Origin of the sequence: Microcoleus sp. C2D2 (assembly GCF_036702495.1) — a bacterium.
Lineage (GTDB): Bacteria > Cyanobacteriota > Cyanobacteriia > Cyanobacteriales > Microcoleaceae > Microcoleus.
This window is the reverse complement of record NZ_JAUBTO010000046.1, coordinates 1-45914: the sequence shown is the minus strand read 5'-3', so window position 1 is coordinate 45914 and position 45914 is coordinate 1. Positions and strand designations below refer to the sequence as shown.

Below are 45914 nucleotides of genomic sequence, written 5' to 3'. Positions count from 1 at the left end.
GGTTCCGATACCAGTTTCAAAAAAGAAGGCAACTGTAAGCCCGTGCTTCAAACCCATACACAATCAGTTATTCCCAAGTCTTCAATCCAAAATCTAAAATCTAAAATCTAAAATCCCATGTTCCTGCCGAATTTTTTCTCAATCGCTAGGTTCCGATACCAGTTTCAAAAAAGAAGGCAACTGTAAGCCCGTGCTTCAAACCCATACACAATCAGTTATTCCCAATTCTTCAATCCAAAATCTAAAATCTAAAATCTAAAATCCCATGTTCCTGCCGAATTTTTTTCTCAATCGCTAGGTTCCGATACCAGTTTCAAAAAAGAAGGCAACTGTAGGCCCGTGCTTCAAACCCATACACAATCAGTTATTCCCAATTCTTCAATCCAAAATCTAAAATCTAAAATCCCATGGCTTGGTTTTTGTCTTGCCAGGCTGCCAGAATCAGCGGCATATTGTTGAGAGCGGATATGACAGCAAAGTTTTTGCTGGGTGGAAGCGATGCTTTTTCATGGCTTTGCAAGATGATGTCCTGTTGGTCAAGCGTGATCCAAGCAATTCCTGACAAAACTTGAATTTCTCGATGAGTTTGAGGCAATCTGTATACCTCGTTTTCCATCAGAATAATGCGATCGGGCGCTGTTAACTCGGAAATTTTTTGAAGCATAGTATCTCCTTTGAAATTAAATCATCAAAAATCAAAAATTCACAATTATTGCCTCATCACTGAAATCTTTGCATTTGCCAAATTTTGTAAGGGCGAGTTCACCAATTTCAAACAACCTAAATAAACCGGCCCCCACACAACCGACAATCCACTATTGGCAGTAACGCCGATCGATCCAATCGCGCATTTCATCTTCAGTTGCCACACAGGTAGAGCGACCTGTAGCTCGATCGCAACTGTGCCACCAAGTGTTACCATCGCGATCTGAGCTCTGCCAAATTCTCAGATCGTCCTCACCAGCAATGACGGACAGGAAAAATTGCCCAATGCGATCGATCGCCCAAAAAACCCTAGCACGGGCGAGGGTTCCGGACCGTCGCCCTTTCTGTTTTTCCGATGGTTTAGCTCGATCTGCCATCGAAACAACTTTCATTTTTGGGGTATCGAGCCGATTTCTGCAAGTAGACATAGCCAACACCTTCAAGTTATAATTGCCACAAAAAATGCACAATTAAAAATACAAACAACAGCTTAAAACTGCAATATTTTCATCGCAATTACAGCACAATATGGTTGCCGTGCAAGTTTTGTTAAAGTCTATCTGTTACCTGATAAATTAACCTTAACTCTGCGGCTATTGACAATCAAAGCATTGCTTGCATAGATTGTATGAATAAAATCGATAGATCGATCTAAGGCCTTGTGACAATTTGGGTACTACTGGCACAAACGCTATGAACGAAATCAATACGCGGCGGATGAAACTCTCTCAAATTCAGGCTTTGCTAGCAGTAGCAGACTGTGAAAACTTTAGCGAGGCGGCTTTGCAATTGGAACTGTCCCAGTCAGCAGTCAGCCACGCCATCGCCTCTTTAGAAACAGAATTGGGAGTGCAACTGTTCCACCGGGGGCGACACGGTGCTCAACTGACGCCGGTGGGCGAAAGGGTGCTGCTTCACGGGCGTCAAATAGCCCGCGGGTTAGAAATGATGGTCAAAGAAGCGGATTTAGAAAAAGGTTTGCAGGGAGGCCAGGTACGGATAGTTACTTTTCGGAGTGTCGCAACTCATATCCTGCCGGGTATTATTGCTAAATTTCGCAGTTGCTTTCCCAAAATTGCGGTCAGCATTGCCGAAGTTTATTATACCCAAGCTGTGGAAGAGGCTTTGCGATCGGGCAAAGCAGATATCGGCTTTGTTTCCCTTCCCATTTCCGATGAATTTGAAACGAGGGAAATTTTACGGGATAAATATGTTGTGTTGCTGCCGCCAACTGCCAAATTGTCAAGCGATCAGATTACATGGAAAGAATTAGCGGCTTATCCGTTGATTTTGCAGCCGGCGGAAAGTCCTTGTTCTGTACCGCTTCGCAAATATTTGATAACTTCGGGGTTTCCCTTAAATATCGCTTACGAACTCAGCGAAGATTCAACTATTGTCAGCATGGTGATGCAAGGTTTGGGTGCAGCAATTCTGCCCCGTTTGGCGGCGGAACCGATACCTGCTGAGGTAAAAGTTTGTAGTTTTCCTGTGGCTTTTGAAAGGGTAATTGGGGTGGCTGTTTTGAGAGATGGGCTGTTAGTTCCGGCCGTGTTTGCGTTTTTGGATGTAGTTAAAGCTGTCGCAGAGGTTGATAGTGAGGGCGATTTTCCGATTAATCCTTCATGAGAAACGTAAGTAAGTTGTTATTGGTTATTGGTTAGATTTGGATATTTTAAACCGCAGATATGAGCAGATGAACACAGATGAACGCGGATGGGATTGTATCTGCGTTTATCTGCGTTCATCTGCGGTTTAAAAAAAATCGCATAAGCAATATAGCGATCCTAAATCATTTGTGAATTTCTTACTCCATCCCCGAACTCGCGGGGAGGGCTGGGGTGGGGTAAAAAATTTACGACTCCTGCAAGGATTGCTATAGTACGATAGCTTATTTACTGCTAATGCGCTTAGCGACAAGACTAGAACTATCGCCTTGGTGGAATTTTACTCGACCATCTAGTGAGTTTTTATCCTTTAATTTGAGCCAACCGCTACCAAATGCAGGATCGTTCTCATCATTACCGTCCCATGTAAACTCAAATCGCTGATCCTTTCCATCTTTTACGACTTCGCCGTCAATTTGACCTGATACTAAACCGAATTGAAATTCTCCTGAACCCGTAGGCTCAATCTCGATATAGGCTTCAACTTCCATGTCCAAGTAATCAGTATCCCACAGTTCCATCTCTGCGATCCGCCATTTACCGCTATATTGCATTCCTTTCATCCTCCACTTGTATTAGAGATTATCTCATAATGACCACAACATAGCTAAGTTGCATTGCCAATTACACAACTCAAAACTATTCCCCGTATCTCTGCCGCAAAATAAATTCCGCTAGCGCTAAATCAACGGGGGTTGTGACTTTCAAGTTCGTCTCTTCTCCCTCGACAATTTGCACTGGTAAACCGCATTTTTCAAACAAAGCTGCATCGTCGGTAACTTCCCAACCTTTCTGTCGCCCTTGTTGGTGACACTGCTTTAACAATTTCACTTCAAATCCTTGGGGAGTCTGGGCTGCCCACAAATTGCGTCTGTCTGGGGTGTCTTGCACGATCCGACGCTCATCTACGACTTTAATCGTATCCTTGACCGGGACGGCGACAATTAAGCCCGGACAGGTCAAGAGGGCCTCTGCAGATCGATCGAACAATTCAGGAGTTGCCAAACACCTGGCGCCGTCGTGAATCAACACTCGATCGGCTGACGGAGGCAAAGCCTGCAAACCGTTGTAAACTGACTCTTGCCTGGTGGCGCCTCCTTTAATCAGTTTCACGGGCATAACCAAAGATAAATCGCTCAGAATTGCTTTAAAAGCAGGAAAATCGTCTGGCTGACCCATGATGCCAATCCAGCTAATGTGCCGCGAAGCTTCAGCAGCAGCCAAAGTCCAACTCAGCAAAGGTTTTCCCAGCAAAGTCAGCAGCAGTTTGTTCCGCTGACTCCCCATCCGTCGCCCCGAACCCGCCGCAGGAATTAATAAGTGCATTAACTAACCGTTCTTAACCCAACTAGGTATATATTAAGAGCGTCCTGTACTTTTGGGTCAGTTGTTTAGCTGTCAGCCAGTAGCTTTTAAAGTCTATAAATACTATAAGCTGATAGCTGAAGACCGATCGCTGAGAGCTACCTCGATAGATAATAGCCGATCGTTTATGATGCGAATACTAGCACTTGTCCCAGGCGGGATTGGCGACCAAATTTTATTTTTCCCCACCCTCGATGACCTCAAGCAGTCTTATCCACAGGCGCAAATTGATGTCATCGTGGAACCGCGGGCGAAGGGCGCTTACCGAGTCTGCAAATCCGTCAAAGAAGTCTTGACGTACAATTTCAAAGACCGCAATGCTCTGGCAGATTTGGGCAATTTACTGGGCGTAATTCGCGATCGCGAATACGATGCAGTTATTTCCCTAGGCCAGCGGTGGACTGTAGGGCTTCTGCTGTGGCTGACGGGCATTCCGCAGAGAGTTGGCTATTCGGGAACCAACGGCGCTCGATTTCTCACTGCTGCTGTACCGCTCAAAACTGAACAGTACGCCGCTTCAATGTACCACGATTTGCTGCAAGGATTTAATATTAAAAATCCTTGTCCGCCGATCGCAATTAATGTACCAAAACAGGACATTCAGTGGGCGGAAGCCGAACAGCAGCGGTTGGGGGTAAAAGAAAGCGGTTACATTCTAATTCACGGCGGTTCGAGTCAGCTAGCTTTGTCTAAAGGTATTGACAAAATTTACCCTACAGACAACTGGAAGCAAATTATCAATGACTGTCAGCAGCGCCAGCCGAATTTGCCTGTTGTTGTTGTGAAAGGCCCGGAGGATGAAGACTTCGTAACAAAGTTAGTCGAGTTATGTCCAAATGTAAAAGTTATCTCGCCGGATGATGTCGGCAAGTTGGCGGCGACTATTGCTGCTGCTAATTTGATGATATGTACTGACAGTGCGCCGATGCACTTAGCTGTGGCGGTTCAAACTTATACAATAGCTTTGTTCGGCCCGACTGAACCTGCAAAATTGCTGCCAAAGAGCGATCGATTTTTGGGCATTAAATCTCCTACTGGGAAAATGGCAGACATCTCTCCTCAAGAGGTTTTAAAGAAGGTTTGGGGCGGCTAAGAACAAAAGTTCGCAGTCAGGACTTTAGTCCTCTCTTTTTTAGCTGGTTCCCAGGCCAAAAAGGACTAAAGTCCTCACTACAAACATTCTTTATTACGGTAATTGCCCAGACATGATATCACTCACCAGAAAAGCGCTGTAATTTACCGCCTGCCTATTTCTCGCAGCAATTCATCAGCCCAAACTCTATCTTCTTCCTTGAAACGGGGTACAGGTTCCCGATCGTAGTTTAATGTTAAATCAAATCTGGCGCGATCGTAAACCCCCATTAACAAAGTCTGTAAATTCAACTCCGGTTCTCCATCTCCTGGCTGCAAAGGTATCCTAAATACAGGAATTTCATCTCTCATATTAAAAGCATATAATTGCGCTTGCGGCCGCTGATTTGCTCTGCCGATCGAGATTCGGTAATCTGTCTGCGGAATTTCGCTGGCAAACGGCAGATATTTTCCGCTTCTGAGCAAATCTATCTCTACCAAATGCGTGAGAGTTCCTAAAACTTTCTGCCGCTTGTTAAGGTAAGCAGTTCTTCCTTCACCGGCACGTTTGTTAGCGGGAGACAAAATTTCAATAACTGTCACCACTCTGCCTGTTGTTACCTCTCTAATTTCTAAATAACCTTCCCTGCATTCTTCAGAAATTGGCAGCGTTACTGTTACAAATTCGGTGCGGGGCGGTAAAGTCATCACTGCTGATTGTGTCTGGGTTGTGGTCCTGGCAGCGACTACAGATACATCGGGAATCGCTATATCCACAGAGTCTTCCCCACCGCTCATATAAGTGCGTTTTTCGATCGCGACTCGATATTGCTGACTGAGGTTTTGCTCTATGTCATCAGCGATCGCAACAATCAAACGGTGGTGTACTTCGGGCCAAAATTCGGGATTTTCTAAATAAGGGTTCATCCCTGGAAATGGAGAAGGCATTTTAGTACCTCATGGGCGATCGATTTAATTCAATTATATCCGACCTTGCCTAGGACACGGCAGTGCCGTGTCCCTACAATAATTACCTGGTTCCCAGGCTCTGCCTCGCTTATCGGGGCTTCACAGGAGGCATAGGCTGGGCACGAGGAATCATTTTCCGTGATTCCTCTTTCGCTTTTGGTTTTTCAACAAGCTGCATCATCTCCTGTAATTCCTTCTTCTTTTGGTTTGCAAACCGAGTGGCGGCAACAGTTATTACTCCTCCGGCGGTAGTAGTGATAGCACCTTCCTGAACTTTATTAGAATAAACCAGTCCCACACCTGCGAAAGCAAGAATTGCCGATGTAACGATGACGGTAAGGGCGACATTGTAGCTTTGGCGAACTTGTCGCAGCCATTCTTCCAGTATTTCTTCTGTGATGTCGCTATAATCTTCATCAGGGTGCGATTTGCTGGATAAGTTAGATTTCATTTAACAGACCTCTTTGGTTTATCAATAATTGTTTTGTGTCCTGATAAAATCATGGCATCAATTTAATTAAGTAAAGTTTACCAGAGGTATATAATTAGGTCTATGAGAGGTCGGTCTAATCAAAATATAGTCAAGGTCTAATTAAAGTCTAAAAAGCCTTAGCCAGATTTGCTATAAGTCTTGATTTTGATAATTTGATTGACTGTTTTTTTTACTTAATTTATAATGTTACAATAAATTTTGGGTTAACTTAAATGGACTGGCAAGATTTTCTTAAAGGCGAATCAGGGACACATGGGTTATCTACAAAACAAACAGACACATTATTAGCAGCACTCTTCTCTCCTGAAAAAGAACCCCTAAGTGAGCGACAGCTTTCAGTAAAATTAAACATAACAGAAGCTACTGTAAAACAGCGGAAGGGAGAGATTTACAAGAAATTTGAAAATAGTTTTGGTCAACTTGTTGACCAAAACGGTGCAGGAAAATTGGAAATCTTGTATAACAACTTAAAACAGAAGTATTATCAAAAACCCGAACCAGTAGTTGTCACCCCAGTTTCTAACTTATCTCCCTACCCAGAAGAATTTAGATCGTTAATAGAAGAAAAAATTAGGACATTCTGCGGCCGACGATTTGTTTTTAAGGCTTTTCAGGACTTTATCAAGGAAAATCCTCACGGTTATTTTACGATCGTCGGGGATGCGGGAATGGGCAAAAGTTCCATTATTGCCAAATACGTCTCCCAACATAAATCTCCCTGCTATTTCAATATTCTCGTCGAACGCCGCAACAGACCAGAATTGTTTTTGAAGAGCATTCGCCAGCAATTAATTGACCGCTATCAATTGCCAAATTCAGAAGACGCCGATTTACCAACTTTACTGGCAAAGGTGGCGGAAAAACTCACTTTGGGCGAAGGTTTGGTAATTGCGATTGATGCACTGGATGAAGTCGAACAAGAACCGGGAGAAAATCTTTTACATTTACCGACAACTCTGCCAGATAACGTTTATTTCCTGCTGACTAGGCGACCTTATCACCTCGGTAAAAAGCGACTGTCTGTATCTCCGGGAGTTCCGGTCAAAGAATTAGATTTGAGAGATGACCAGTATGTCAATTTCAATCAAGATGATATCAAAGAGTATATTCTATTTGTTATAAATGCCGATTCTGACTATAAGGAGGGACTGAGAAAGTGGATTCAAGAGCGGGGCATTCTCGATGCAAGTTTTGTCGAACAATTGGCAAACAAAAGCGAAAATAATTTTATGTATTTGCGCTATGTTTTGCCAGCAATTGCTAAGGGCGATTACAATGACTTAAGTTTAAAGCAATTGCCAGACGGGCTGCAAGAGTATTATCAAAACCACTGGGTGCGGATGGGGCTGGAAGCTAAGCCTGGGCAATTGATGGAGATTGTCTTGTATATTTTGTTAGAGATTGGCACGCCGATTGACTCCGAGATGATTGCTGGAATGGCTAAGGAAGATGAATGCGACGTAAAAGCGGTTTTAGATGAGTGGGTGGAGTATTTGAAAAAGCAGAAGGTTGACGGAGAAATCTGCTACGGCATCTATCATGCTAGTTTCCTTGACTTTCTGAAAGCAAAACGGGAGATGGATTCAAAGCGGAAGCTCTTTCGGGAAGTAAATCAACGGATTACTGAGTATTTAGAAAAGAGGATGGCGTGATATGGGAGAATTTGCTGACAAGTTAGCAGCCGAAAAACTTTACTATCAACGTGCTTATCTGGGCAGCTTACTGCCAAATTATGTCAAGTCTGGAAATTTAGGAAAATATTATCAAACCCTGACAGATTTTAACTTTCTGATGGCAAAAATTCAGCATCCTGATTTTGGACTGCAGGCACTGATTGATGATTTCGATTTGGTTGACGATTCAGAAGCATTAACTCACCCAGAGTACAACTCAGAAAAAGTTGAAGCCCTGAACTTGATTCAAGCGGCACTGTGGAAGTCAGCGGATATTTTGACTCTAGATAAGACGCAACTCGCAGAGCAATTGTTAGGGCGCTTGCTGCACTTTAACATTCCGGCAATTCAGGGAATGGCAGAGGTAGCTAAGCAGTGGAAAGCAGCACCTTGGTTGCGTCCTTTGACATCTTGTTTAACTCCCCCTGGCCGGGGACTGCTGCGCACTCTCAATGGTCACAGCGACTGGGTAAATGCAGTAGCCGTCACTGCTGATGGTAAGCGGGCGATTTCCGGTTCAGATGACAAAACCATCAAAGTCTGGGATTTAACAACTGGAAAGGAACAGTTTACTCTCAATGGTCACAGCAGTTCGGTAAGTGCAGTAGCCGTCACTGCTGATGGCAAGCGGGCGATTTCTGGTTCATATGACACAACCCTCAAAGTTTGGGATTTAACAATTGGAAAGCAACAGTTTACTCTCAAAGGTCACACCAATTCGGTAAATGCAGTAGCCGTCACTGCTGATGGCAAGCGGGCGATTTCTGGTTCAAGTGACAAAACCCTCAAAGTCTGGGATTTAACAACTGGAAAGGAACTGTTTACTCTCAAAGGTCACACCAATTCGGTAAATGCAGTAGCCGTCACTGCTGATGGCAAGCGGGCGATTTCTGATTCAAGAGACAAAACCATCAAAGTCTGGGATTTAACAACTGGAAATGAACTGTTGACTCTCAATGGTCACAGCAGTTCGGTAAATGCAGTAGGCGTCACTGCTGATGGCAAGCGGGCGATTTCTAATTCAAGAGACAAAACCATCAAAGTCTGGGATTTAACAACTGGAAATGAACTGTTGACTCTCAATAGTCACACCAGTTGGGTAAATGCATTAGCCGTCACTGCTGATGGCAAGCGGGCGATTTATGGTTCAGATGACCAAACCCTCAAAGTCTGGGATTTAACAACTGGAAAGGAACAGTTTACTCTCAATGGTCACAGCAGTTCGGTAAATGCAGTAGGCGTCACTGCTGATGGCAAGCGGGCGATTTCTGGTTCATTTGACAACACCCTCAAAGTCTGGGATTTAACAACTGGGAAGAAACAGTTTACTCTCCAAGGTCACACCCATTTTGTAAAAGCAGTAGCCGTCACTGCTGATGGCAAGCGGGCGATTTCTGGTTCATTTGACAACACCCTCAAAGTCTGGGATTTAACAACTGGAAAGGAACAGTTTACTCTCAATGGTCACACCAATTCGGTACAAGCAGTAGCCGTCACTGCTGATGGCAAGCGGGCGATTTCTGGTTCATATGATGACACCCTCAAAGTTTGGGATTTAACAACTGGAAAGGAACAGTTTACTCTCAAAGGTCACAGCAGTGTGGTAAAAGCAGTAGCCGTCACTGCTGATGGCAAGCGGGCGATTTCTGGTTCAGATGACAAAACCCTCAAAGTTTGGGATTTAACAACTGGAAAGGAACAGTTTACTCTCAAAGGTCACAGCATTGTGGTAAAAGCAGTAGCCGTCACTGCTGATGGCAAGCGGGCGATTTCTGGTTCAAATGACAACACAATCAAAGTCTGGGATTTAGCAACTGGAAATGTCATTGTTAGTTTCACTGGTGAAAGCCCGATCGCCTCTTGCGCCATTGCACCCGATGGACTGACAATTGTGGCAGGCGACGAATCCGGTCGCGTATATTTCCTGCGGCTAGAAGGGATGGAGGAATTAACATGAATTCCTCACCTCTCTCAACTCCCATCTCTACCGCAGCTTACCCAATAGAATTTCAGCAACTCCTGCGAGAAAAAAGCGAGAATTTTGTCGGGCGCAAATTTGTATTTTCTGCCATTTCCGACTTTCTGAGCTCCCACAGCCGCGGTTATTTCACAATTGTCGGCACTCCCGGCTGCGGCAAAAGTTCCATCCTCGCCCAATATGTCAGGGCCCATCCTCGCAGTATCTATTACAACGCTGCAGTTGAGGGCAAAAATCGAGCTGAAGATTTTCTCGCTTCTGTCTGCACTCAACTGATTGACAAATACCTTGCCGCCAATGGGGAAACATCGGAAATCCTCAAGCTAAGATCTCAACTTCAAAATCTCGAATCCGATGATGGGAGTTGGTTTCTGTCTTTGTTGCTTCAGCAAATTAGCGATAAATTAAACGATCGCCAACCGTTGATAATTGTAATTGATTCTGTAGACGCGATCGCCCGCACGAGTCAGCCTCCCAGCACAAATCTGTTTTATCTGCCGAGATATTTGGGCGATCGTACTTATTTTATCCTCGCCCGCCGCCCGTTTTTGAGAGAGAAATCCGGTTTGTTAATTGAAACCCCCTCTCAAACTCTCGATTTAAGAGATTATCCCGCCCAAAATCGGGAAGATGTCCTCAACTACATTCAGCAATACCTATCAACCGCACCGGATTTAACTCAACCCGAACTCTGCCAACAACTCGCCACAGCCAGCGAAAACAATTTCATGTATCTGAGTCAGATGTTAAGGGCGATCGGCGAGAATTCACACCCCGGTGCTAATCTGGGAGAGTCCTCACTTGTCCCTGAACTTCCTCCCGGTTTAGCAGCGTATTATCAAAACCACTGGCTGCGGATGAGAGGTGAGGGTTTATCGGAAGTTGACTTGTCTGTGCTGAATATTTTGGTACAATCCACAACAGGTTTGTCTGTAAGTGCGATATCCAATATAATTGATGAGGATGAATACGAAATCGAAAAAGTGTTAGACAATTGGATTGAGTTCTTGAATCCGCAGGAAATCGGAGGAGAAATTTGTTATAGCTTGTATCATGCCAGCTTCCGCGAATGGCTGGGCAAACAATCTATTTTAGAATGATGATCGTACCTATATTTTCGCTGTGCCAGCCTATAGTCTTCCTTGTCCAGTCTTCCCGATCCCCCCTAACCCCCCTTAATAAGGGGGGGACAAGAGTAGTCAAAGTCCCAAGCGGAAAAAGAGGAGGACTGGAACACTCAAAGTCCCCCTTATTAAGGGGGATTTAGGGGGATCTAGACTCGACTATAAACGATAGATACAAAGGTTTTTAGGCTTAAGTTAACACCAACGAACACTGCCGCATCCTCACCCTAAACTCAATTTTCCAGCAACAATACAACAATGAAACGAGCAGTATTTCTCGATCGCGATGGCGTTCTCAATATCGAAGTCGGCTACATCCACAAAGTAGAAGATTTGAATTTAATCCCCGGAATAGCCCAAGCTGTACGCCGTTTAAATGACCAACAAATATTTTGCTGTTTGGTTTCCAATCAATCAGGCCCAGCGAGGGGTTATAATCCGGTTAGCCACGTAGAAGCTTTGCACAAACGCCTGTGTCAGTTATTAGAAAATGAAGCAGGAGCCAAGTTAGATGCACTTTATTACTGTCCTTATTTAAGCGCAGCCGAAGGCGGAACCAACCCCGAATTTACGCGGTATTCGACTTGGCGAAAACCAAATACGGGGATGTTGGTAGCCGCGGCTTGGGAATACGATTTGGAGTTGCCGAAGAGTTTTATGGTCGGGGACAAAGCGACTGATATTGATATGGCTCACAATGCCGGCTGTACTGGCATTTTGGTGCAGACTGGTTACGGAGAAAGCGTGTTGAGCGGGGACTATCAGCACCATACTAAACCGGATTTTATTGCAGCAAATTTAGCGACGGCAGTTGAGTGGATTTTGGAACACTTTGATGATTAGAAAACCTATTGGTAGGGTGCGGACTGCGCGCCTTATCCCTTATAAAACTGGTTGAAACCCATCCTGCACAAACTTTCGTCCGCGACTCGACTGAGGTTCGCCGAACGTCTTTGGCGGACTAAGGAATAAAGAGAGAAAATTTCTATAGCGCTTCTCAAGAAAGTGAGGTATGCCCTATGCCCTATGCCCGTGGGCCAGATAGTACCTCATGTTACTGAGAAAGGCTATAGATTCACTTAATTCTGCAGGAAAGGGCAACGTAAGGAAGCGCGACTGTGAAGGTTGTACCAACGCCGATTTTGCTTTCGCAGCCGATCGCACCTCCTTGCAATTCCACAGCTTTTTTAACAATTGTTAATCCCAAACCGTTACCTTTAATCTTTCCCGTATTCTTGCAGCGGTAGAAGATTTCAAATATTTTCCCTACTTCGGTTTCTGGGATGCCGATACCTTCGTCTCGGACGCGCATAATTAGTAAGGGAGAGTGAATATTTGTAAATGGGGAATTGGTCAACAAACACTCAGGAGAGAAGCAGAAAATAGCTTCTTTGTCTACCTCGCCTGCTTGACGGTATTCCAATTCCAAGGTGACTTGCCCGCCGTTTGGGGAATATTTGATGGCGTTGGCGATTAAGTTAGAGAGGATGCCGTGCAGCAATTGTTGATCTAATATCGCGCTGGTAACGTTTGAGGGGATTAATGTTAGTTTGTGCTTGGCTTCATTTCCTAACTGCAATTGATCGAGCAAGTCTTGACAAAATTCGACTAAATTTATCGGTAATGGATTGCATTTGAGTTTGCCTGCTTCAGCTCGACCCATGAACAGCATATCGTCGATTAGCTGGTTCATCTTTTGGGTAGCTGAGTGCACCAGTCGCAGCGTTCTAACTTGGGATTCGTCACTCTTTCGAGTGCGAGCGAGCTCTAGAAGTTCCGCAGAGATTAAAATCGCGTTGAGCGGGTTGCGCAATTCGTGAGCGGCCATTGAAATATAATGGTTTTGGCGGTGCGATTTTTCTTCCAGCGACTCTCTAGCTGCTTCCGCAGTTTTAAGAGCTTCTTGCATCTTGGTTTCGATTTCGTGTCTGTGCAGGGCAATCTCGATCGCCACCCGTAAATCATTTTGTTGAAATGGTTTTATAATGTAACCGAATGGATCTGTAAGTTTCGCTCTTTGCAGCGTTTTATCGTCGGCATAAGCTGTTAAAAATACTGTCGGCACATTCATATTAGTTCTGATTTTTTCTGCCGCTGTTACCCCGTCCATGTCACCTTTAAGCACGATGTCCATCAACACTAAATCTGGCTGGTTTTCTCTAGCTTTTTGAATTGCTTCTTCTCCTGAAGAAACGGTAGCTGTTACTGCATATCCCAGTTTTTTTAATCGCCCTGCTATGTCTTGGGCTACAATAACTTCGTCTTCTACCACCAAAATTTTTATAGGGTTCATTTTTCGTTAAATGCGCTGCCGATAATTTAACTCTTGAAATACTATATTATAGCAGGTTCCACACTGACTGTCAATGGCAATACTCGCCTCTAATTGGTAAGCCAACATTCTCACCAATCGCAATCCTAATGTTTCTGCATTTTCTACATCGAAACCAGCCGGAAATCCGCTACCATTATCTTGAATGATTAATTGAAAATTCTGAGAATTTATTTTATGAAAGTCAATATTAATTTCACCTACTAAACTTTGGGCAAAAGCATATTTCAAGGAATTAGAAACCAGTTCGTTAATAATTAAACCGCAAGGAATTGCTGTTTCAATGTTTAAATAAATTGGGTCAAGGTTGAGATTGAATTGGATGGCAGTGTTGCCGCAACCAAAAGATTGATACAAATTAGCAACCAAGTTTTGGACGTAGGGGGGGAGGTCGATGCGATCGAGATGTTCGGATTGATACAGTTGCTCGTGAATCAGAGCCATTGAATGGATACGGGTCTGGCTTTCTTCAAATAAAGTTAGCGTCGGTTCGTCTTCAATGTATTGAGCTTGAAGTTGCAGCAAGCTGGAAATTACCTGCATATTATTTTTGACTCGGTGGTGAATTTCTTTGAGCAATACTTCTTTTTCGCGGAGTGCTGCTTGGATGCGGGCCTCGGTACACTTGCGATCGCTGATATCTTCGCCAATACCCGCGATGCGGTAAATTTTGCCCGATTCGTCGTAAATGGGAAAAGCTCGATCGCACAGCCAGCGAATTGTGCCGTCTGGCAGAAAAATCCGATATTCGGTACTGGTGGACTCGCCCTCCACCACTCGCGTCATTGCCTCTTGCAACAGGTGTCTATCTTCTGGATGCACCCACTCGAGCATTATTAAGGGTTCGGCATACAATTCTTCCCTGCTGCGCCCCCAGATTTGTTCGTAAGCTGGACTCAGATACAATAAATCGGTGAATTCAGCAGAAAGTAGCCAAAAGGAATCTTGGATATTTTCTGCTAGCTGGCGGAAGCGTTCTTCACTTTCGCGGATAGCCTTTTCTGCCTGTTTGCCTTCGCTGATATCTTCTGCAATGCCAACGATGCGGTAAACTTGACCCGCTTGATTTCTTATCGGAAAAGCCCGATCGCGAATCCAGCGAATTTCGCCGTCCGGCCTAACAATTCGATATTCTATCTCGTTTTCAGACTCAATTGGTTTAGTCAAGGTAGCAATAACGCGATCGCGATCTTCTGGATGGAGGGACTCTGCAAAAAAGCGTCTGTGAGCATACAAATCAGCGCAGCTTCTGCCCCAAATTTTTTCGTAACCCGGACTGATATAAATAATTTCCTGGGGTTGAACGTTTACCATCCAAAACACGCTTTCAATGTTTTCTGCTAGCTGTCGGAACCTTTCTTCGCTTTCTTTCAGTGCTGCTTCTGTTTTTTTGCGATCGCTAATATCGCGCTGCACGCCAAAATACCCGACGATTCTGCCCGGGGAATCGTAAATGCAAATATAGTCGCCTTCCACCAAAACTGGAACCCCGTCAAACTTGCGATTCTCATTTTCGATGTGAATTCTGCCAGCATCAAAAAGTTGCGTGATTATCTCTCTGCCGCCAGTCAAGTTGTGGGACCATAAAGAGTAAAGCGTCCGGCCAATAAACTCTTCCCTAGTACCTCCGTATTGACCTATCAAAGCATCGTTTGCCTTCGTTACCCGCCCGTTAGCAAATACGTAATCCAAGACTTTTTCCTTGTCAACGGTATTGTCCCATTGCACCGGTTCGTCGAGCATCATAAAGAAAAAGCCATCTAAAGATTGAGAGAAAAACAATTCTAGCTGTTCCTGGCTTTCCCGCAGAGCTTCCTCGGCGCGCCAGCGATAGATAATTTCTTCCCGCAATTGATTGTTGGCTGCTTTCAAATCTTCAGTGCGCTTTTGATATTTAATTTTTAGCTGATTTTTGATTTCTTGCAGCCCTATTTCTGCCTGTTTTTTTTCGGTGATATCTTGAGTAACGACCATGCCTGCAAAAATTTCTTCCCGGTCGTTTTTGACTGGAGCAATTGTTTTTGAATAAATGCGATCGCGGTATTTATATTCAAAAGTATTCTCTTTTCCTGCCAAAGCCGCGCGATATTTAGTCTCAAAAAGTGACCAATCTTCAGGTGGCGATACTTCCCACAATGTTTTGCCTTCCAACTGTTCTTTGGACAAACCAACTGCTGCCAAACCTTGACCGTCAACCAGAGTATAGCGCAAATCGCGATCGAACAAAAACACCGACCCATTCGGATAATGTTTGATGAGAGTTCGGTACATTTCCTGGCTTTTTTCCAGAGATGCGATTAACCGAACGCGATCGTCGTCGGTGATATCAAATTCAGTTGCCGAACCCGAAAAGCCAGCATTCTCGACTGCTTTGAGTTGTGCTTCTAATTTCTGGCACAATTCTCTCTGCTGCTGCAAATCCTCTTCAAGTTGCCGAATTTTTGCTTTTTGCTCTGCTACTAATGCTTCGCAGGTTTCGAGAGGTCGATCGATCTTGGCAGGATCAATACACATAATGGCTCTAGGTTTGGCTGTTGCGGACTTGAGCTTTTTCAAGTTAATACTAACAAAGCTCAAGCCTTTACTGCCAACTTAAGCAGTCAATCTTTCTTGACCGAAAGCATCCAGGATAGAAGCCCCCGGATTCATCCGTCCAGAAATAAAAAACCTGTATCCGATGAAACTTGCCCCCCGAATTTATCCGTGGGGTCAATCTAAAATCTAAAATCTAAAATCTAAAATCGATTGACTGGTGTCCCAAGCCTTCTACCTTTATTTAGGAACTCCCGCCGTCAAGACTTCATGGCCCTCAAGTGTCACCAAAACATCATCTTCAATTCTCACGCCAATACCGCGCCATTTTTCAGGAACCTCCGGCTGTCCTTCAACGGGTTTAATATAAGGAGAAATATAAATCCCCGGTTCCACCGTCAGCACTTGTCCTGGCTGCAAAAATTGCGGATTTTCGCCGTACTGATAAACCCCGACATCGTGCACGTCCAATCCCAGCCAATGACCTGTGCGGTGCATATAAAATGGCTTGTATTTCTCTTCTTTAATTATCTCTTCAATGTCTCCCACCAAAAGTTTTAAATCCATTAAACCTTCCACCAAAACGCGCACTGCTGTTTCGTGAATTTTGCTGTAAGGATTTCCCGGATATACTTGACTAATTGCCTGCAATTGTGCTTGCAAAACTAAGTCATAAATTATCTGTTGTTCAGTTGTAAATTTGCCGCTAACAGGAAAGGTGCGAGTAATATCAGCGTTGTAGTAGCCGCAAGCACAACCGGCATCTATTAGCAACAAATCGTTTTCCTGTATTTGGCGGTTGTTTTCGATGTAGTGGAGGACGCAGGAATTGTAACCGGATGCAACAATTGAAGGGTAAGCGGGAGTGCAGCCATTTAAGCCAAAAGTATGTTCTATTTCAGCTTGAATTTCATATTCGTACCTGCCCGGTTTGGCGAATTCTTGGGCGCGGTTGTGCGCTGCAACTGAGATATTAGCTGCTTTTCGCATTAATGCTAATTCAGTTTGGCTTTTCACCAGCCGCATCGGGTGTAAAATGATGTTGGAATCTTCGACTGCTGTCGGGCCTGTGCCACGTTTGGGGTAGGTTGCCATCAAGCGCTGCCAGTGATTGAGGACTGTTTGGTCGAAAGTACGATCGCGCCCGAAGTGATAGTATATTCGATCGGCTTTTTCTAAATATTTCGGCAATTTTTCCGCAAGTTCAGCGATGGGGAAAGCTTCATCCGCGCCGTACAATTCCTTAGCGCCTTCTACTCCGGCGCGATAACCGTGCCAAGTTTCTTTTTCCAAGTCTTTTGGCTGCACAAACAAGACAAATTTGTGTTCTTCGTGGTGCGGCGCGAGCACTGCTACCGCCTCCGCTTCATTGAAACCGGTTAAGTAGAAAAAATCGCTATCTTGTCGGTAGGCGTATTCTACATCGTTGTGCATGACGGCGGAGGGCGCGCTGCGAAATATCGCCGTCCCGCTGCCAATTTTTGCCATTAACTGTTCGCGTCTTTGCCGATATTCGGTGGGGTTTGTCATCCGATTTTAGATTTTAGATTTTAGATTTTAGATTTTAGATTGAGTTTGAAATACTCACCGACCGTCGCGGACGGTGATTCTTGACGCTTCACAGGGTTCTGCTACCGAAATAGTCTGACAATCCCTCTGCGCCCGTTTATAGTCGTGGCAATTCCCCATCCCGACTTTCTCTATGTTTCTAGAAGCATTTTTATCTCTATCTTGCTCAGTACCACAACTGGGACAAAGCACTGAACGAATAGACAAATCGATTTTACCCCATTTAAAACCACAGTCCGCACAAACTTGGCTAGTAGGTTCCCACCTGCTAATTACTTGAAACTCTCTGCCAAACTTTTCAGATTTGGTGTCACAGAAAGTCCTAAACTCCCTCCATCCTTGCTGACTAATCGCCCTTGAAAGTTTTCGATTTTTCAGCATCCCTGACACATTTAAATCTTCCCAAATAATCACTTGGTTTTCGTTGACTACTTTGGTTGACAATTTGTGCAGGAAATCTTTACGGGTATCGGCAATACGATTATGTAATTTAGCAATCTTGATTCGAGTTACGTTTCTTCTTTTAGAATCTTTTGGCTGACGGGCCTCTTTGCGTTGGAGTTTACGAACTTTCCGGTCTAACTTTTTATAACTAGGACTTTCAGCTTTTTCGCCATTGCTCATCACTGCAAAGGTTTTAATCCCTAAGTCAATTCCGATACTTGGGTTTTTAGCCTCAGATTTAATTGGTTGAACTTCTACGACAAAACTTAGGAAATAACGATTTGCACAATCTTTGATTACTGTGACGGAGCTAGGTTCAGACGGGAGGCTTCTTGACCATATGGGGTTGACAATACCAATTTTAGCTAAATAGACACCGCCATTTTTAAGGGAAAAACCTCCAATCCTAAATCGCGCAGATTGGCTATTTGTTCTTTTTTTGAATTTAGGATACCCCACCTTACGACCTTTCCGCTTTCCTTTGCAGGAGTTGAAAAAGTTCTTGAAAGCTGCTTCCAAATCCGTTACAGACTGTTGTAAAGGGATATTAGAAACTTCACTCAACCAAGCTCTTTCTTCGGTCTTTTTCGCCTGAGTTATCACTACTTTTTGTAGTTGGGCTGAACTTGGCTTTTTTTCGGAATGTTTACAGAGAGCTAGGCTATCGTTCCAGACTACCCGGACGCATCCAAACAACTGAGCCAAGCTCTGCTGCTGTTGACTTGTCGGGTAGAATCTGTACCGAAACCTTGCTTTCATGGTTATATTGATATTGGTCTGTAGGTTTGATTATATGTTGGTTTGCAAGCAATGACAACTATTTACCGCATCGAACCCCATCTTGTTACAGAACTTAAGATGCACTTGGTCTGTGTGACAAAATATCGTCGGTCTGTATTCACAGGTGAAAGTATTGATTTGATTGAAAAGTCGTTTCGAGAGGTGACCCAAAAAATGAATTTTCAAGTGCTGGAATTCAATGGCGAAAGCAATCATGTTCACGCGCTGATTGAGAATCCGCCTAAGTTGTCTATCTCTCAAATAGTTAACGCATTAAAGGGCGTTTCTAGCCGTCGCTACGGACAGGCTGGACATAAGAAGCCCCATAAAGAAGCATTGTGGAGTCCTAGTTATTTTGCTGTTTCTGTAGGGGGTGCGCCTTTAGAAGTTTTAAAGGAGTATATTAGAAACCAAGAAAAGCCGGCCACGCTCAGAAGGGGCTTGTATCCCAATTTCTTGGTCAACCAGCCGAGACAAAGATGAGTTGCGATCGACTAAAGTCCATCTCGGATCGAAATTCGACCAATTTTCGCCATCTTCGCTAACTCTGACAGTTCTCAACTGTCGTTGCTTGCAGTCAACTTCCATTTGCGCCAACAATTTCTCGTTACTAAACTGTTTCGTTCCTAAAATAGTTCTGACTGGATAAGAAGGAGCACCGGGAACATCGGATTTGCTTAATTCAACGCTGCTGGAGCCGATGCAAATATCTACAAAACATCTTAATTTTTCGGCGCGGGCGCTCAAAGTATTGACACCAACAAAAATAAAGGTTGCTATTAAAAAAAAAGACGAATTCTTAGTACGTATGGCAAATGTAGTATTCATTTGCGTTAATTGGCGTTTAGGGGCGGTTTAATATTATTGACAGTTTAAGATAAAAGTAGGGACGTGGAAATATTGCTGCGTCCCTACTTTTTAAAGACACGGCATTGCCGCGTCCCTAATCTTTAAACAAGTCTTAAAGCTGAGGAACGTATTGTTCTTTTTCAGGAACAAAAGTGTATTCAGCGACAATTAGCCGGAACTCTTCGCCGTCAATGGTTTCTTTTTCGATCAACAAATCGACTAAGCGATCGATTACGGCGCGATTTTCGCGAATAATTCGGCGGGCTTCCTCGTAGCAGGTATCGACAATTACCCGGACTTGTGAGTCAATCCGAGAAGCAATTTCTTCGGAATATTCCGATCGCGCCGTGAAGTCGCGGCCGAGGAAAATTTCGCTTTGCTGAGCTTCCAGGGCGATCGGGCCCAAAGTAGACATCCCGTAGCGAGTCACCATTTGCCGCGCCATGCCGCTTACTTGCTGCAAGTCGTTGCCGGCACCGGTGGTTACTTCGGCATCGCCGAAAACTACTTCTTCGGCTGCGCGGCCACCCAAAGCACCGCTAATGCGGGCTAAAATTTGCGATCTTGAAATCAAACCTTGGTCTTCGCTGGGCATGAACCAAGTCAAGCCGCGGGCCTGTCCGCGAGGTACTAAGGTAACTTTTTGAACCGGATCGTGGGCTTGAATGATTGTACCGACGATCGCGTGGCCGATTTCGTGGTAAGCAATCAAGCGCTTGCTCTTGCTGTCCACCAAGGGAGTGCCTTCCATACCTGCTACCACGCGATCGACTGCATCGTCAACTTCGAGCATCGTAATCGCTTCTTTGCGGCGGCGGGCGGTTAAAATAGCAGCTTCGTTGAGCAAGTTAGCCAAATCAGCCCCCGTAAAACCCGGAGTCCGGCGGGCGATGGCCTCCAAAGAAATCTCTGCAGACAGCTTCTTGTTGCGCGCGTGAACTTCCAAAATTTCCAAGCGGCCTTTGATATCCGGCGTATCTACACTAACTTGGCGGTCAAAACGTCCCGGACGCAGCAACGCTGAGTCGAGCACGTCGGGGCGGTTCGTGGCAGCAATGATGATAATGCCAGTATTGCCCTCAAAACCGTCCATTTCCGTCAGCAACTGGTTCAGGGTTTGTTCCCGTTCGTCGTTACCGCCACCGATACCGGCGCCGCGCTGGCGGCCCACTGCATCGATTTCATCGATAAAGATGATGCAAGGAGCATTTTCTTTAGCTTTCTTAAACAAGTCCCGAACGCGGGAAGCGCCGACACCGACGAACATTTCGACAAATTCCGAACCGGAGATGCTGAAGAAAGGCACGCCTGCTTCGCCTGCGATCGCTTTTGCCAGCAGGGTTTTACCTGTTCCCGGAGGGCCCACTAGCAGCACGCCTTTGGGAATCTTCGCCCCGACTGCGGTGAAGCGTTCTGGTTTTTTGAGGAATGTCACCACTTCTTGCAGTTCTTCTTTGGCTTCCTCAACGCCTGCTACGTCGTCGAACAGTACGCCTGTTTTAGCTTCCATTTGAAAGCGAGCTTTGGACTTGCCAAAATTCATGGCTTGGCCCGGACCGCCGGGAACGTTACCACCGCGGCGGAAGAGGAAAAACAGCCCTCCTACTAACAAGAGGGGAAATACTAGATTGCCTAAAAGTCCCCACACAGCGCCGTCGTTGCGCAGCGGGTGAGTGTCGAAGCTGATTTTGGAGTCTCTGAGCCTAGAAACCAGTTCCGGGGCATTTGAGGGCAAGTCCACCCGCCACCGCTGCTCGTGATTGTCCAGTTCGGGATCGACTGCTAGGACAATAGCCGTCCGACCTCCGTCGTAAAGGTCAACGCTGGTCACTCGACCGGCGTTTAAGTAATCTAAGAATCGACCGTAGCTCAGGCGGGTGCTGGCGGTGTTCTTGGTCATTTCTGCGGGGGATGGGGCAAAGGCCCCCTGCCACAAGAAAAAGCCGATGACTAAGGCGGGTAAAGTCCAAAGTAGTATAGTTCGCCAAGAAATTTTCATAAATGCGGATGCCTTGAATTGGGGACAGATCGGGTAAGATCGCGGTGTCGGAGGAGTGCGACAAAAGTTTACACTCAGAATCTTAACTAAATTTAACTTAACAATGCACTCTCAGGCAATACAGCTTCGACCACGATCGCTCCAGAAAAAGTTAGGTTAGTTACGGTAAGGGCGATCGTCCCGAATATAATGTTTGGTGCTGATTTCGATACCGATCTAGGTAGAGTTAGAAGAATCGCCGCAAAACCCACTGTCTTTAAGCATGGCAGTGTCAAGGGATAAGGCATGATAATGGTGAGGCTCAGTGAGGTAACACATTTCAATGACAACTAGACAGCTTGTTCCTAATTCGGCTATGCTGACGCAGCAGACTAAGATCGCTTCTCACAAATCGATTATTAGTGCTGATTTGGGTCGGACGGCAACTAAAGCCTGCGTGAGTCGCAACCCGAGCAGCGTGGTTTTCATCCCTGCCAACGTGGCTGCTATGCCCGTTGAAAAGGTTCGTGGCGGCAGCTTTGAGTCGAAAGCAACAGACCCTCTGTTGGATATGTGGCTGGAGTACCAGGGCAAGGGCTACGCGATCGGCCAACTGGCTGCCGATTTTGGCGCTAATCTCGGCGGCGCCGACCAGTCGAAAGTAGTAGATGCTTTGGTTAAGGTTTTTTCCTGTGCTGGATATTTCCAGATGAAGGGCGAAATAGCAGTTGTGCTGGGTTTGCCGTTTTATTCGCAGGATCAGTTTGAGAAGGAAAAGGAAGAGATTATCAGCCAACTGCGCTCTCCCCACGTTGTGGTGTATCGGGGCGAGCGTGTGGACATTAACATCAGTCACGTTTGGGTGATGCCCGAAGGCTTCGGCAGCCTGATTTGGTGCGAGGCTCAAGACAACAAGGAGTTTACGCCGGAGTTGCCCGAACTGTCGGTGGCTGTTGTCGATATCGGACACCAAACTACCGATTTGTTAATGGTCGATCGTTTCCGGTTCGCCCGGGCGGCTTCTAAGAGCGATTCCTTCGCAATGAACAAGTTCTACGAACAAGTTGCCTCAAAGATTCCGGGGGCAGACCCTCAATCTCTGTCTTTACTGGAAGCGGTAAATAAACCAGAAGGCCAACGTTTCTACCGTCCGAGAGGAGCGACTAAGCCGACTAATTTAGATCCGATTATTAAGGATTTGCGGGAGGCTTTCGCTAACGAACTGTCCGAACGTTTGGTGCAGTGGCTGCCGGAACGGGTGACGGATGTGGTTCTGACTGGCGGTGGCGGCGAGTTTTTCTGGGAGGTGCTGCAACCTTTGCTTAAAGATGCCAATCTTAAGGCTCACTTGGCTCAGCCTTCTCGGAAAGCTAATGCTTTGGGACAGTTTATTTATGCTGAGGCTCAGCTAGCCACGATAAAGTAACGCATTAAGGCTTGAACCCTATGGCACTGTGGGCAAAAAATAAAGCGAATTTCTCGGTAGCGTTCACGGAAGATGCTGCGGATCAAACTTTGCTGGCCGCTATTGAAAAAGAGTTGGCTTTCACGAAATATCAGACTTTCAGCAATCTCTGCAAGCAAGCTTTGTGGCAGTTTTTGTCTGTATCTGAGTCAGCTAGCTCTACACAGAGCTTTCAACGGTTGGAACAGCGTATTGCTGAACTTGTGGTCAAATTTGCTGAGTTTGAGCACAATGTTTCTGCAGAGGAATTAAGCCGTTTGGAGGCACTGGAACATCACCTGAGTCAACTCAGCGCGCAGTTGGATCAGTTGCAGGGGAGTGTTAACAGTAAGTTTGCTCAAGTTTCTTTTGCCCAAGTTTCAAAAGTAGTAGAGCCTGGCCCGATTGAATCTGAGTCTGTGGCGGATGATAATTTAGTGTCTGATGCTGAGGTTGCTCCTCGTCGGGATTCTGATCCTTTGTTGGAGCGTTTAAGTTCTTTGTTACCCCAAGATTTCTAAAATGAGGTAGACCCAGGCTAAAAAGCCTGGAGATGTGATGTTAGTGGCCTGCTGTTGGCAGCCGGTACTGAATAAAGAAACAAAGCGATCGCTCTTTTGAAAAAAAGGGCGATCGCTTTGTTATATCAATTCCGGTTGCATCGTCGGGCGTCAAATCCAGTCAACAGTCAACAATCACGGATGAATCGTGCAACCGGAATTGACATCATTCATCTGCGTTAATCTGTGTTTATCTGCCTGTATCTGCGGTTTAAAAATAGAATTTGGTAACCGCAGATGACAATGGATTGACGCTGATTCACGCAGATTAAGAGAAGAGAGATAGGAATAATTCCGATGCTAATAGATTTGATATTATTTGTCAGTTGTCAATTGACTTTGACCCTTGTCTGTTTTCTGCGGTTACAAATTACCAATTACCAATTACCATTATTCCATCAATCCTAATTTTTGTAAGCGCGAACGAATGGCACCAGGCTGTCGCTGAAATCTCTGAGCTAATTCCCCAATTTGTTGACAGCTAGCATATTCTTTCTTCAAATTTTCGTCTTCATCCTGACTCCACTTGACATAAGCTCTGGGATATTTCTGGCGAATTTTCTCATTCTGGGTTTTAGGTCGGTAGGCATTCTTTTGAGATCCATTCAAACCAGAACCAAACTGTGGGTTAATTTCCCCGCCGCGACTAGCTACCGCCTCCTGAACGCGGTTGGGAATCACAGCAATTTCTTCAGATAGCTGAGCCAAAGCATTGTCTACTTTTTGCTGAAGTTCTGTTAGCTGTCGCTGCTGCAAACTGCCCCACTGCGGCAGTTCGTTGATAAACTCCTGTAAGTCCAGAATTATTGTTGTCAAAGTTTCGACTTGTTGCAACTCCGGCCGCTGTTTGAATTGGCGGCTGGTTAGTTCGATCTCGCTTTGAATCATTTTAATAGTTTTTTCTAAAATTATTAGTCGCTGGCGCAGGTTCTCAATGGCTGAAATTAGAGAGTGTACGTTTTCTCCAGGCCCAACATTGAGATTTTCGCGAGATGTTTGAGCAAGAGCTTCGTCTAAAGCATTAACAGCAAGTTGCAATTGCTCGATCGCGCGATCGGTAGTAACTGCTTGTTGATTTACCCGATCGAACGTTGCCGCCGTACTTGCTTTAACTTGCCTGTGCAACTTCTGCCGGTTCACAAAATTCAACACCAACGAAATCACGATCGCGCCTTGAGCATAAACGCTCTGCCCCCAAACCAAACTAGCAGCCAATCCCACAGCAGAGGCTGCCAGAAAAACCACTTCAGCAGTTTCTAACAAATTGCTCGACTTGGGATTTTGGATTTTGGTTGGTGAATTGGATGATGACATAGGCTAATACCATTTTAGATTTTAGATTTTAGATTTTAGATTTTAGATGTGGAATGACTGATGAAGCTCGTAGTTGGGATCGCGGGCTTATAGTTGCATTCTTTTTTTTAACTGGTGCAAGTATGCGGGTAAAAATAAAGTACGCGCGAGGGCAGCTATCCCGTAAGGAATCGCACGCACACCCAAAATTGATAAGTGGTGAAAAACCGATTAAGTTTTTTATTGACAGCCATCTAATTAAATATATTAAATCTGCAAAATTAGTCGAGCTAAAGTGAAATAAATCAAGACCCCGAGGACATCAACTGCGGTGGTAATAAAAGGAGCAGACATTAAAGCGGGGTCTAAACCCAAAGAACGAAATAGAAACGGCAGAGCTGAACCGGCAATAGAAGCTAAAATTGCGATCGCAAACAAACTCACCCCCACCGCGCTCGCCACTGCTAAACTCCCTTGCAGAGTGTAAGCCCAGCCCGTCGCTACAGTCCCCAATATAGCTCCTAGCAGCGCTCCCGCCATCCCCTCCCGAAGAATTACTTGAAACGGGCCCATTGCTGTAATTTCGTCAGTGTTCAAACCGCGAATTACAACAGTTGAGGACTGAGCTCCGACATTGCCTCCAGTACCAGTCAGCAGCGGAATAAAGGCTGCTAGGGCGACTACTTGGTGCAAAATATCTTCTTGAGCTCGAATAATTGCGCCGGTGACAGTATTGGTTAGAAGCAGAACAAACAGCCACACGACCCTTTTGCGGGCAACGGTGATTAAATCGGTCTGAAAATAATTATCGCCGCCGGACTGGACACCGCCCAAAGTATAAATATCTTTGGCGGCTTCTTGTTCTAAAATGTCGATCGCGTCGTCAACTGTAATGATCCCGACTAGGCGCTGTTCGCGGTCTACAACGGGCACAGCTAAAAAATCGTAACGCTGGATCAGCCTAGCTACTTCTTCTTGATCCGTGCCAGTTTGAACAGAAACTACGTCGCGGGTCATAATTTCGCCGACAGTTTTGTCGAGGGGCGAAGTGACTAAATCCCGCAGGGATAAAATACCGGTCAAGCTGCGGGCGGCGTCAGTGACATAAAGAGAATAAATTGTTTCCGTAGTTTTAGCCAAAGAGCGAATGCGGTCTAAAGCTTGGGCAACGGTAAAGCTTTCTTTCAGAGAAATATATTCCGGGGTCATGATCCGGCCGGCGGTACTGGCTTCGTAACCCAAAAGTTGAGCCGTAGCTTCCCGTTCCGTCGGGCTCAATTCACCCAACAGGCGGCGGACTAATATTGCCGGCAGTTCGTCAAAGAGTTTAGCTCGATCGTCCGGGGACATTTTGTCTACAATGTCAATGACTTCTTGGCGTTTGAATTTTTCGCAGAGGGACTGCTGAACGCTGGAGTCGAGATATTCGTAAACTGCGATCGCTTCGTCTTTGGAAAGCAAGCGGAAAGCTATTACTTGCATGGTTTCGGGCAGGCCTTCGATAGCTTCAGCTATGTCGGCTTCCTGCACCGGGTGCAAAATCGCTTTTGCTCCTTTAAAGTCTCCTTCTTCCAACAGGGCCCTTAACTGCGATCGAACTAATTCCCGCAGTTCCTTTCGCGCGTAGGTGGGTAGAGAAGACGATTGATAACTTTTTTCTGTCACTGATGACCCTCCTAAACCTGTGCTGCGCGCCTTCCTGAATCCAGTTTAGAGCCTATTGACGCCACTGGTTGCAGTTATACGATTTATACGGGCGGGGTTAGCAACCCAGTTTCTTCCTGGAGGCTTCACCACCCAAACCCAGATCTATCCTCGAAACCTGTTTTTTTGGTTTGGTATGATGTTTGTTATATTGATCTACTTAAACCAACAATTGATATTTCTCTTGGGCCAAACGGTAAAGCGGTCGCCACACTAAACGGTTAGTCACTACAACCAACAGCGACCTCACAGAAGTAGCCGCTAAAAGCAAAGGAAAATTGCCTGATGCCGTTGCTTGAGAAATCGTCTCGCCCAAACCGCTTGTTGTAATTATTTCACCTTTAAACTGCACGTATTTGCTGACAATACTGGCATTCCCAGCTCCGCCCACCGCCGCAATAATTCCTGTGATTAAATAAGTAAAAATTCCGGTATGATTAAAGTTTTCTAGCGCTGGATATGGGAAAGTTTGTCAAGTTGCGCGGCTTCAAATAACTCGGAAGGTATCGATTGAACCCGGCAATAACATTAAACAGCAAATACCACATTGTACCCAACATCATCAGCGCCACAGCAGCAATTTCTAAGCCACCTCCAGTTTTAATTAAAGCTAGTAGCAATACTGGAAATAAAACCGTTGCCGGTACAGAAGCAGCTATTTGTACTAATAGCTGCAAAATCTTCAGATTCTAAGAAAATTTCGCCCCCTAGTTCGTCGTAACTGTACAACTCTGCATAACGTCCCCAATCAATAGCAGTTTTTAATTGCCGCATTGCTTCTTGGGGGCTAAAGTGGGTTTCGAGAAGATCCAAAATCTACTCTTCAGAAATGCGGTGATTGCGCTTGACTTGAAGCATTCTAGAAATTTCTGTACGAGGCGAATATTGCTGATATAGCCTTTCGAACTCTCATATGAGGTACTCATGGGCATAGGCCTCCGTGGCCTCCGTGGCCTCCGTGGCCTCCGTGGCCTCCGTGGGCATACCTCACTTTTTTGAGAACCGCTATAATTTAGGTGCGAACAATTTGTTTTCGCTGGTCAATTCCGCCGGCAATGAACAGAATGCCAACAGGAGTTAAAATGAGGTCGCCTTCTTGGATTACCAGAAAATCCATTAATTTTGCTGATTCCACGATCGGCAAAAAGTCGTCAACCTCTAACATTAATTCTTGACCGAGGCGGTAGAAGTCTTTCTCCTTGCGGTCTTCCAAGAGTTCCAACAGGCCTGCGATCGCACCGATTCGCACCTGCGGCAGAGATTGGTATTTAGCGCTTTGAGCGGGTTGAGGTTGAGACACAGCAGCGGCACTTTCAGCAGGTGCTGTCACTGTGTCGCAGCTCAATTCGGGATTGGTGAGAATTGTGTAAACTTGGTCTACGAGAGCTTGGAATTCCGGAGTTTTACGATCGCGGTAGTGCGGCAAAGTCACTGTCAATTCGGCGCGAATTCGACCCGGATTGCGGCCCAAGACTACAACTCGATCGGCTAAAATTACCGCTTCCTCAATCCCGTGAGTTACGATTAACACTGCTTTAGTAGGAATCTTCTTTTCCAGCCATAAATCTAATAACTCAAACCGCAAGTTTTCAGCAGTCAGCACGTCTAAAGCTGAAAATGGTTCATCCATCCATGCAAAGCAATTCGGGTTCTACCGCCAAAGCTCTAGCAAATCCCACCCGCTGCCGCATCCCGCCGGAAAGTTCTTTCGGATAAGCATTTTCAAATCCGTCTAAACCGATAATGTCAATCATCCGCAAGGCTTTTTGTCGCCGCGGTTCGGGCAATTCTCTTTTAGCTTTTAAGCCTAATTCTACATTTTAGAGTACCGTCAACCAGGGATAAAGCGCAAAGTTTTGAAATACAATAGCCACTCCAGGATTTAAGCCGACTAAAGGACGATCGCGGTAGAGAACTTGACCTGCGGTGGGCGGGATAAGTCCGGCTATCATCCGCATTAATGTTGATTTACCGAACCGGAAATACCGAGCAAAGCTAATATTTCGCCCGCTCGAATTTCTAAATTAATTTGCTCTAAAATAGAGATTTTTTGACCGTTTGGCTGCTGGTAAACTTTGCTCACTCCTTCTAAGGTAATGAGGCACTCTGTTGCTGTTTTAACTACCACAACTAAACCTCCTCGCTTGTTGTTTAAATTTAGTCATTAGTCTGTAGTCAGTAGTCCGCAGTCAGCAGTCAGCAGTCCGCAGTCAGCAGTCATTAGTTAAAAACTCTGGGAAACTGACAACGCATAACGGCTAATTGATACCAGTTTCGTAAAATAATGCAACGGCAGGCAAGCCCCAAACCATGATGCAGTCAGTCATTCTCAATCGAAAATCAAAAATCAAAAATCGAAAATGGTATGACTGCCGAGTATTCGGTCAATTTTCTGTGACAGGCGATCGCTTTTTCACCAGCAACAAGACTGGAAGACTAGGGAGTTGGATCGCAACTGAAAATACAACCAGCTAAATAATTGAGCGATCGTACAAAATTCCCATCCCCAAACAGCCCAGAAATCATATGATAAGCCATAGCTGTGTTAAATATCCCATAGGCGGAACCTCTTTTGTCTGCCGGCACGAGTCCAGCTACGGCGGCTTTCAAAATCGATTCCTGGGCTCCCATACCCATACCCCATAAAGTCATTCCTAGCAATCGCCCCTGCCCGTTTCCGAAGAATACCAATGGGGCAAAAAGTGAAGAAAAAATCACTGCAAACATCATGGCCCAGATGCCGATGCGATCGCACTTGCCGCCCAAAAGTCAGGGTCCCGATCGCGTCAATCCCCATAGCCCAAGCCTAAAATAGCGGAATCTGGCTGTCAAATGCGATCGCTCCTGTGGAAGTCAGTCGATTTGAGATGTGAGACTTCGGTGTGAGCGCTCACGTCGAAGGATTTTAGATTTGAGATTTACTCCACAGATGAATCTGGGAGGTTGAACAAGAGTCTAAAATTTTTATCTCTCCACGAGAGGAGTCGGGGGCTTGTCTCCGTTTTTGTGCGGAGTCAAAGCCAATGAAGGGAAAATCCCCATAGCCAGCCCCAATCAGCCCTAAAGTATCTAAAGAAACCCAAAACAGCCCCGGCCGCCCTTCCCCTTTAATTTCCAACGATCCTGCTTCAAAATCGCGGGGATTGAGATAAATTCGCTGAATTAACAACAGCACTGTCAGCCCCAAAAAAGCTGGCACAGCCAAAATCGCAAAGCCGACCGTATAACCCAATTGCTTTGCCCCGGAGATCCACTATCATCAATGCAGCGGCTGTTTGCCTCCTGTTAAAACTAAAAGCGTTACAGTGGCTGTATTTATGAATTGGGCGATCGTTGTAATTTTCCAATACAGTCTGGTTTTCTCCCTAAGATAGCCCTTGAATAAGCGCAATCCGTAGCCTATTAACTCGCCGGAACGATATAGCCTTTCTCAGAAAGGTGAGGTACACTAACACCACTGGGTAAACCAGTTCCACAGATATAGCAATTCTCAACTCTATACTTCGGACAGTTTTTTGGTTGCCCACAGTAAAACCAGAGTTCCAGGGCAATATGTCAACGAAGACAAAGCTGACTACAAACTCAAAACCTAAGTTCAATTGCGCGGACTCGTCGCAAAAGCTAAACTGGGTTTCTAGTTACCTATGCCTGGGCAATGAAACTGTCCGAAGTATTGTTATAACTGGTAAAAAAAAACATTCAAAATATTCATGGTAAATTAAGATTTTGAAGAAATTGGAGTTGATACTAGAGAGCTACGCTCAACCTATCCAAACATTTACAAATTATCAGGAGCAGAAAAAAAATACTCAGGCAAGCAGAGAAAGCCTCCTAAAAAACCCCAATTAATTGTCATGCCTTCCGGCAAAAAAATCATTAAATCAATTCTAATCCTGACAGGAAACCATTCTGATGCAGATGTATAGCAATTCTAAATCATTTGTGAATTTCTTACTCCCTCCCCTTACTAAGGGGAGGGTTGGGGTGGGGTAAAAAATTTACGACTCCTGCAAGGATTGCTATAGTGGCTCTTTTCGATCCTGGAGGGGATGACTATATCAGCAAACCCTGCACCTCAGAAGTATTGCTGGCAAGGATGCGGACTTTATTACGGCGCAGTGTAGCACTTTCGGCAGGAGGTACTGCTAAGCACTCATCTGAAAATTGGGTAGAAACCCCGTCCTTGTAGGACGGCTTTATATTGTGCTAGACTCGGATGAGTATTTAGATAGATGCAATGCAGACAATATCTGTAAAATGTAAACTCCAAGTCCCTGTAGAGTTGCGGAACGAAATTGACCGCACTTTGCTTTGGTTTGCTGAGGCTTGCCATCAGATATATTCCGTTGCAAAACGTGAGAAGTGCTGGAACACAACCAAGCTTCACCACAAGGTTTATAAGCCAGTGCGCGAAGCTACGGGGTTGAAGGCAAACCATGTCTGTCAAGCAATTCGTCGTGTAATTGGTAATGCCGCATCTGTTAAGCAAGTCCACAAATTTAGACCGACATCTATTAATTTGGATGTTCGGACTTTTCAATATATTGAGGATTTGCCAACTGTTGGCATTACTTTGATGTGTGGTCGAGTTAAGTTCAAATTGAGTATTGGCAATTATCAATTGGCTTTGCTTAAAGGGCAAGCTCCAACGGCTGCTACTCTCAATAAAACTAAACGGGGTGACTACTACATCAATGTTTGTGTTAAATGGCCCACCAACCCAACTGGTCAAAGACTAAAAGTAGTTGGGGTTGATTTGGGTAGAAGAGATATTGCTACCACTTCTACTGGTAAGTCGTGGAGTGGCAAGCATATCCAATCCATTCGTGACCGATATAGCTTCGTCAGAGCTAATGTTCAATCCAAACGCACTCGGTCTAGTCGTAGACTTTTGAGAAGGCTTTCTGGGAGAGAACAAAGATTTCAGAAATGGTTGAATCACAATATCTCAAAACAGCTTGTTCAAGAAGCAAAACAAATAGGTGCGGACTTGGCTTTTGAGGATTTGACTAATATTAGAGAGTCTTTGAACAAAAAACCAAGAAGCAAAACTGAACGCCGAAGAACTAATAATTGGGCTTTTTATCAACTGCGTTTATTTGTTGGGTATAAAGCTAATATTGCTGGCGTTAAAGTTGTATTTTTCCCAGCGGCATATACAAGTCAAACCTGTTCCAGATGCGGACATATTCACGCGGTTAAGGGTAAGTCTTACCGTAATGGAAAAGTTTTTAAGTGTGGGCATTGTGGTTTTGAACATGATGCTGATATTAATGCAGCTAATAATATTGCTGCTTTGGGGAAGTCTGTAAGCCTTCCTGAAAGTCCGGGGATGAGTTGTCAACTAGAGGGGCAATTGTCTCTCTTCCCGATGATTCAAATCTGAGGCTAAAGCCCCGTACCTTTAGGTCGGGGTAAGCTTACCCTTTACATTGACTTGGGGAAATCTTTGTTTAGATATGGATTCAGGTAGAGTCACCTTTGGCGAACAAGTCATTTCACTTACAGCGACAGAATACAATCTGCTGGAATTATTACGGAGAAACCCCGATCGCATCTTTAGTCTCCGCGCCATTCTGGATCGTCTCTGGGGAATGGATGGGTTTGCTGTGTACGAGATCCTCCAGTCCGATCCGATTACCCGATCGAACCCGATCATTCTGCTGACAGCGAAAGTTTTGCCGATCGTGCTAAATTTGCCCAGATGGCGGTAGCTGGGGTAATTACCAAACCGATCCAACCCCTCACCCTGACGGAACAAGTGGCAGAGATTTTAGGATGGGTTCATTGACTTTAACGATCGTGGTTAAATTTTGTAACGAAAACTGTTAATTTCAAGAATCTTTACCAATTCCTTACTGTTGCTATCTAGCCTTAAGCTATGCAGGTAAGGGCAAAAAAAACATAGTATCTGGTGGGGGCGGGTAAGCGCGAAAAATCTATGATACAAGCGATTTATACTTCAATACGCTTGGGTTAACACTGTTTATTGCCCGGAGATCCCCCTCCCAGGGGACGGGAGAGAACACTCTTGTCGTCCTTTTTTTTAGGCGGGTTCGGGCTGATCTCAACCGTATTGAGTTATAAGTCCAAAACCCGTCATCCCCATCTAATGTTTATTTGTAACCACCTACTTATGCAGCTAAAAGCTCTTCGCATAATCAGACAGTAAATGAATGTCCTTAGGTGATTTACAGCAAAGCTGGTTCCAACAATATCACCTGCCAGCAGTGATACTGAATCCCCTCGCTCCAGCTATGCTTTCTGTTCAAACTGCCAATGTTTTGGGCTGGGATTTACAGTCTCGGATCGAATCAAGGAACAGGGAACAGGGCAGAAGGAACGGGAAGAAAACCATTTTATTTAGGAATGGGCCTCAAAAGTTGCATATGAATAGTGTTGACTTCTCAAAAAACAGATGTGACATTATAAGGTTCGTAAAAAGGTGCGTATTGTGGGAAAAAAATTCTCTGCGTTCTTAATATTATTACAAAATGTTGAATATTGTATCTTTTCCTTAACCATTCTGTATTCTTTACCAAATTTTTATTTTTTTTATGTATTGTCTTGTTATGGTTGATTCAACTCAGTTTACAGCACATTGAAACAATAATGAAATACCCCTTAGTAAAAAAATAGCTTTTTATGACACAGTGTCCCTGCTGCTCGAATCAAATGCTCTGTCCTGCCAGCATCAAATCTACTGGTTTTGTCGCCAATGTTGGCAAACAATGGATATTTACAATCTGAACAGATGTAGCTCATCGCCCTCTCTAACTTTAGTTAGAGAGCTAGGGCTTAAGAAACAACATTCTTTCTTTATCGGTGGATTTAACAGTTCTATTTAGCCATGAGAAAGTTTAGAGATTGTCCTAGCGCTAACGAGTTTTCACGCTCAAAACTTTGCTCGGTTGCATCATTAAATTACAAAAATTTCGCCCCAAAAAATGAAGACAGCTCTATTAAGATAGCGCTTAATTTATGGATATCACTAGACTCAACCTGATTAGAACATTATGCCAAACACTATTTAAAAGATTGCTACCTCTTATGCTTGGAGTGCTGGCTTCTCTTGCTGTTTTACTTACGTGGCAACAGCTAACTATCAACGGAAAAATTCACATCGAGAAGTTAATTCAGCAGGAAGCAAATGCGATTCAGTCACAACTGAGCGAAGAATTATCAATTCGGGTGCTGACTCTTCGGCAAATGGCGAATCGCTGGCAAGCCAATGGCGGTACACCAAAGCCTCTTTGGGAAGCCGATGCTGATACTTATGTAAAGGATTTCTACGGTTATCAGGCTATCGAATTAGTCGATCCATCACTTAAAGTGCGATCGGTTGTGCCACTGGCTGGGAATGAGGCAGCGCAAAACCTAGATTTTAATCGAGAACTGCGTCGCAAAATCCCTTTGCAAGTGGCTCGTGATTTGCGTCAACCTATCTTAAGTAACAATATTTCACTCGTTCAAGGTGGTCAAGGATTTCTAGCAACTCTTCCTTTATTTGTAGGGGAGCGGTTTGATGGGTTTATTGTTGGAGTTTTTCAGTTTCAAACTCTATTTGACAGTATTTTAAAAGTGTCAGCCGGGTACAAGGTGGCTATCTATGAGGGCACAACTTTGATCTACGGTCAAGAGCTTTTATATCAATACTCACAGCATAAAACAGTTGTAGTGAAAGCCTATAGTGCAGAGTGGCGAATAGATGTTTATCCTACTTTAGATTTAGTAGAAAAGGAAAATTTTACTTTGCCAATAGTTGTATTAATTGGTGGTTTAATTTTAGTTTGGCTGCTGATCTTGGTCGTGCATCTGGCACAAGTTAGTGATCGCGAAGTCCATCAATTCAAAAAAGCAAATCGCCAGTTGCAAGGGGAAATTCACCAGCGACAACAGGCAGAAATTGCGATCGCTCGACTAGCTGCGATCGTTGAATCTTCGGAAGATGCCATTATCAGCCAAAATTTAGAGGGTGTAGTTACAAGTTGGAATGTAGGAGCAGAAACAATTTTTGGCTATACAGCGGTCGAAATAGTAGGGCAATCAGGGAAAAAACTGATTCCCGCAGACTATCGAGATCGGGAAAACGAAGTTCTCACCAAAATCCAGCGAGGAGAACGCATCGAACACTACGATACAAAGAGGCTGAGGAAAAATGGAACATTAATCGATGTCTCGATGAGTGTCTCCCCCATTAAAGACGAAACAGGGAATATAATTGGAGTTTCAAAGATTGCCCGGAATATTGCTGACCGCAAACAAGCAGAAGCAGCACTACGTGAAAGTGAAGAACGCTGGGAACTGTCTGTACGCGGGAATAATGACGGCATTTGGGATTGGAATGTTCAAACCAACGAGGTCTTCTTGTCTAGTCGCTCGAAGGAAATCCTGGGCTATGAAGACCATGAAATCCAAAACATTGTAGACGAATGGGCTAATCTGGTACATCCCGATGATTTGGGATGGGTGATGCAAGCCATTCAAGACCATTTTGCCAAGAAAACTCCTTTCCATATCACAGAACATCGCATTCGCTGCAAAGATGGTTCCTACAAATGGATTTTGGATCGCGGTCAGGCACTTTGGGATGATGCAGGTAACGTAATTCGGATGGCGGGTTCTCACACCGACATTACAGAGCGCAAGCAAGCTGAAGTTGCTTTACAGGTAAGCGAAGCCAGATATCGGCAATTGATCGATAACTTAAATGCGGGTTTTGTGATTCATGCGACAGATACCAGCATCCAATTATGTAATGAAACGGCCGGTGAATTACTAGGGCTTTCAATGGATCAAATACTGGGAAAAACCGTGAGCGATAGGCCATGGCATTTGGTGCGGGAAGATGGCAGCGTTATGCCCCTAGAGGAATATCCTGTGAATCAGGTTTTATCCACTGGAAGTTCCATCAAAAATTATCTTTTAGGAATTAAAAAAGTAATTGAGAGTGTTGTTTGGGTATTAGTTACTGCCTACCCGGAATTAGAGCCAAACGGTCAAATTAAACAAGTTGTAGTTACGTTTATTGATATTAGCCAGCGCAAAAAAGTAGAGCTGGAAATCCAAAAAACTCGCAATTTCTTACAAGCACTGCTGGATAATTTACCGGTTGCGGTTTTTGTGAAGGACGTACAGCCTAAACGATTTGGCGTATTTCAGTTTTGGAATAAAACCAGCGAACGGTTATTTGGCATCTGTGCCGAACAAGCGATCGGCAAAAGTGACTATGATTTGTTCCCAACAGAACAGGCTATCTTTTTTGATCAAAAGGATAGAGAAGCTTTTGAGAAAGGTAAGACTGAGGATATTCTCGTCGAAGAAGTCATTGACAGTCCTAGTCTGGGAAAACGTTGGCTGCATACGGTGAAGATTCCCATTTACGACGAGCAGCATCAGTCCCAGTACCTACTTGGTTTTTCAGAAGATATCACCGATCGCAAACACGCAGAAGCAGAGCGTAGAGAAATGAATGAGGTGATGAAAAATGCGGTGTCCGGCATTTCCAAACTGGATGTACAAGGGCGTTACCTCTATGTGAATAAAGCTTATGCTGACATGACAGGCTATCAGCCAGAAGAAATGCTCGGGATGTCCTGGGAAAAGACCGTAGATGCCGATGAGTTGGAAAAACTGGTTGCAGCCTATGGGCTGATGGTACAAGAGGGCAGAGTTGAAGTTGAAACGAAAGGGGTTCGTAAAGATGGTTCGGTTTTTTACAAACAATTGGTGATGATTTCAACTTACGGCGAACAGCATCAATTTTTGGGGCATTACTGCTTCATGAAAGATATTAGCGATCGCAAAAAAGCAGAACTTGCACTCGAACAGGAACTCCTGCGGAGTAAAACCTTCTTCAACACTTCAATGGACGGTGTTGTTGTCATGGATCGGCTCGGAAAAGTTCTCGAAGCTAGCCCCAGTTTTGCGCGGATGCTGGGCTACACCCGGGAAGAAACCCTGAATCTTAATGTCTTTGATTGGGATGCTCAATGGACGAAGGAAGAACTACAAGTTATGTTAACACTAGAGGAGATTATTCCTCTGTTTGAGACGCGACATCGGCGTAAGGATGGTTCGGAGTATGACGTGGAAATTAGCAGGAACCGGGTGGAATTAGAAGGTGAGATGATGCACTTCTGTATCTGCCGGGATATCACCGAACGCAAACAAGCTGAAATCGACTTACAAATCTCTCAAGCGCGATTTGCTGGGATTTTAGAGATTGCCAGCGATGCCATCATTTCTATCCATAGCACTCAGCAAATTACTCTGTTTAACAAAGGAGCGGAACGAATTTTTGGTTACGCGGCTGAGGAAGTTTTAGGGAAACCCCTGGCGATGTTGATGCCCGAACGCCTTGCCGATGCTCACCATCAGCACGTCAGCCAGTATGGCCAGAATGCAGGCTATGCAAGGCAAATGGCAGAGCGAGGAGCCATTTTTGGACGGCGCAAAGATGGCACAGAGTTTCCCGTAGAGGCTTCCATTTCCAAGATCGAGATCGACGGTGAAATTATTTTTACTACCTTTCTGCGAGATATTACGGCTCGACAACAGGCAGAGGAAGCTCTGCGCTATCAGAAAGAGATGTTTCAAACAATCGTCGATCATATTCCAGTAATGATTGGTTTGTTTAACAAGGAGGGTAAAATGGAATTGCTCAACCCGGAATTTGAAAAAATTTTAGGTTGGTCCCTAGAAGATTGGCAGCAAAAAGATATCTTAGCTGAGTGTTATCCTGACCCGGTTTATTGCCAAAGTGTCTTAGAACATATGCTATCGGCAACCGGAAAGTGGAAGGATTTGACAACACTGACCGCCAGGGGACAGCAGTTAGAGACATCTTGGGCGCACGTGCCGCTTTCCAGCGGGTATTTTTTGGGCATTGGGCAAGATATTAGCTTTCGCAAACAAAAAGAACTGGCACTGCAGCACGCAATGGAAGCCGCAGAATCCGCGAACAGGGCAAAAAGTACCTTCCTAGCCAATATGAGCCATGAATTACGCACTCCCCTGAACGTGATTCTGGGATTTGCTCAGGTGATGGCCCATGACCCCTCCCTAACTCCCAACCAAAAAGAAGACCTGCAAACAATTCGTCGCAGCGGCGATCACCTCTTGAGTTTGATTAACGATGTGTTGGATCTCTCAAAAATTGAATCGGGACACTGCACAGTTGAAGAGAGCGGATTGGACTTAATTGCGCTGCTGCATTCCCTCCGAAATATGTTGGCGGAACGAGCAAGTTCTAAAGGACTTGACCTTTGTTTCGAGATTGCGCCAGAAGTTCCCCAATTTATTCTTGCCGATGCTCAAAAACTGCGCCAGGTTTTGCTCAATCTGCTGAGTAATGCCATCAAATTTACCCATCGGGGAAGTATTACTTTGCAAGTCAGCATTGAGGCGAACGCTACAGGGGCATTAACCACAACTGAGCCGATTCTCCAGTTTGTAGTCGCTGACACAGGTGTAGGGATTGCATCGGTCGAACTCAATAACATCTTTGATGCGTTTGTGCAAGCCCAAGCTGGGAAGCGATCGACCTGCGGTACTGGGCTAGGTCTAACCATTAGCCGCAAATTGTTGGAACTCATGGGCGGAGAAATTTCTGTCAGCAGCACTCTGGAACAGGGGAGTACCTTCACCTTTACCCTTCCCGTCAGCCCAATCAGTGGAGTTAATGTTACACCCGAAGAGAATAATCGCTTCGTGATTGGGCTGGCTCCCGGTCAACCGCATCATCGCATTTTGGTGGTTGACGATCGAGCAGAAAATCGCTTCCTAATGGTCAGATTACTGACACAATTAGGATTAGAGGTAAAAGAAGCTACCAACGGGCAGGAAGCGGTGCAGATTTGGCAAGAATGGCAACCCGACCTAACCTGGATGGACATTCGGATGCCCGTGTTAGATGGATACGAAGCTACCAAGCAAATTCGGGCAAGGGAAGACGGACACAACAGTATAATTATTGCACTTACGGCCCAGGCTTCCCAGAGCGATCGCGCCCGATCCTTCGCTGCTGGCTGCAACGACTACATCAGCAAGCCCTTCCGGGAACAGACCGTATTTCTCAAGATGGCCCAATACCTGGGTTTAGAGTATGTATATCAGTCCGAGGAAACAGAGAACCGGGAACGGGGAACAAATCCTTTGTCTTCTTACCTCTCTTCTGTTACCTCTGGGGTTTCTGATTCCCTCGATCCAACGATTCTGGCGACATTACCAGAAGCATGGCTGCTTCAGTTGGAAGATGCGGCTTTATGCGGGAACGATCTGGCGATCGTTGAACTGGTAGCTCAACTTTCCTCCGAACTCGCTCAATTCGGTACTCATCTGACGGAACTCGCCAACCAGTATCAATTTGAAAAAATTCTTAATCTAATTCAAGGTAATTTCCCAAGTGGAATTCCTCCATTGGATTTATAAGCTGTTGTGCATTTAAACGTTTGAGGAGGACTAGGGAATTAGGAACAGTGAACAAGAAGACCATCTAATTTTTGGTACTTCTTAAAAAAGATCCTTAATTTTTATTGATAATTACTGACCTAAAATGCCTCATAACGTTACCTCCCTCTCCCAAATCACTCCTTTTGATTTAACAAGTTTAGAGGAATGCACCGAAGAATCTGTGTATGCTCCCGGTCATATTCAGCCGCACGGAATCGTTTTCTTGCTGCAACCAAGTAATCTCAATATTTTACAGATAAGTGAAAATGTAGAAGAGTTTTTTGGCATTTCTGCAGAAGAATTGCTAGGCAAGTCACTGCAACGGTTATTGGGCGACGTTCAAATAGAAAATTTTGTCAGCAATATAAGTCAAGAAAAACTAAATGTTTATAATTTATTCGATATAAAACTACCTCTAAAAGACGGCCAAACTCAAACATTTAAAAGCACGCTGCATCAGATATCAGATGGGTGGATTCTGGAGTTAGAACCCCAATTCCCTATTGAAAATAATCATTCAATCGATTTCTATCATCGTCTGCAAACAGTTATCCTCAACCTTCGCAGTGCGATCGGTCTTTCTGATTTAGCTCAAACCATTGCTCGTGAAGTCAAAGCCATGACCGGGTTCGATCGCGTTATGGTCTATCGCTTTGAAGCCGATGAGCATGGGGTGGTGATTGCCGAAGAGAAAGAAAGCTATCTAGAAAGCTACCTGGGATTGCATTACCCGGCGATCGATATTCCCGTACCCGCCCGCAAATTGTTTTACCGCAACTGGGTGCGCCAAATTCCTAATATCAATTACACCCCGGCCCGCCTAATTCCCACCAACCATCCCCTAATCGGTACACCCCAGGATTTAAGTGCTTGCGTGTTAAGGGGAGTATCTCCCTACCACATTGAATACTTGCAGAATATGGGAGTTGCTGGGACACTGACAATTTCGTTAATTGACGATCGGCGCCTCTGGGGATTAATTGCCTGTCACCATTACAGCCCGCGATTGGTAGATTACGACACTCGCAAAACCTGTGAATTTTTAGGACAATTTGCCTCGATCGAACTGGTGCACGAACAAGAGCGAGAATTGAACGTTTACCGATCGCAGGCGAAAACCATTCAGGATAAAATTCAGCAGGCATTCCGGCGAGAGTCTAGTTGGAGCGAACAGGTATTGACCCGAAATGCCTCTCAACTGCTAGATTTAGTTGATGCTCGCGGGGTAGCAATTCTGCTCGATGGTCGCCTGACATTGGTGGGTCAAACACCATCTGAAGCGGAGGTGGGCGATCTCGTGCAGTGGCTGCTGCAAAACAACCAAGAACGAGTGTTTGCAACGGCTTCTTTGTCTCAGTTGTATCCCCAAGCGAAGCAATTCAAAGATCGAGCTAGCGGTGTTTTAGCAATCTCAATCTTGCTATGCTACGCCAAACAAAAGTCATACCACATCCTTTGGTTCCGACCAGAACAAATTCAAACCGTAAACTGGGCAGGAAATCCACAGGATGCTGTCTCGATCGACGAAATTGGAAAAATGCACCTGTGTCCCCGCAAATCCTTTGAAGTGTGGAAAGAGACAGTCCGGGAGATGTCTTACCCGTGGCAGATTGCAGAGTTAGAAGCTGCGGCGGAAATGAGAAATATCCTCATGCTGGCGGTGTTAGAATTTTCGCAAGCTGCCCTAGAACAAGCTGCAGAAAGGGCAGCAATAGCCAACCGTGCCAAAAGCCAGTTCCTTGCGAACATGAGCCACGAGCTCAGAACGCCACTCAACGCCATTCTGGGATTTACCCAGCTAATGAACCGCAGCCCCCATATCCCAGAAGAATTTCAAGAGCATTTAGGCATCATTAGCCGTAGTGGAGAACACTTGCTGACATTGATCGACGATGTTTTGCAAATGTCTAGGATTGAAGCAGGGCAATTGGTACTGAGTGCAAGCTGTTTTAATCTCCATCGACTGCTGGGTTCTATTAACGAGATGTTCACCCTCAAAGCGCCTGAGAAAGGGTTACATCTCAGCAGCGAGTGGGATGCTACTGTCCCCCGTTATGTTTGTGGGGATCAAGCAAAACTTCGCCAAATCTTGATTAATCTGCTTGGGAACGCGATCAAATTTACAACAACAGGAAGGATCGTGCTGCGCGGACGAGCTTTTTCATCAGATGATATGCTATCCGGTACGAATCGCGATCGCGCCACTAATCAACCCGATATTCCACCAACTATTACCCTGTGTCTCGAAGTTGAGGATACCGGATCTGGCATTTCTCCCTCAGATTTAGAATCAATTTTTGACGCCTTCATGCAAACCGATCGCGGTCGTCACGATCGAGGAACAGGTTTAGGACTGTCTATCAGCCGTCAGTTTGCGCGTCTGATGGGAGGCGATATCACCGTGCGAAGCACCCTGGATCAAGGCTCGACTTTTACGTGCAAAGTCGTTTTGGAACTACCAGAGTCCCTTTATTTAGAGGAACCTGAAACGAGCGATCGGATTATCGGGATCGAACCGGGGCAACCTATCTACCGAATTCTAGTAGCAGAAGACGTTCCAGAAAATCAGCAACTGCTGGTGACACTGCTGGAGTCTGTTGGGTTTGAGGTGTGTGCGGTGGAGAATGGGGCAGAGGCGATCGCTCGTTGGCAAACATGGCACCCTGACCTGATTTTGATGGATATTCAAATGCCTGTCATGGATGGTTATGAAGCGACGAGACAGATTCGATCGCAACAGTCATTAGTCATCAGTCATGGGTCATCCGCCGACAAATCAGAGCAAATGTCACAGGACAACAGACAAATGACACGCATCATTGCTCTAACTGCCTATGCTTTTGAAGACGATCGCACTGCCACCCTGGAAGCCGGTTGCGATGACTACATTGCCAAGCCGTTTACTGAAGCCAGACTTTTCGACAAAATAGCTCATCTATTGGGTGTCCGCTACTGCTACGCCGAAAAAGTTGGGCCAGAGTCATCAGCTTCGCCACCAAAGATATTTACTCCAGACTTGAAAACGATGCCAACCAAGTGGATTGCAGAAGTTCATGAAGCAGCACTCGATCTTAGTGATAATAAGCTTTATCAACTTATCGCTCAAATTCCCAAGGAGAAACAAGATTTCATTGAGGCGATGACATCTCTGGTCGATAACTTTCAGCTTGAAGCGATCGCAACTCTCACCCAGATTTAGGAAGAAGACAATGACAACTCTATTCCAACTTGCGGGCCAAACGAATATTCTCATCGTGGACGATAACCCCGACAATCTGCGGTTGTTAGCCAAAATTTTAGAGTCACAGGGCTATATTGTCCGTAAAGCCCTCAACGGCAGAATGGCACTCCAAGGCGTTCATCGCGACCCACCGACTCTGATTTTACTTGACATCAATATGCCGGAGATGAATGGGTACGAAGTCTGCCAAAAGTTAAAAGCATCTGAAGCGAGTGCTCAGATCCCGGTTATTTTTATCAGTGCGCTCGAACGACTCGAAAACAAGGTACAAGCCTTTGAACTGGGTGGTGTAGACTATATTACCAAACCCTTTCAAGAGCAGGAAGTGCTGATGCGAGTAAAAAATCAATTACTCATCCAAAAGCAACGCCAACAACTGATCGAACAAAATCAACGTTTAGAACACGAAATCCAGGAACGTCTGAAGGCAGAAGCAGAAGTAAGGCAGCTATCCGTGACCGATGAATTAACTGGATTATATAACCGACGGGGCTTCTTTTTACTAGCAGAGCAACAACTAAAAATTGCTCGACGCACGCAAACATCCTATTTTATTTTGTTCGCTGACTTAGATGGTTTGAAAAATATTAATGACACTTTCGGACACGAAATGGGAGACAGAGTAATCGTTGACACAGGTCAAATATTGAAGGAAACCTTTCGTGAGGCGGATATTGTGGCTCGACTGGGAGGAGATGAATTTGCTGTATTTATTCCTACTTTTTCTGGTGATTTATCTAATTTTTATATTCGGCTGCAAGAAAATATAGAGCGCTTTAATCAACAGTCCGATCGAGCTTATATATCAATAAGTCTTGGTGTGCAGTCTGGGGATTTAAATAATGAATTTTCCTTAGAACAATTGGTGGCAAAGGCTGACAAACTCATGTACGAGCATAAACGCACAAAACGCTGTTTAAATTGTTAACCGTTCTTTTGAGAGCAGCGATATCTGAGCGCCAGAAGGATTATTTATTAAACGTGAGATCGACCGAGAAAGAGTAAACTGAAAACAAGATAGGGAAACAGCTTGAAGACTTTAGCACCTGGGCCGGAAAACACCATGCAGTAAACATCATCACATCTAAACCTGACAGGGTGGCAACCCCGTTAAAAGCCCTGCCTGTATTAGGTTAAGGGTGTGCGATATCATGTCCGGTCGAGGGACCGCGATTTTTGTAGGGGCTCCCCTCACCAACAATACCTGCCAACAATCTCCCATCTCAAAAACCCGCCCCGACCGGGATATTATGGTTAATCGATCGGACATGATATGAGATCAAAAAACTTCGTAGGTATTGTCCACAATCCTGAGATAAAATCGACTGACTGATGCTGTATGGGTGGAGAGTTTGCCTACAGTTGCATTCTTTTATTAAACTGGTATTATTTGCACAAACCGATTTTATCTATTTGCCCGATCGCGCTAAAATGATTCCTAACTGAACTGCAATTACTCCTAGTATGGCACTGCCTGCCCAGTAAAAAGCGGCGATGCTGTAAGATCGATCGCGCCACAAGATATTCGTCTCTAAACCGTAAGTTGAAAAAGTAGTATAAGCCCCCAAAAAGCCCGTTGCTACCATTAACCGCACTTCCGACGGAATAGTCGCCACCCGTTCAAAAGCGAGGGTGATAAAAAATCCCATAGCCAAGCAACCCGTGATGTTAATAAAAAAAGTTCCGTAGGGAAAAGCCGTCCCGAAACGATTGGCAAACCACAAGGTGATATAATATCGGCTCAAAGCGCCGGCAACGGCACCTAAACTAATTGCGATCGGGTGGCCCAGATTCGGGTCTTGCAGCATACAGCGATTTTAGATTGGCCTGACATTGAGAAAAATTTTAGATTTACTGCGCTCCTGTAAAGTATTGTATGATTAAATTGGCGATCGCTCTGGGTGTTCGCAATTAAAATATATAGAGAGTATTTATGCAAATTGTGCTGGCTGCCGTAGACGATGACTTAGTTAGAGCGTGGGAAAGCACTTGCGGCAAGATGGAGAGTGTAAAGATACACCGCGGCTCAATCTTTGATGTGAAATGCGATGCAATTGTTAGTCCGGGGAATAGTTTTGGCTTCATGGAGGGCAGCTTAAATTTAGAAATTTCGCAATTTTTTGGCGGGCAGGTTCTTGAACGCCTGCAAAAACTAATTCAGACTCGCCATCACGGCGAACTCTTAGTAGGACTGGCAGAAGTTGTAGATACCGATCATGCTAAAATTCCCTACTTAATAGCTGCCCCAATAATGCGCGTTCCGACAGTTTTAAGAGAGACAGTAAATGTCTATCTAGCAACCCGGGCTATTTTAACTCTCGTAAAATTTGGCACAGTCCCAGACGGAACGCCAGTCAAACATATCATTGAAACTATCGCTATTCCCGGCATGGGTACGGGAAAGGGCAAAGTGCCGCCACATGTCTGCGCCAATCAGATGAAAGTCGCCCTGGAACATATCCTCCTATCTAAGTACGAATTTCCTCAATCTTTGCTGCACGCTCAAAAAGATCACCACTTGTTATATGCGAGCGATGTCGAAGATTTACAGTGGGAAAAATGAAAGGATTAAATTTTAAACTTTTCTAGTGTTGAGAAACCAATTTTATTGCTGCTGTGTGTTTTTTGTGGAGCTACTTATTAAAAATTTAAGTACGCTAAACCGTACCTGTAACTTGGCGGTATCCTACACAGGAGATAAAGTTGGGTAGATATAATGTAAGATAGAACTGAGGCTGAGCAACTACGGAAGCGCGGATTTAAAATTTGATGAAGCTGGAACAATAATTGCCTAGTTCTTATTAAAGGCCAGAAGCAATTCGGGCGCTACACGTACAAAGTCTGTATTAAAGGCCAGAAGCAATTCGGGCGCTACACATACAAAGTCGGCCTCCGGGGACTGTTAGTTTTTTTCAAAATGTTTACTACCAAAGGAGAAGATTGATATGACCGATCCAAAAGTAACCGAAGAACCAATTTTAGAGGCAACTCTCGAAACGACGGATCTCGTCAAAAAAGAGATGCCGGACGCGACTGATGAGGCGATCGCAGAAACTGCGGCGCTGTTTGAAGCAATTAAAAAACGCGCGGCCGCGGAAGTGCAAGCAGCGGGCGAACTCACCCGCGAAGCTTATTTAAAAGCTGTGAATAAGGCCTCCGGGGCGATCGAAGAAAATAAGGATCTCGCCCACGAGAGATTCACAGAAGCAGTCAGGCTGATTAAACAAGAAACTGAGAAAAATTGGCTGGTGGTAGATGCGATTAAAACGCGGGCGCAAGCGCAGGTGCAAGATGCCGGCGAAGTCAGTCGCGAAGCTTATTTGAAAGCAGTGCGACAAGCCCGAGAAGCGGTGGAACAAAATAAATTGATCGAACGCGATCGCATCGAACAAGCTGTTGACCACATTCACACGGAAGCTGAAAAGAATTGGCACCTTATTGTGAAGCAAATTGAGTCGATCGGCACTCGCTTGACGGATGCGGCTAAGTCTGCATGGAACGCGCTGACGGCGTTTTTTGACAAGAAGGATTAAACTCAGATATCACACCATTTTAAAGAACAGGCAAGATGCCTGTGCCACAAAGATTGAATTTTCTGGTGGAACAGGCATCTTGCCTGTTGATATTTAAAGAACAGGCAAGATGCCTGTGCCACAAAGATTGAATTTTCTGGTGGAACAGGCATTTTGTCTG

General features: G+C 45.0%; 37 protein-coding genes and 1 pseudogene. 16 read left to right on the top strand and 22 right to left on the bottom strand.

The features are described 5' to 3' along the window. Positions 1-397: 397 nt before the first annotated feature. Together QUB61_RS16710 and QUB61_RS16705 are read right to left on the bottom strand one after the other, a co-directional pair. The gene (locus tag QUB61_RS16710; protein WP_333132511.1) at positions 398-664 is read right to left on the bottom strand and encodes a hypothetical protein; all 267 of its coding nucleotides are present in this window, start codon (positions 662-664) and stop codon (positions 398-400) included. A 151-nt stretch (positions 665-815) separates the two neighbouring features. Next, positions 816-1133 carry a hypothetical protein gene (locus tag QUB61_RS16705; RefSeq protein WP_333132512.1) on the bottom strand — a complete coding sequence of 106 codons (318 nt, stop codon included), beginning with the start codon at positions 1131-1133 and terminating at the stop codon, positions 816-818. 265 nt (positions 1134-1398) lie between these two features. Between QUB61_RS16705 and QUB61_RS16700 the strand changes: the two genes are divergently transcribed. Beyond that, complete coding sequence (locus tag QUB61_RS16700) at positions 1399-2331, top strand: LysR family transcriptional regulator (protein WP_333132513.1); 933 nt, start codon at positions 1399-1401, stop codon at positions 2329-2331. A gap of 262 nt (positions 2332-2593) precedes the next feature. On the opposite strand, the gene QUB61_RS16695 is transcribed toward QUB61_RS16700, so the two are convergent. After that, entirely contained in the window at positions 2594-2932 is a 339-nt protein-coding gene (locus QUB61_RS16695) for a hypothetical protein (protein WP_333132514.1), read from the bottom strand. A 76-nt stretch (positions 2933-3008) separates the two neighbouring features. Then, on the bottom strand, positions 3009-3695 hold the full coding sequence (ispD, locus tag QUB61_RS16690; protein ID WP_333132515.1) for a 2-C-methyl-D-erythritol 4-phosphate cytidylyltransferase: 687 nt from the start codon (positions 3693-3695) through the stop codon (positions 3009-3011). Positions 3696-3864: 169 nt separating this feature from the next. Here ispD and QUB61_RS16685 point away from each other — a divergent pair, with 169 nt between their 5' ends. After that, complete coding sequence (locus QUB61_RS16685; protein WP_333132537.1) at positions 3865-4827, top strand: glycosyltransferase family 9 protein; 963 nt, start codon at positions 3865-3867, stop codon at positions 4825-4827. A gap of 143 nt (positions 4828-4970) precedes the next feature. Here QUB61_RS16685 and QUB61_RS16680 read toward each other — a convergent pair whose 3' ends face one another. Together QUB61_RS16680 and QUB61_RS16675 are read right to left on the bottom strand one after the other, a co-directional pair. Then, positions 4971-5753 (bottom strand): DUF4058 family protein, encoded by a 783-nt coding sequence (locus QUB61_RS16680; protein ID WP_333132516.1) that lies wholly within the window; start codon positions 5751-5753, stop codon positions 4971-4973. Positions 5754-5862: 109 nt separating this feature from the next. After that, positions 5863-6225, bottom strand: coding sequence for a TRADD-N-associated membrane domain-containing protein (locus QUB61_RS16675; protein WP_333132517.1), 363 nt, complete (start codon positions 6223-6225; stop codon positions 5863-5865). 254 nt (positions 6226-6479) lie between these two features. On the opposite strand from QUB61_RS16675, the gene QUB61_RS16670 reads away from it, so the two are divergent. The 4 genes from QUB61_RS16670 (at position 6480) to QUB61_RS16655 (ending at position 11885) form a co-directional block, all read left to right on the top strand. Continuing rightward, positions 6480-7919, top strand: coding sequence for an ATP-binding protein (locus QUB61_RS16670; RefSeq protein WP_333132518.1), 1440 nt, complete (start codon positions 6480-6482; stop codon positions 7917-7919). Position 7920: 1 nt separating this feature from the next. Further along, positions 7921-9897: a WD40 repeat domain-containing protein gene (locus QUB61_RS16665; protein WP_333190055.1), complete on the top strand. Its 1977-nt coding sequence runs from the start codon at positions 7921-7923 to the stop codon at positions 9895-9897. Continuing rightward, positions 9894-11018 carry an ATP-binding protein gene (locus QUB61_RS16660; RefSeq protein ID WP_333132520.1) on the top strand — a complete coding sequence of 375 codons (1125 nt, stop codon included), beginning with the start codon at positions 9894-9896 and terminating at the stop codon, positions 11016-11018. Before QUB61_RS16665 ends, QUB61_RS16660 begins: the two co-directional genes overlap by 4 nt. Before the next feature lie 282 nt (positions 11019-11300). Then, the gene (locus tag QUB61_RS16655) at positions 11301-11885 is read left to right on the top strand and encodes an HAD family hydrolase (RefSeq protein WP_333132521.1); all 585 of its coding nucleotides are present in this window, start codon (positions 11301-11303) and stop codon (positions 11883-11885) included. Positions 11886-12117: 232 nt separating this feature from the next. Here QUB61_RS16655 and QUB61_RS16650 read toward each other — a convergent pair whose 3' ends face one another. The 4 genes from QUB61_RS16650 to QUB61_RS16635 form a co-directional block, all read right to left on the bottom strand. Beyond that, a complete protein-coding gene (locus QUB61_RS16650; RefSeq protein WP_333132522.1) occupies positions 12118-13335 on the bottom strand; it encodes a response regulator in 1218 nt (405 codons plus the stop codon). Between the two features lie 6 nt (positions 13336-13341). After that, positions 13342-15888, bottom strand: coding sequence for a PAS domain S-box protein (locus QUB61_RS16645; protein ID WP_333132523.1), 2547 nt, complete (start codon positions 15886-15888; stop codon positions 13342-13344). Positions 15889-16146: 258 nt separating this feature from the next. Further along, on the bottom strand, positions 16147-17436 hold the full coding sequence (locus tag QUB61_RS16640; RefSeq protein ID WP_333132524.1) for an aminopeptidase P N-terminal domain-containing protein: 1290 nt from the start codon (positions 17434-17436) through the stop codon (positions 16147-16149). Positions 17437-17490: 54 nt separating this feature from the next. After that, complete coding sequence (locus QUB61_RS16635) at positions 17491-18678, bottom strand: transposase (protein WP_333132525.1); 1188 nt, start codon at positions 18676-18678, stop codon at positions 17491-17493. Between the two features lie 51 nt (positions 18679-18729). On the opposite strand from QUB61_RS16635, the gene tnpA reads away from it, so the two are divergent. Further along, positions 18730-19182 carry an IS200/IS605 family transposase gene (gene tnpA / locus QUB61_RS16630; RefSeq protein ID WP_333132526.1) on the top strand — a complete coding sequence of 151 codons (453 nt, stop codon included), beginning with the start codon at positions 18730-18732 and terminating at the stop codon, positions 19180-19182. On the opposite strand, the gene QUB61_RS16625 is transcribed toward tnpA, so the two are convergent. Then, entirely contained in the window at positions 19090-19527 is a 438-nt protein-coding gene (locus QUB61_RS16625) for a hypothetical protein (protein WP_333132527.1), read from the bottom strand. The two genes, tnpA and QUB61_RS16625, sit on opposite strands and share 93 nt — an antisense overlap. A gap of 133 nt (positions 19528-19660) precedes the next feature. After that, positions 19661-21547: an ATP-dependent zinc metalloprotease FtsH2 gene (gene ftsH2, locus QUB61_RS16620; protein WP_333132528.1), complete on the bottom strand. Its 1887-nt coding sequence runs from the start codon at positions 21545-21547 to the stop codon at positions 19661-19663. Positions 21548-21869: 322 nt separating this feature from the next. Between ftsH2 and QUB61_RS16615 the strand changes: the two genes are divergently transcribed. Both QUB61_RS16615 and QUB61_RS16610 read left to right on the top strand, forming a co-directional pair. After that, complete coding sequence (locus QUB61_RS16615; RefSeq protein WP_172185049.1) at positions 21870-22952, top strand: ParM/StbA family protein; 1083 nt, start codon at positions 21870-21872, stop codon at positions 22950-22952. Between the two features lie 20 nt (positions 22953-22972). Further along, entirely contained in the window at positions 22973-23491 is a 519-nt protein-coding gene (locus QUB61_RS16610) for a hypothetical protein (protein ID WP_332957597.1), read from the top strand. 429 nt (positions 23492-23920) lie between these two features. Here the strand turns inward: QUB61_RS16610 and QUB61_RS16605 are convergent, their stop codons facing one another. From QUB61_RS16605 to QUB61_RS16565, 9 genes and pseudogenes are all read right to left on the bottom strand, one after another. After that, complete coding sequence (locus QUB61_RS16605) at positions 23921-24844, bottom strand: hypothetical protein (protein ID WP_333132529.1); 924 nt, start codon at positions 24842-24844, stop codon at positions 23921-23923. A 246-nt stretch (positions 24845-25090) separates the two neighbouring features. Continuing rightward, a complete protein-coding gene (gene mgtE / locus QUB61_RS16600) occupies positions 25091-26488 on the bottom strand; it encodes a magnesium transporter (RefSeq protein WP_333132530.1) in 1398 nt (465 codons plus the stop codon). A 199-nt stretch (positions 26489-26687) separates the two neighbouring features. Then, complete coding sequence (locus QUB61_RS16595) at positions 26688-26918, bottom strand: hypothetical protein (protein WP_333132531.1); 231 nt, start codon at positions 26916-26918, stop codon at positions 26688-26690. 209 nt (positions 26919-27127) lie between these two features. Then, on the bottom strand, positions 27128-27340 hold the full coding sequence (locus tag QUB61_RS16590; protein WP_333132532.1) for an AAA-associated domain-containing protein: 213 nt from the start codon (positions 27338-27340) through the stop codon (positions 27128-27130). 199 nt (positions 27341-27539) lie between these two features. Continuing rightward, the gene (locus QUB61_RS16585; protein ID WP_333132533.1) at positions 27540-28157 is read right to left on the bottom strand and encodes an AAA-associated domain-containing protein; all 618 of its coding nucleotides are present in this window, start codon (positions 28155-28157) and stop codon (positions 27540-27542) included. Next, a pseudogene (locus QUB61_RS16580) lies at positions 28150-28479 on the bottom strand (ATP-binding cassette domain-containing protein). Before QUB61_RS16580 ends, QUB61_RS16585 begins: the two are co-directional and overlap by 8 nt. A gap of 5 nt (positions 28480-28484) precedes the next feature. Further along, positions 28485-28655 carry a hypothetical protein gene (locus tag QUB61_RS16575; RefSeq protein ID WP_333132534.1) on the bottom strand — a complete coding sequence of 57 codons (171 nt, stop codon included), beginning with the start codon at positions 28653-28655 and terminating at the stop codon, positions 28485-28487. Positions 28656-28963: 308 nt separating this feature from the next. After that, positions 28964-29179 carry a hypothetical protein gene (locus QUB61_RS16570; protein ID WP_333132535.1) on the bottom strand — a complete coding sequence of 72 codons (216 nt, stop codon included), beginning with the start codon at positions 29177-29179 and terminating at the stop codon, positions 28964-28966. 253 nt (positions 29180-29432) lie between these two features. Then, entirely contained in the window at positions 29433-29759 is a 327-nt protein-coding gene (locus QUB61_RS16565) for a hypothetical protein (RefSeq protein ID WP_333132536.1), read from the bottom strand. 1005 nt (positions 29760-30764) lie between these two features. Here QUB61_RS16565 and QUB61_RS16560 point away from each other — a divergent pair. The 5 genes from QUB61_RS16560 (at position 30765) to QUB61_RS16540 (ending at position 43149) form a co-directional block, all read left to right on the top strand. Further along, on the top strand, positions 30765-31913 hold the full coding sequence (locus tag QUB61_RS16560) for a transposase (RefSeq protein WP_333190053.1): 1149 nt from the start codon (positions 30765-30767) through the stop codon (positions 31911-31913). A 73-nt stretch (positions 31914-31986) separates the two neighbouring features. After that, positions 31987-32241 carry a winged helix-turn-helix domain-containing protein gene (locus tag QUB61_RS16555; RefSeq protein WP_333136673.1) on the top strand — a complete coding sequence of 85 codons (255 nt, stop codon included), beginning with the start codon at positions 31987-31989 and terminating at the stop codon, positions 32239-32241. A 1336-nt stretch (positions 32242-33577) separates the two neighbouring features. After that, on the top strand, positions 33578-38959 hold the full coding sequence (locus QUB61_RS16550; RefSeq protein ID WP_333190050.1) for a PAS domain S-box protein: 5382 nt from the start codon (positions 33578-33580) through the stop codon (positions 38957-38959). A gap of 124 nt (positions 38960-39083) precedes the next feature. After that, the gene (locus tag QUB61_RS16545) at positions 39084-42179 is read left to right on the top strand and encodes a response regulator (RefSeq protein ID WP_333133481.1); all 3096 of its coding nucleotides are present in this window, start codon (positions 39084-39086) and stop codon (positions 42177-42179) included. 10 nt (positions 42180-42189) lie between these two features. Continuing rightward, positions 42190-43149 (top strand): diguanylate cyclase, encoded by a 960-nt coding sequence (locus tag QUB61_RS16540; RefSeq protein WP_333133482.1) that lies wholly within the window; start codon positions 42190-42192, stop codon positions 43147-43149. A 481-nt stretch (positions 43150-43630) separates the two neighbouring features. Here the strand turns inward: QUB61_RS16540 and crcB are convergent, their stop codons facing one another. Next, complete coding sequence (gene crcB / locus QUB61_RS16535) at positions 43631-44029, bottom strand: fluoride efflux transporter CrcB (RefSeq protein ID WP_333133483.1); 399 nt, start codon at positions 44027-44029, stop codon at positions 43631-43633. A 125-nt stretch (positions 44030-44154) separates the two neighbouring features. Here crcB and QUB61_RS16530 point away from each other — a divergent pair, with 125 nt between their 5' ends. Together QUB61_RS16530 and QUB61_RS16525 are read left to right on the top strand one after the other, a co-directional pair. Further along, on the top strand, positions 44155-44784 hold the full coding sequence (locus QUB61_RS16530; RefSeq protein ID WP_333133484.1) for a macro domain-containing protein: 630 nt from the start codon (positions 44155-44157) through the stop codon (positions 44782-44784). A 382-nt stretch (positions 44785-45166) separates the two neighbouring features. Further along, positions 45167-45754 carry a hypothetical protein gene (locus QUB61_RS16525; RefSeq protein ID WP_333133485.1) on the top strand — a complete coding sequence of 196 codons (588 nt, stop codon included), beginning with the start codon at positions 45167-45169 and terminating at the stop codon, positions 45752-45754. Positions 45755-45914: the final 160 nt, after the last annotated feature.

What these genes read in the sequence shown, in the direction of transcription:
- QUB61_RS16665 (WP_333190055.1), top strand. Translation starts at nt 7,921, where the DNA reads ATGGGAGAATTTGCTGACAAGTTAGCAGCCGAAAAACTTTACTATCAA.
- QUB61_RS16710 (WP_333132511.1), bottom strand. Translation starts at nt 664, where the DNA reads ATGCTTCAAAAAATTTCCGAGTTAACAGCGCCCGATCGCATTATTCTG.
- QUB61_RS16610 (WP_332957597.1), top strand. Translation starts at nt 22,973, where the DNA reads ATGGCACTGTGGGCAAAAAATAAAGCGAATTTCTCGGTAGCGTTCACG.
- QUB61_RS16675 (WP_333132517.1), bottom strand. Translation starts at nt 6,225, where the DNA reads ATGAAATCTAACTTATCCAGCAAATCGCACCCTGATGAAGATTATAGC.
- QUB61_RS16545 (WP_333133481.1), top strand. Translation starts at nt 39,084, where the DNA reads ATGCCTCATAACGTTACCTCCCTCTCCCAAATCACTCCTTTTGATTTA.
- QUB61_RS16585 (WP_333132533.1), bottom strand. Translation starts at nt 28,157, where the DNA reads ATGGATGAACCATTTTCAGCTTTAGACGTGCTGACTGCTGAAAACTTG.
- QUB61_RS16695 (WP_333132514.1), bottom strand. Translation starts at nt 2,932, where the DNA reads ATGAAAGGAATGCAATATAGCGGTAAATGGCGGATCGCAGAGATGGAA.
- QUB61_RS16685 (WP_333132537.1), top strand. Translation starts at nt 3,865, where the DNA reads ATGCGAATACTAGCACTTGTCCCAGGCGGGATTGGCGACCAAATTTTA.
- ispD (WP_333132515.1), bottom strand. Translation starts at nt 3,695, where the DNA reads ATGCACTTATTAATTCCTGCGGCGGGTTCGGGGCGACGGATGGGGAGT.
- QUB61_RS16525 (WP_333133485.1), top strand. Translation starts at nt 45,167, where the DNA reads ATGACCGATCCAAAAGTAACCGAAGAACCAATTTTAGAGGCAACTCTC.
- QUB61_RS16655 (WP_333132521.1), top strand. Translation starts at nt 11,301, where the DNA reads ATGAAACGAGCAGTATTTCTCGATCGCGATGGCGTTCTCAATATCGAA.
- QUB61_RS16550 (WP_333190050.1), top strand. Translation starts at nt 33,578, where the DNA reads ATGCTTGGAGTGCTGGCTTCTCTTGCTGTTTTACTTACGTGGCAACAG.
- QUB61_RS16680 (WP_333132516.1), bottom strand. Translation starts at nt 5,753, where the DNA reads ATGCCTTCTCCATTTCCAGGGATGAACCCTTATTTAGAAAATCCCGAA.
- QUB61_RS16555 (WP_333136673.1), top strand. Translation starts at nt 31,987, where the DNA reads ATGGATTCAGGTAGAGTCACCTTTGGCGAACAAGTCATTTCACTTACA.
- QUB61_RS16560 (WP_333190053.1), top strand. Translation starts at nt 30,765, where the DNA reads ATGCAGACAATATCTGTAAAATGTAAACTCCAAGTCCCTGTAGAGTTG.
- QUB61_RS16605 (WP_333132529.1), bottom strand. Translation starts at nt 24,844, where the DNA reads ATGTCATCATCCAATTCACCAACCAAAATCCAAAATCCCAAGTCGAGC.
- QUB61_RS16530 (WP_333133484.1), top strand. Translation starts at nt 44,155, where the DNA reads ATGCAAATTGTGCTGGCTGCCGTAGACGATGACTTAGTTAGAGCGTGG.
- QUB61_RS16615 (WP_172185049.1), top strand. Translation starts at nt 21,870, where the DNA reads ATGACAACTAGACAGCTTGTTCCTAATTCGGCTATGCTGACGCAGCAG.
- QUB61_RS16540 (WP_333133482.1), top strand. Translation starts at nt 42,190, where the DNA reads ATGACAACTCTATTCCAACTTGCGGGCCAAACGAATATTCTCATCGTG.
- QUB61_RS16705 (WP_333132512.1), bottom strand. Translation starts at nt 1,133, where the DNA reads ATGTCTACTTGCAGAAATCGGCTCGATACCCCAAAAATGAAAGTTGTT.
- tnpA (WP_333132526.1), top strand. Translation starts at nt 18,730, where the DNA reads ATGACAACTATTTACCGCATCGAACCCCATCTTGTTACAGAACTTAAG.
- QUB61_RS16700 (WP_333132513.1), top strand. Translation starts at nt 1,399, where the DNA reads ATGAACGAAATCAATACGCGGCGGATGAAACTCTCTCAAATTCAGGCT.
- QUB61_RS16635 (WP_333132525.1), bottom strand. Translation starts at nt 18,678, where the DNA reads ATGAAAGCAAGGTTTCGGTACAGATTCTACCCGACAAGTCAACAGCAG.
- QUB61_RS16625 (WP_333132527.1), bottom strand. Translation starts at nt 19,527, where the DNA reads ATGAATACTACATTTGCCATACGTACTAAGAATTCGTCTTTTTTTTTA.
- crcB (WP_333133483.1), bottom strand. Translation starts at nt 44,029, where the DNA reads ATGCTGCAAGACCCGAATCTGGGCCACCCGATCGCAATTAGTTTAGGT.
- QUB61_RS16660 (WP_333132520.1), top strand. Translation starts at nt 9,894, where the DNA reads ATGAATTCCTCACCTCTCTCAACTCCCATCTCTACCGCAGCTTACCCA.
- QUB61_RS16640 (WP_333132524.1), bottom strand. Translation starts at nt 17,436, where the DNA reads ATGACAAACCCCACCGAATATCGGCAAAGACGCGAACAGTTAATGGCA.
- QUB61_RS16670 (WP_333132518.1), top strand. Translation starts at nt 6,480, where the DNA reads ATGGACTGGCAAGATTTTCTTAAAGGCGAATCAGGGACACATGGGTTA.
- ftsH2 (WP_333132528.1), bottom strand. Translation starts at nt 21,547, where the DNA reads ATGAAAATTTCTTGGCGAACTATACTACTTTGGACTTTACCCGCCTTA.
- QUB61_RS16645 (WP_333132523.1), bottom strand. Translation starts at nt 15,888, where the DNA reads ATGTGTATTGATCCTGCCAAGATCGATCGACCTCTCGAAACCTGCGAA.
- QUB61_RS16650 (WP_333132522.1), bottom strand. Translation starts at nt 13,335, where the DNA reads ATGAACCCTATAAAAATTTTGGTGGTAGAAGACGAAGTTATTGTAGCC.
- QUB61_RS16570 (WP_333132535.1), bottom strand. Translation starts at nt 29,179, where the DNA reads ATGACTTTATGGGGTATGGGTATGGGAGCCCAGGAATCGATTTTGAAA.